The organism is Actinokineospora fastidiosa, from assembly GCF_014648415.1.
GTDB lineage: Bacteria > Actinomycetota > Actinomycetes > Mycobacteriales > Pseudonocardiaceae > Actinokineospora > Actinokineospora fastidiosa.
The window spans coordinates 170186-226819 of the sequence record NZ_BMRB01000006.1 but is presented as its reverse complement, the minus strand read 5'-3'; the positions used below and the strand labels follow the sequence as shown (position 1 = coordinate 226819).

Sequence of the window (56634 nt, the reverse complement as noted above, 5' to 3'; positions counted from 1 at the left end):
CGACTCCGACCGCCGCGGCCTCGCCGCCGGTCCGGTCGTGCGGCTGGGCGGGATCGCGGGCGCGGTGTCGGTGGGCCTGGCCGACCGGCTCAGCGACCAGCTGCCCGACGCCGAGGTGCACCTGCGGACGGAGTACTCGCCCCGGGTGCTGTGGGACCTGCTGATGGCGAACCGGCTGGACGCCGCGGCGCTGGTGGACTACCCCGGTTTCGCGTTGCGCCCGCCCGCGACCGTGCTGTCGCAGGTGATCGCGGTGGAGCCGGTGTTCGTGGCGATGTCCGAGCGGCACCGGCTGGCCGACCGCGCGTCGGTGGCCCTGTCCGACCTGGCCGACGAGCCGTGGGCGCTGACCCCGTACGACGGCGCGGGCTGGCCGGACTGCTTCTACGCGGTGTGCGGGGAAGCGGGCTTCACCCCGCGCGTGCTCTACACCGTCTCCGACGGCACCCCGATCCGCGAACTCGTCGCCACGGGCCGCGCGGTCACCCCGTGCCAGGCCGTCTTCGCCTGCGGCGACGGCGTCCTGGTCAAACCCCTGGAAGGCGACCCGGTGCGGATGCGCCACATCCTCGCCTGCCGCGCCGACAGCCCACTGGCGGACAACTTCGACGTCGTCCTCCGCCTGGCCTGCGACGCGTACTGGGCCTACGCCCAGCGCCGCCCGGACTACCTGTCCTGGTTGGGGAACTGATCGTCCGGGCGGCCGCGGTGCTATCGGGGAGTCGGGAAACCCTCGCCGAGCCAGGACACCCAGCGGGCGCGGTGCTCGTCGGGGTTGGTGGCGGGGCCCTCCTGCGGGGGCTCGGGCAGCTCGTAGCCCGCGGCCGCCAGATCGCGGGCGATCTCGGTGATGGCGGCGAACCAGGAGTCCTCGACGGCCTCGACGACGCCGGTCGGGCCGTCCAGGCGCAGGGCGTACTCCAGCCAGCCGTGGTGCCACCAGGTGAGGGTGGCGCGGACCGGCCTGCCGTCGCGGGTGAGGGTGATGTCGGCGGTGTTCATGACGGCGGTGCTCAATGCGCCTCCCCGGGCTCGACCAACTCGACCAGGACGCCACCGGCGTCCTTCGGGTGCACGAAGTTCACCTTGCTGCCCGCGGTCCCGCGCCTCGCCTTCTCGTACAGCAGGCGCAGACCGTTGGCGCGCAGGGCGTCGGCTGCGGCTTCGACGTCGGTTACCCGGTAGGCCAGCTGCTGCAACCCCGGGCCGCTTCGGCCGATGAACTTAGCGATCGTCGACTCCGGCGTGAGCGGGGCCAGCAGCTGGACGGCGGTCCCGGCGCCGTCGTCGCCGGGGGCGCGCATCATGGCCTCGCGGACGCCCTGCTCCTCGTTCGTCTCCTCGTGCGCGCAGACGAGGCCGAAGTTGTCACGGTAGAAGGAGATGGCCACGTCCAGGTCGGGCACGGCGATGCCGACGTGGTCCACCGCGGTCACGAACTGCTTCAGCGCTTCCGGCATAAGAAGACGATACGACTACTCGCCGGTAACTTTTCCTGTGCGGCTACTCACACAGCCCCGTGTCGAGGCGGTCACGCGCGAGTATGGTGCCGGTTAACGCTCGTTCGCTCTCGTCGCCTAGGAGACCGCTGTGTCCGGAAGCGTCATCGTCGCGGGGGCCCGCACCCCCATTGGCCGTCTGCTCGGCTCCCTGAAGGACTTCACCGGCGCGCAGCTCGGTGGCATCGCCATCAAGGCGGCCCTGGAGAAGGCGGGCGTCAAGCCCGAGCAGGTCCAGTACACGATCATGGGCCAGGTGCTCACCGCGGGCGCGGGCCAGATCCCGGCCCGGCAGGCGGCCGTGGCCGCGGGCATCCCGATGACCGTGCCCGCCCTGACCATCAACAAGGTCTGCCTCTCCGGCCTCGACGCCGTCGCGCTGGCCGACCAGCTCATCCGCGCGGGCGAGTTCGACATCATCGTCGCGGGCGGCCAGGAGTCGATGACCCAGGCGCCGCACCTGCTGCCCAAGTCCCGCTCCGGCTTCAAGTACGGCGACGTCACGATGCTGGACCACATGGCGTACGACGGCCTGTTCTGCGCGTTCGACCAGGTCGCCATGGGCGCGTCCACGGAGAAGGTCAACGCCCGCTACGGCCTGACCCGCGAGGAGCAGGACGCCTTCGCCGCCGCGTCGCACCAGCGCGCCGCCGCGGCCATCAAGGAGGGCCGCTTCGCCGAGGAGCTGGCGCCGGTCAGCATCCCGCAGCGCAAGGGCGACCCGGTCGTGTTCGACACCGACGAGGGCGTGCGCGCCGACACCACCGCCGAGGGCCTGGCCAAGCTGCGCCCGGCGTTCGCCGCCGACGGCACCATCACCGCGGGCTCGGCGTCGCAGATCTCCGACGGCGCGGCCGCCGTGGTCGTGATGAGCAAGGCCAAGGCCGAGGAGCTGGGCCTGACCTGGATCGCCGAGATCGGCGCGCACGGCGTCGTGGCCGGTCCGGACGCGAGCCTGCACGAGCAGCCGTCCAACGCGATCAAGGCGGCGCTGGCCAAGCAGGGCCTGCAGGCCGCCGACCTGGACCTGGTCGAGATCAACGAGGCGTTCGCCGCGGTCGGCGTCGTCTCGACCCGCGAGCTGGGCGTCAGCCCGGACATCGTCAACGTCAACGGCGGCGCGATCGCGCTCGGCCACCCGATCGGCGCGTCCGGCGCGCGGGTCCTGGTGCACCTGGCCTACGAGCTCAAGCGCCGCGGCGGCGGCGTGGGCGCGGCCGCGCTGTGCGGCGGTGGCGGCCAGGGCGACGCGCTGATCATCACCGTCCCGAAGGGCTGAGCTTGGCCCGCCAGGTCGACGTCGCTGACCTGGTCGACCGCGCGCGGCGGCAGGAGCCGCGCGCGGTCGCCCGGCTGATCTCGCTGGTCGAGGACGCCAGCCCGCAGCTGCGCGAGGTCGCTGCCGCGCTGGCCCCGCTGACCGGCCGCGCGCAGGTCGTCGGGCTGACCGGGCCCCCCGGCGTCGGCAAATCCACCACCACGTCCGCCCTGGTCAGCGCGCTGCGCGCGGCCGGGAAGCGGGTCGGGGTGCTGGCCGTGGACCCGTCGTCGCCGTTCTCCGGCGGGGCGCTGCTCGGCGACCGCATCCGCATGCAGGACCACGCCACCGACCCGGGCGTGTTCATCCGGTCGATGGCCACCCGCGGCCACCTCGGCGGGCTGAGCTGGGCGACCCCGCAGGCGCTGCGCGTGCTCGACGCTGCCGGGTTCGACGTCGTGCTCATCGAGACCGTCGGCGTTGGACAGTCCGAAGTGGACGTCGTCGGGCTGGCGGACACCACGCTGGTGCTGCTGGCGCCGGGGATGGGCGACGGCATCCAGGCGGCCAAGGCGGGCATCCTGGAGATCGCCGACGTGTTCGTGGTGAACAAGGCCGACCGCGACGGCGCGGACACCACCGCGCGCGAGCTGAAGTACATGATCTCGCTGGGCCGCCGCGAGATCAGGGGCGCCAGCTGGCGGCAGCCGATCGTCAAGACCGTCGCCTCCCGAGGCGAGGGCGTCGACGAGGTCATCACCGCGATCGACCACCACCGCGACTGGACCCGCGCCCACGGCGAGTGGCACGACCGCCGCGCCGCCCGCGCCCGCACCGAGATCGAGGCCATCGCCGTCGCCGCCGTCCGCACCCGCCTCGGCGACCTGCACGGCGGCGACGCCATCGACGCCCTCGCCAAGCGCGTCATGACCGGCGACCTCGACCCGTACACCGCCGCGGACGCGCTGGTGGACGGCATCTAGCCCGCCCGGTTCGGTCACTGCCAGTACGGCGCGTCCGCTCGGAGCACCGGGCCGCAGGAGCCGCGGGGCATGCTCGCGGCGGCGTTCCAGTGGCCTGCGGCCGTCTGGGCCGCCGCGCGGACGGCGGCGAGGCGCGCCGGGTCGGGGACGGCGTCGCGGCGGACCCACTTCTCGCGGTTGCCCCGGCCCTGCATGATCAGTTCGTAGTCGGCGGTCATGCGGGGGTCGGTGAAGAGGCCGGTGGCCTTCGCCCAGGTGCCGTGGGCGGTGATGAACGTGGGCTTGGCCTCGGTGAAGACGTAGTCGCGCAGGCCCGCCATGTCCTCGGCCGACCAGAGCTCGGCGATGCGGCGGTGGGCGAGGCCTGCGAGGTCGATGATCTCCAGTTCGCTGGTCAGCGCCGCGCCGCCGATGTCGGGGACGAGCAGGGAGCCGTCGCGGACGTCGAGCAGGCGGGCGTAGGTGTTGAACTCCCAGCCGTCGATCTGGGCGATGACGCACGTGGGCACCGTCGGGCCGGTGCGGAAGCGGTCCATCGCGTCCCACCACAGCGTCACCGACTGGGCCAGGCCGAGCACGCCCACCACCGCCACCACGACCCGCCCGCGCACAGCGAGCCCCGACAGCACGTGCGCGCCCGCCACCGCGACGGTCAGCGCGGCCAGGGGCCAGACGGGGGTGGCGAAGCGGAACTGCGCCATCCAGTCCTGGGCCAGCACGCCGTACGCGGTCACCGCAAGGCCGAGCGGGACGGCTAGCGCGATGAGGCCGTTGCGGTGCGGCGACGGCCGCAGCAGGGCCGCGCCGACGAGCACGACGCCCGCCAGCAGCGTCAGCCAGCCCACGTACCCGACCATGTCGGCGGGCTTGGCCAGGTCCTCCACGGTCGGCACGCCCTGCGACTTCGCCAGCGCCGTGTTGGGCAGCAGCGCGCCGAACGTCAGCCAGCGCCAGACCAGGTAGAGGCCGACGGGCACGGCGAACACGGCCAGCCCGAGCAGCACGGGCTTGACCACCTCGCGCAGCGTGTCCCGCCGCAACAGGATGAGCACGACCAGCGCGTACGCGCCCGCGTAGATGAGCCCGTCCGGACGGGTCAGCGCCGCGATGGCGGCGAGCAGGCCGGTGATGACCGCCATGCGCGGCCGCAACAGCTCGTCGCGCGTGACGGCACGGGCGAGCACCGCGGCGATCGCGACGGCGCTGAACGCCAGCAGCGAGTTCTCCAGCCCGGAGAACGTCCAGATGGCGAACGACGGCACCAGCGCGGTGACCGTGCCCGCGGCGATCGTGACCACCGCCGGTCTGCTGGTCAGCGCCGACGCCGCGACGTGGAACGCGGCGAAGGCGCCCGCCGCCAGCAGCAGGGCCAGCGCCTTGGGGAACAGCGCGTAGTCGGGGACGCCGAACCAGGCGCCGGAGTCGAACAGCCCGACCAGGCGGCCCAGCGACAGCAGCCCCAGCCAAGCCGGGTTGGAGTAGCCCTCGACCGGGTCGACGCCCGGCTGCAGGACCGGTCCGGCCCCGGAGGTGATCGACCGGGCGTAGGCGAACGTGATGGCCGCGTCGTCGACGATCCACCGACCGTAGGCGAGTCCGTGCAGCCCGAGGACGGTTGTCGGGATCAGGACGGCGATGCCTGCCCTGACTCGGGGTGGCAACACCCGGGCAACTCTAGAGGGTGACTGAATCGTTCACCCGATTCGGGTAATGCGATCTTGTTCTGGCACTAGCCTCGCCGGCATGACCGACACCACCGCCGCCATCGAGGTCGAGGACATCCGCAAGTCCTACGGCGACCTCAGGGCTGTCGACGGCGTCTCGTTCAGCGTGGCCGAGGGCGAGTTCTTCGGCATCCTCGGGCCCAACGGCGCGGGCAAGACGACGACGTTGGAGATCATCGAGGGACTGCGCGAACCGGACTCCGGTCACGTGCGACTGCTGGGCGAGAACCCGTTCCCGCGCAACCCCGGGCTGCTGCCGCGCATCGGCGTGCAGCTGCAGGCGTCGGCGTTCTTCGAGAAGCTCACCGCCCGCGAGCAGCTGGAGACCTTCGCCGCGCTGTACGGCGTGGACGGCGAGCGCGCCAGGGAGATGCTGGACCTGGTCGGCCTGGCCGAGAAGGCCGACACCCGCGAGGAGAAGCTCTCCGGCGGCCAGCGCCAGCGGCTGTCGATCGCCTGCGCGCTGGTGCACGACCCGGACATCCTGTTCCTCGACGAGCCGACCGCGGCGCTGGACCCGCAGGCGCGGCGCAACCTCTGGGACGTGCTGCGCGCGATCCAGGAACGCGGAAAGACCATCGTCTACACCACCCACTACCTCGACGAGGCCGAGATCCTCTGCGACCGCGTGGCGATCATGGACCACGGCCGCGTCCTGGCGCTGGACCCGCCCGCCTCGCTCATCCGCGGCCTCGACGCGCCGACCCGGGTGTCCCTGGAGCGGGGCACGCTCGGGATCGATGACGCCCGCGTGCTCGCGGGCGCCGACGACGCGCACGAGGACGAGCAGTCGCTGACCATCACCACCCGCACCCCGGCGCCGCTGCTGTCCGCGCTGGCCGAGCGCGGGACCCTCGACGGACTGCAGGTGCGCACGGCGACCCTGGAGGACGTGTTCCTCAGCCTGACCGGACGGGAGTACCGCGCGTGACCGCCTTCAAGAGCCTGTCCAGGGCGATGGCCAAGGGCTACTACCGGGACAAGGCCACGCTGTTCTTCGCGTTCGTCTTCCCGCTGATGTTCCTGGTCATCTTCGGCCTGCTGTTCCGCGACGGCGGGGACGAGATGATCAAGCTCGGCGTCGTCGGCGACGGCCCGGTCGTGGTCGCGCTGGAGAACACCGGCGCGGTGGAGATCGTCAGGCCGGGGCTCGACGAGGGGCTGAAGCAGGTCCGCGAGGGCGACCTGCCCGGCCTGGTCGAGGTCGACGGCGACAGCGTCGAACTGCACTACGCCGCCAGCGACCAGGCCCGCGCCGGGCTCGTGCAGGGTCTGGTGTCCGGCGTCACGCAGCACGTCAACGTCCAGGCGACCGGGCAGCCGCCCGCGTTCGCCTACTCCGCCGCGCAGGTGGAGGACTCCTCGCTCAAGCCCATCCAGTACCTGACACCCGGCATCCTCAGCTGGGGCATCGCGATCACCGCGGTGTTCGGCGCGTCGCTGTCGCTGGTGAGCTGGCGCAGGAAGCAGGTGCTGCGGCGGCTGCGGCTGGCGCCGGTGACGGTCGGCACGGTGCTCTCGGCGCGGATCGTGGTGACGATCGCGGTCGCGGCGCTGCAGGCGCTGCTGTTCGTCGCCGTCGCGCTGCTGCCGGTGTTCGGGTTGCGGCTGTCCGGGACGTGGTGGCTGGCGATCCCGGTGTTCCTCAGTGGAATCCTCGCCTTCTTCGCGATCGGCATGCTCGTGGGGGCGTTCTGCAAGACGGAGGAGGCGGCGTCGGGCGCGGCGAACATCGTCGTGCTGCCCATGGCCTTCCTGTCCGGCACGTTCTTCCCCGTGGACGTCGCGCCCGGCTGGGTGCAGGCGGTGTCGCTGGCGTTCCCGTTGCGGCACATGAACGACGGCATGCTCGCGTTCCTCGTCCGGGGCCAGGGCGCGGAGGCGCTGCTGCTGCCGTGCGGTGTGCTGCTCGCGTTCACCGTTGTGGTGTCCGCCATAGCCGCCAAGGTGTTCACCTGGGAGGACAGCTGACCCCGACCCCGGCGTGAGGGCGCTCACGCCGCACACTGGGGTCCATGCAGGCTGCCGCACTGTTCCGGATCGTGTCCCTGGCCGAGGCCGTCTCCTGGCTGGGGCTGCTCACCGGCATGTTCTTCAAGTACGTCACCGAGACCGGCGAGCTCGGGGTGAAGGTCTTCGGCCCGATCCACGGCGCGGTCTTCGTGGCGTACGTCGCTGTGGCGTGGTTCACGGCGCGCAAGCTGGACTGGGACCGCAGGGCGACGCTGTGGGCGTTCGCGTCCAGCGTCCCGCCCCTGGCGACCCTCCTCTTCGAGCGCTGGGCCCTGCGCACGGGCAAGCTCGACCCGGTCGCCCTGCGCCGCCGGTTCTGACCACCGCCACTGGCGGACCCCGGTGCGCAGAACAGCGCGTCCACTGTGGTCCGCCAGATCGGCGGTGACCGCTGCGCGTGCAAGGGCCCGAACCCGCAGGGGAACCTCGAACGCGATGTGGACCATGCATCCGATCAGCAAGCCGGGTTCTTGAGGAGAGGATCCGCTGTGGACGTCTACGTCGAGAACCAGAACCATGAGCGGTCGCTCGCGGGCGCCGACGTCAATCGGAGGTTCGCCCGGATCCTCAGCGCCGCGGCTCCGTCGAGCCTGCTGTCCGGGGTGCACCCGCACGGCGACACCATGTTCAACATCCCGCAGCTGAACATGATCGAGAGCGAGTTCGACGGGATCCTGGCGAGGCGGCCGGACCTCGCCGACGACATCGCGGAGCTGCGCGGACTCCTCGAGGAGGTCCGCCGCAGGCGCGGATACCTCTGGATCTGCGGCGACTGACCGCGTGGAACCGAGGGTCGGTGTGGTGGATCACACCGGCCCCTCGGGGCGTTGCACGCGGGGTCAGCCCCAGCGGCGGAAGCCGCCCTCGGTGTTGACGACCTGGCCGGTGATCCAGGCGGCGTCGTCGGTGGACAGCCAGGCGATGAGGCGGGCCGGGTCGTCCGGCTCGCCCCAGCGGCCCGCGGGGAAGCGGCGGCGGACGGACTCGCGGGCCTCGGCGGAGGCGTAGCCGGTGTCGACCGGGCCGGGATTGACGCAGTTGACCGTGATGTTCGCCTCGGCGAGCTGGTCGGACAGGGTGCAGGTGATCGACGCCAGCGCGCCCTTGCTGGCCGCGTAGGCGACCTCGCCGGGCATGGGGCCCAGGTCCTGGCCGGACGTCATGAAGACGATCCGGCCGCCCGCGCGCCCGTCGTGCTGGGCGGCGAAGGCCTGGGCCAGCAGGATCGACGAGCGGGCGTTGACCGCCCAGTGGCCGTCCAGCATCGCCGGGGTCAGCTCCCCGAGCGCGCCGTCGCCGCCGCTGCGGGCGTGGTTGCAGACGAGGATGTCGATATGGCCGAACGCGGTGAGCGCGGCGTCGACGAGGTGCTGCGGGGCGTCCGGGTCGGCCAGGTCGAACTCCGCGTGCTCGACGCGCACACCCCCCATGTCGGCGGCGATCGCCTGCGGGCCCGCGGGGTCCGCACCCCAGGGCTGCGCGCGGTCGTGCGGGGAGTAGTGGTGCAGGAACAGGTCCGCGCCCAGCCCCGCCAGCCTGCGCGCGGTGGCGTAGCCGATGCCCGCCCGCCTGCTGACGCCGGTCACCAGCGCGACCCTGCCGTGCAGGTTCACCGACATGCGAACACCCCGAATCGTCCGGTCAGGCGGAACACCCCGTCGCGGGCGATCGTATGGCGCACACGCGCGGCGGCCACCTCAATAAACGCTGACCAATCAAGGCCCGCGGGCAGGTCCATGCCGTCGCGGATGCTGTCGACGTAGGCGATCACCGCGTCGGCGTCCGGGATCAGCACGGGCCGCTCGTAGCGGACCACCTCGACCTCGGCGAACGCCGCGCGCAGGACCGGCCCGTCGTCCACAGTGAACCGTCGGGGCTCGCGGAACAGGGGCGGCGGGGGCGCGCCGGTCAGCTCGCGGACCGAGTCGGTCCACAGCGCGTCCAGCTCGGGCTTGTCGTCGTGCCCGTTGGTGGCCGCGACGAGCACGCCGCCGGGGCGGATCACCCGCCGCAGCTCGGCGATCGCGGCCGGGATGTCGGGGGCGTGGTAGAGCATGTGCATGGCCAGCGCGGCGTCGACCGACGCGGTGCGCAGCGGCAGGGCGCAGACGTCCGCGCGAGCCTCGCCCGCCATGCTCGCGGAGAGGTCCATCGGGATCACCCGCAGGTCGGGGCGGTGTGCGCGCAGGTGGGCGGTGTGGCGGCCGGGGCCGCAGCCGATGTCGAGGACGGCGCCGCGCACGTCGCGCAGCAGGTCGGCGGCCACGGCGGGCAGGTCGACGGGGTCCTCCTGCCAGCGGTAGACGCCCTGGCGGGCGGCGAGGTTGTCCCGGGCCGCGTACTGCCGCAGCGACCTCGCGCGCTGGTCCATCAGTCCTGGAAGTCGCCGGTCGCCTTGCGGACCTTGGCCAGCAGGTCGGTCAGCTGGGTGGTCTGCCGGTCGGTCAGGCCGCGCAGGCCGAAGTCGATCGCGGTGACCGCCGCCGTCGCCTCGGCCCGCCGCTCGCGGCCCGCCTCGGTGATCTCGGCCAGCGTGGTGCGCCGGTCGGTGGGGTGCGGGAGCCGCCGCACCAGGCCGTCGGCCTCCAGCCGGTCGACGATGTTGGTCACGCTGGTCGGGTGCAGCTGCAGCCGCTCGCCCATGACCCGCATCGGCAGGCTGCCCCGGCGGGCGAAGGTGAGCAGCACCAGCGCCTCGTACCGGGCGAAGGTCAGCCCGTGCGGCTTCAGCGCGGCGTCCACAGCGGACTGCACGATCTGCTGGACCCGCATGATGCTGGTGACTGCGGCCATGGCGGTGGAATCGCCGATGCGCTCGGCCCACAGCTCCGCGGCGCGGGCGATGGGGTCGAACGGCAACGTGCGCGGCCTCATGCGCCTGAACCTACCAGCGCGAACCGATCAGTAGCCCCCGGGCGGCGGCTCGAACTCCGCCCACACGCCCAGCAGGCGGACCGGTCTGACCAGGTCGAAGCGCTCGAACGCGGTCAGCGCCGCGGCCGCGATCGCCGCGCCGTCCGAGGTCGGGCCGGGCAGGGTGAGGCTGCGCGTGCGGGTCAGGAACGGCGCGAACCGGGCCTTGACGCCCACCCGGACCGCCGGGCGGCCCTCGGCGGCGACGTCCCCGGCGACCCGCTCGGCGAGCGCGGCCAGCTCGCGGCGCAGGTCGTCGGGGTCGGTCAGGTCGTGCTGGAAGGTCGTCTCGCGGCTGTGCGAGCGCGGCACCCACGGCGTGGCGCTGACCTCGGTGGAGCCCGCGCCCAGGGCGAGCGTGCGGTACCAGGGGCCCATGCGCGGGCCCAGGACGAGCAGGTCGTCCGGATCCGCTCTGGCCAGCTCGGCGACGGTGGTGTAGCCGAGGTCGGCGAGCTTGCGGGCGGTGCGCGTGCCGATGCCCCAGAGCGCCGTCGTCGGCCGCTCGGCCATGACCTCGAACCAGTTGTCCCTGGTCAGCCGGTAGATCCCGGCGGGCTTGGCGAAGCCGGTGGCGAGCTTGGCGCGCAGCTTCGTGTCGCCCACGCCGACCGAGCAGCTGAGGTGGGTGCGGTTCCACACCGCGTCCTGGATGCGGCCCGCGAGGTCCTCCGGGTCGTCGGTCTCGGCGCCGACGAACGCCTCGTCCCAGCCGAGGACCTCGACGACGACGTCGAACTCCCGCAGGGTGGCCATCACCTCGGCCGAGGCGTCGTCGTAGGCGGCGGGGTCGGAGGGCAGGAAGACGGCGTCCGGGCAGCGCTTGGCGGCCGTGCGCATCGGCATGCCGGACCTGATGCCGTACTCGCGGGCCTCATAGGACGCCGTCGCGACCACCGAGCGCAGGGTGGGATCGCCCGCGCCGCCGACGACGACCGGCCTGCCCGCCAGCTCCGGGCGCCGCAGCAGCTCGACCGCGGCGATGAACTGGTCGAGGTCGACGTGCAGAATCCAGGACCCCACCGGGCTAGTGTGCGCCCGTCAGCCGTATCCCGACAGGAGGTGCCCGTGCTCGTCGCGTTCAGCGTCAGCCCGCTCGGCGGGGAATCGGAGAACGTCGGCCGCGCGGTGGCCGAGGCCGTGCGGGTCGTCCGCGAGTCCGGTCTGCCGCACGAGCTGTCCAGCATGTACACCACGATCGAGGGCGAGTGGGACGAGGTGATGGCCGTGGTGCGGCGGGCCACCGACGTGCTGCTGGCCAAGTACCCGAGGGTGTCGCTCGTGCTCAAGGCCGACATCCGGCCGGGGCACACCGGCCAGCTGACCGCGAAAGTGGCCAGGGTCGAGGAGTACCTGGCGGAGTAATGTCGGCGCGGTGACCACGCCGCGCGAACTCTGGCTGTGCTTCGAGCCCTACCACGACGTCGTCTACTTCACCCCGGAGAGCCGCGCCGCCGCCGACGCGCTCGGCTGCAAGGGCGGCTGGATGGGCTACTTCGGCATGCGCGCCGCCCCGCTCGGCGCGGCACCGGAATGGCTGATCACCAGCGTCTTCTACAACTTCCACCCGTCGCGGGTCGCCAGGGCGGTGCCGGAGGTGTGGGACATCGCCACGCCCGCGCAGTTCCTCGACGCCCGGCTCAGCGGCGTCGACGGCGCCCTGCGCAGGCTGCTCGGCGACGAGGTGACCGGCGACGACCTCGCCGAGGCGGCCGAACTGGTCGTCGCGGCGGCGGGCGCGGCCCCGACGGCGGGCCGCCCGCTGGGCGCGGCCAACGCGGCCCTGCCGCTCCCGGCCGAGCCGCACCTGGCGCTGTGGCAGGCCGCGACCACCCTCCGCGAGTCCCGCGGGGACGGGCACATCGCCGCGCTGGTCACTGCCGGGCTGGACCCGTGCGAGACCCTGGTGCTGTTCGCCGCCGAGCACGGCCTGACACCCGAGTACATGCAGCAGGCCCGCAACTGGCCGGTCGAGGAGTGGACGGCGGCCCGCACCCGCCTCACCGAACGCGGCCTGCTGGACGACTCCGGCCTGACCCCCGACGGCGCCGCCGTCCGCGAGACGGTCGAGGTCCTGACCGACGAGGCGGCCGCGGCCCCGTGGGACCACCTGGGCCCGGAGGCCACCACCCGCCTTGTCCGCCTGCTGGCCCCGCTGTCCCTGCGGATCGCCAGGGGCAACGAGGCCATGCGCGTCAACCCGATGGCGCTGGCCCCGGAGACCGAACTCGAACGCCTGGTCGCCGAGACATAGCCAGCGGGGCCGCCGGGTCCGCGGTGGTCGCCGGGCGGTGGCGTTTCCCGGTGGTCGCCCGGCGTGGCGCCGCGCTGGACGGCAGGTTGGGCCGACGTTCTGTGGATGCGTGGCCGTCGCCCGTGGGTTCGGGGCCGGTGTCGTCGTGGGTCAGGCGGTGGTTGCCTGATCGTGCGGCGGCGTTCGGTGGGTGTGGGAGTCCGCAGCCCCTTCGGGACTGCGGCATGCCAAGATGAAAACCGTGACCAGGCCCGACCCACGCAACACCGCAGCGCTCTCCGCCGCTTTGTCCAGGGCGGTTGACCTTTCCGCGCTCAAAGCCCGTGCCGACGCCGCCCGCACGACCCCCGCGGGGGGCAAGCAGCAGCAGGCGCCCGCAGGCGATCACGTCGTCGATGTGACCGAGGCCACGTTCCAGGCCGAGGTCGTCGAGGCGTCGATGCAGGTGCCGGTGATCGTCGCGTTGGGGGCGAGCTGGTCGGGGCAGGCGCAGCAGCTGGTCGCCCTGCTGGAGAAGCTGGCCGCCGAGTTCGGCGGCGCGTGGCGGCTGGCCAAGGTCGACATCGAGACCAGCCCGCGCGTGGCCCAGCTGTTCGGGGTCCAGGCGGTCCCGATGACCGTCGCGGTCGCCGCGGGCCAGCCGATCGAGGCGTTCGGCGACATCCCGCCGGAGCCGCAGCTGCGCCAGTGGCTGGGCAGCCTCGTCGACGCGCTGCGCGACCGCCTGCCCGGCATCCGCGAGGCCGAGGCCGCCGGGGGCGGCCAGGAGGCCGCCGAGCCCGAGCCCGACGACCCCAGGCTGACCGCGGCCGAGGACGCGCTCGACCGCGGCGACTACGCCGCCGCCGAGGCCGCCTACCAGGCCATCCTCGACTCCGAGCCCGCCAACGAGCACGCCGCGGCCGCGCTGACGCAGGTCCGCTTCATGGCCCGCACCCAGGCCACCGACCCCTCGGTCATCGTCCGCGCCGACACCTCGCCGGACGACTTCGAGGCGCAGCTGGCCGCGGCCGACCTCGAGGTGGCGGGCCATCAGGTGGAGAAGGCCTTCACCCGCCTCATCGCCGCCGTCCGCCGAGCCTCGGGCGACGACCGCGACAAGGTCCGCGGCCACCTGGTCGGCCTGTTCGACCTCTTCGCCCCGGACGACCCCCGCGTCGCCAAGGCCCGCCGGGACCTGGCCAGCGCCCTCTTCTAAGCCGTCCGAGCCTGCCAAGGCTCGGACCAGCCGCCTGCGCGTCGGTCGATCGGAGGCCTCTAGCCTCGGTTGCCGATTGGCCTTGATTGCTGATCGCTGTCTGCGCATCGGTGGCAGGGCCTGGGCAGGGCGCCCTTCTGAGTCCGGATCGGGTCGGCTGTTGGGGGGCGGGCTCTTGATCGTGTTGGTCGCGGCCTGACCCCGGTGACTCGCGACACGACGACCCGCCGGAGCTGACCAGCACCCCCTTCGAGTCCGGGTCGCCTGCGACAGCCCGGTGTTCGGCGGAAGCGCCTCGCCCCCGGCCTGCTGATCGCTACTCTCGGGGCGGTCGCGGTGTGGGCGAAGGGCGGGCGTGTGAAGCGGGTTCTGCTGCACCCGATGACGGGGCTCCTGGTCGCGGGTCTCGTGGTGTCGGTGGCTGTCGCGGATTCCGTCGGGGACGTGGCGTGGGGGCTGCTCGCCACGCTCGGCGGGTATCTGGCGGGGCTGTTGGCGCTCCAGGTCGGGATGCTGGTCGGGGCCGTCGTGCTCGGGGTGTCCGTGCGGACCGTCGTGGTCGGGGTTGGGCCGCGGGTGGCCGATTGGTCGTCCGCGCGGCGGGTGGTCGTGCTGCGGGCGGTACCTGTTTTCCTGTCCGTCTCCATCGCGCCCGGGCGGGCGCCGGTGCGGGGGCGGATGTGGGGTGCGGCGCTGTGTTCCGCGCTCGCCGGGATCGCCGCGACCGCGGGGCTGGCGGCGGTGGGCGTGGTGCTCGCCGTCGCCAGTGGACTGACGGTCGCGCACGCGCTCGTGCCCAGGAAGACGGCCGCCGCGACCTCCACCGGCTGGCTGCTGGCCAACCTGCTGCGCCTCACCGGCGACCAGGCCGCGCAGCTGGCGGCCGCGCCCGTCGTCAAGCAGGCCGTGGACGCCACATTGGACGGTGACCTCGACACCGCCGACCGGCTGTGCGAGCAGCTCAGGGACCAGTACCCGACACTCAAGACCGCGCGGGCCGCGCGCGTGCTCGTGCACCAGGCGCGCGGGCGGTACGCCGAGGGGCTGGCGCTCGCCATGGCGATGATCGACGAGCAGTCGCCCGCCGACGCCGCCCCGTTCTTCGCCGCGCTGGCCGGGCTGGCGTGCGACACCGTCGAGGCCGGGGTGCTCGACGCCGCCGTCGGCCTGCCCACCGCCCAGAACGCGATCGAGGCCGCCGAGGCCCTCGGCTACCCCGCTTACAAGCTCACCGGCACCAAGGCCCACCACGCCCTGCTCACCGGCGACATCCGGCAGGCCATCACCCTCGCCCGCCGGTCGCTGGAAACCAACGACGACCGCCTCGGCCGCGTCGACGACCTCGTCACCCTCGCCCGCGCCCGGATGGCCGACCACGACAACCGCGGCGCGCGCGAGGCCATCGACGAGGCCGAGCGGACCGCGCCGTGGTGGCCCAGGGTCAGGGCCACCAGGGCGCGGCTCGAGGTGGCCTGATCAGGCCAGCACGACCTTGCCCAGCTCCGCGGGCGTGGCCAGCAGGTCGTGCTTGGGCAGGACCCGCACGGTGACGCCGAGCGCGCCCGCGTGCGGGAGCGGCAGCTCGGTCACGTACCGCCCGTGCTCGGCCGGGCGCATCGGCGCGGTGACGACGTCGGTCAGGTCGTCGGTGTCGCCGACCCGGCCGATCACCGCCTGCACCTCCACATCGGACGGCGACAGCCCGGCGAGGTCCACGACCGCGTGCACCTCGACCGGGTCGCCGATCACCGGCGTGTGCCCGTCGTCCATGCCCAGCTCGCAGCCCGTGACCCGCACGTAGGACCACGCCCCGGCGAGCCTGCGCCGGTAGTCGGCCAGGTCGCGGGCCATGCGGAAGTCCTCGGCCTCGGCCAGCACCCCGGCGGTCGCGGCGGGCCCGTAGTAGCTGTCGACGTACTCGCCGACCATCCGGGACGCCTGCACCCTCGGCCCCAGCGTGTCGAGGGTGTGCCGGACCATCGCCAGCCAGCGGCTCGGCACGCCCGCGGCGTCGCGGTCGTAGAACAGCGGCGCCACCTGCGAGCCCATCAGCTCGTACAGCGCGGCCGCCTCCAGGTCGTCGCGGCGGACCGGGTCGGTGACGCCGTCGGCGGTGGGGATCGCCCAGCCGTTGCTGCCGTCGTAGAACTCGTCCCACCAACCGTCCCGGATGGACAGGTTGAGCCCGCCGTTGAGCGCGGCCTTCATGCCGGACGTGCCGCACGCCTCCAGCGGGCGCATCGGGTTGTTCAGCCACACGTCGCAGCCCCAGTAGAGGAACCGCGCCATCGACATGTCGTAGTCGGGCAGGAAGACGATCCGGTGCCGGACCCTCGGGTCGTCGGCGAACCGGACGATCTGCTGGATCAGCGCCTTGCCGCCGTCGTCGGCCGGGTGCGACTTGCCCGCGACGACCAGCTGCACCGGCCGGTCGGGGTTGAGCAGCAGCGACCGCAGCCGCTCGGGGTCGCGCAGCATGAGCGTCAGGCGCTTGTAGGTCGGCACCCGCCGGGCGAAGCCGACGGTCAGCACGTCCGGGTCGAAGACGGTCTCGGTCCAGTTCAGCTCCAGCGCCGACGCCCCGCGCTGCAGCCACGCGGCGCGGACCCGGCGGCGCACCTCGGCGACCAGCCGGGCGCGCAGGGTGCCGCGGATCTGCCACAGCTCCGCGTCGCTCACCCCGGACAGGCCCGCCGTCGGGTCGGTCCAGTCGGCCAGCGCGGTGATCTCCCGCGCGGCCCAGGTCGGCCCGTGCACGCCGTTGGTCACCGAGCTGATCGGCACCTCGTCGGTGTCGAAGCCCGGCCACAGCGCGCCGAACATGTCCCGGCTGACGGCGCCGTGCAGCTTCGACACGCCGTTGGCGCGCTGGGCCAGCCGCAGCCCCATGTGCGCCATGTTGAACATGCCCGCGTTGTCCTCGGCGCCCAGCGCCAGCACCCGCCGCACCTCGATGCCGGGCAGCAGCGCCTCGTCGCCGAAGTAGTACTGCACCAGGTCGACCGGGAAGCGGTCGATGCCCGCCGGGACCGGGGTGTGCGTGGTGAACACCGTGCCCGCGCGCACCGCGGAGAGCGCCTGGTCGAAGTCCAGCCCGCGGCCGGACACCAGCTCGCGCAGCCGCTCCAGGCCGAGGAAGCCCGCGTGGCCCTCGTTGGTGTGGAACACCTCCGGCTGCGGGGTGCCGCTCAGCTCGCAGTACGCGCGCACGGCCCGCACGCCGCCGATCCCGGCCAGGATCTCCTGCCGGATGCGGTGGTCCTGGTCGCCGCCGTACAGCCGGTCGGTGACGTTGCGCAGGTCGTCGGGGTTCTCCTCGATGTCGGAGTCCAGCAGCAGCAGCGGGACCCGGCCGACCTGCGCCTTCCAGATCCGCGCCCGCAGCACCCGCCCGCCGGGCATGGCCACGTGCACCAGGATCGGCGCGCCGCTGGGCTCGGTCAGCGGCTCGAGCGGCAGGCCGTTGGGGTCGATCACCGGGTAGTGCTCGATCTGCCAGCCGTCGAGCGAGAGCGACTGGCGGAAGTAGCCGGAGCGGTAGAGCAGGCCGACGCCGATCAGCGGCACGCCGAGGTCGGACGCCGCCTTCAGGTGGTCGCCCGCCAGCACGCCGAGGCCGCCGGAGTAGTTGGGCAGCGCCTCGGTGACGCCGAACTCCATGGAGAAGTACGCGATGGCCCTCGGCAGCCGGGTGCCGTTGGCGCCGTCGGCCGCGCGGCGGGCGCGCTCCTGGTACCAGCGCGGGCCGGTCAGGTACTCGCGCAGCTCGTCGGACAGCGCGCGCACCCTGCCGAGGAAGTCGGGGTCGGTGGCCAGCGACTCCAGCCGCTCGGCGGGGACCTGGGCGAGCAGGTGCAGGGGGTCGCCGCCCACTCTGGCCCAGATGTCGGGATCCACCGCGGCGAACAGGTCCTGGGTCGGCGGGTGCCACGTCCAGCGCAGGTTGGTCGCGAGCATGCCGAGATCGGCCAGCGGCTCGGGCAGTCCGGCACGGACGGTGAATCGGCGTACGGCTCTCACGCGACACGACCCTAGCGCGAGAGCGGCCCCGGGCAAGCCCACCGGGCGCGCCGAGGAGCGGCGGGTTGTCGTGTGAGCCTGGATCGAGCAAGGCAGACTAGGGGGCAGGGATCCGTGCAAGCCAGTTAAGGAGCGCACCGGTGAGACACCTTCTGTCAACCTCGGCGGAATGGCAGCCCTCCCGACCGCACCTCAGGGGAACGACGCTCCGGACCGGACCGGGCCTGCGCAGCACGACGACCATGATCAACTGCGGGGAGGCGGCTCAGTGAGCGGTCGGCTTGGCATCGATGACGTCTCCCCGGTCGTGTCGTGCGGCCGTTACCCCGCGAAGGCGGTCGTGGGCGAGCACATCCCCATCCAGGCCACGGTATGGCGCGAAGGCCACGACGCCGTGGCGGCCACCGTCTCGTGGCGCGGCCCGCAGGATCCCGTCTCGCGCAGCACGCGCATGAAGCCCGTCGGCGTCGGGCTCGACCGGTGGGCGGCGGAGATCGTCCCCGACTGCGAGGGCCTGTGGACGTTCCGCGTGGACGCCTGGAGCGACCCGTGGTCGACGTGGCGGCACGCGGTGGAGGCGAAGGTCGGCGCCGGGCAGGGCGCCGACGAGCTGGCCAACGACCTGGAGACCGGCGCCCGGCTCGTCGAGCGGGTGGGCAGGCGCCCGGACCGCAACGGCGACCGCAAGCTGCTGATCTCCGCCGCCCGGGCCCTGCGCGACGACTCGATGCCGCTGGCCGCGCGCATCGCCGAAGCGCTCTCCGAGGCCACGCACCGGGTCATGACCGCCTACCCGGTCCGCGAGCTGATCACCAAGGGCAAGGTCCACCAGGTCTGGGTCGACCGCAAGACCGCGCTGTACGGGTCGTGGTACGAGTTCTTCCCGCGCTCGACCGGCGGGGTCGACGAGTCCGGAAAGGCCGTGCACGGCACCTTCCGGACCGCGATCGGCGAGCTCGACCGCATCGCCGACATGGGCTTCGACGTGGTGTACCTGCCGCCGATCCACCCGATCGGCCGAGTCAACCGCAAGGGCCCCAACAACAGCGTGGTCTCCGTGCCCGAGGACGTCGGCTCGGTGTGGGCCATCGGCGCGGCCGAGGGCGGGCACGACGCGATCCACCCGGAGCTGGGCACCTTCGCCGACTTCGACGCCTTCGTCGCCCGGGCCAAGGAGCTGGACCTGGAGGTCGCGCTCGACCTGGCCCTGCAGTGCGCGCCCGACCACCCGTGGGTCACCGAGCACCCGGAGTGGTTCACCACCCGCCCCGACGGGTCGATCGCCTACGCGGAGAACCCGCCGAAGAAGTACCAGGACATCTACCCGCTCAACTTCGACAACGACCCCGCCGGGCTCTACGCCGAGGTGCTGCGGGTCGTGCTGCTGTGGGTCGAGCACGGGGTGCGGATCTTCCGGGTCGACAACCCGCACACCAAGCCGCCGGACTTCTGGGAGTGGCTGATCCGCGAGGTGAAGGCGGTCGCCTCCGACGTGCTGTTCCTGTCCGAGGCGTTCACCCGGCCCGCCCGGCTCTACGGGCTGGCCAGGCTCGGGTTCACCCAGTCCTACACGTACTTCACCTGGCGGACGACCAAGCAGGAGCTGATCGACTTCGGCATGGAGGTCGTCGGGCACCTCGACGAGGCCCGGCCGAACCTGTTCGTCAACACCCCGGACATCCTGCACGCCTCGCTGCAGCACGGCGGGCCCGCGATGTTCGCCATCCGGGCGGCGCTGGCCGCCACGATGTCGCCGACCTGGGGGGTGTACTCCGGCTTCGAGCTGTTCGAGGGCCAGGCGGTCCGCGAGGGCAGCGAGGAGTACCTGGACTCGGAGAAGTACCAGCTCCGCCCGAGGGACTACGCCGCGGCGCTGGCCCAGGGCCGCTCGCTGCAGCCGTGGATCACCCGGCTCAACGCCATCCGCCGGGTGCACCCCGCGCTGCAGCAGTTGCGCACGCTGCACTTCCACCACATCGACAACGACGCGCTGATCGCCTACTCCAAGGTCGACCCGGCCAGCGGGGACACGGTCGTCACCGTGGTCACCCTGGACCCGCACGTGCCGCAGGAGGGCACGCTCTGGCTCGACCTGGCCGCCCTCGACCTCGACCCGAACCGCCTGCACCCCGCCTACGACGAGGTCAGCGGGCAGACCTGGGACTGGGGCGGGGCCAACTACGTGCGGCTGGAGCCGTGGCGGTCGGTGGCGCACATCGTCCACATCCGACGCTAGCGGCGGTCGCGGGCGATCAAGACTGCGGGGAAGCGCCCCCTGCCTGACAATGGGGGGATACCACCCCATCGGACACACCACCGGCCAACGACGACGGTGACAAAAGGCGACACATGACGCACCCCGCTGCCCCGGACGCTGCCCTGGGCCTGGAAGGAATCCCGCACACCGGAGAGGGCCTGACCGCCGACGGTCACCTCACCGAGCCCCAGTCGGAGGACTTCGACCACGCCCGACAAGCGCCGGAGGACCCGCACTGGTATAAGACGGCCGTCTTCTACGAGGTGCTGGTCCGCGCGTTCAACGACTCCGACGGCAACGGCACCGGAGACCTGCGCGGCCTCGCCGACAAACTGGACTACCTGCAATGGCTCGGCGTGGACTGCCTGTGGCTGCCGCCGTTCTACGCCTCCCCGCTGCGCGACGGCGGCTACGACATCAGCGACTTCCGGGCGATCCTGCCCGAGTTCGGCACCGTCGAGGACTTCGTGTACCTGCTCGACCAGGCGCACAAGCGGGGCATCCGGGTGATCACCGACCTGGTGCTCAACCACACCTCCGACGCCCACCCGTGGTTCCAGGAGTCGCGCAACAACCCCGAGGGGCCCTACGGCGACTTCTACGTCTGGAGCGACAACGACGAGCAGTACGCCGACGCGCGGATCATCTTCGTCGACACCGAGACGTCGAACTGGACCTTCGACCCGGTGCGCGGGCAGTTCTACTGGCACCGGTTCTTCGCCCACCAGCCCGACCTCAACTACGAGAACCCCGAGGTCCAGGAGGCGATGCTGGACGTGCTGCGGTTCTGGCTGGACCTGGGCATCGACGGGTTCCGGCTGGACGCGGTGCCCTACCTGTTCGAGGAGGAGGGCACCAACTGCGAGAACCTGCCGCGCACGCACGAGTTCCTGCGCCGCTGCCGCAAGGTCGTCGACGACGAGTACCCCGGCCGCGTGCTGCTGGCCGAGGCCAACCAGTGGCCCGCCGACGTGGTCGAGTACTTCGGCGACCCGGCCACCGGCGGCGACGAGTGCCACATGGCGTTCCACTTCCCGCTGATGCCGCGCATCTTCATGGCCGTGCGCCGGGAGTCGCGGTTCCCGATCTCGGAGATCCTGGCCCAGACCCCCGCCATCCCCCGCAACGCCCAGTGGGGGATCTTCCTGCGCAACCACGACGAGCTGACCCTGGAGATGGTCACCGACGAGGAGCGCGACTACATGTACGCCGAGTACGCCAAGGACCCGAGGATGAAGGCGAACATCGGCATCCGGCGGCGGCTGGCCCCGCTGCTGGACAACGACCGCAACCAGCAGGAGCTGTTCACCGCGCTGCTGCTGAGCCTGCCCGGCTCCCCGGTGCTCTACTACGGCGACGAGATCGGGATGGGCGACAACATCTGGCTCGGCGACCGCGACGCCGTCCGCACGCCCATGCAGTGGTCGCCCGACCGCAACGCCGGGTTCTCCCGCACCGACCCGGGGCGGCTGTACCTGCCGGTGATCATGGACCCGATCTACGGGTTCCAGGCGGTCAACGTCGAGGCGCAGATGAACAACACCTCGTCGCTGCTGCACTGGACGCGGCGCATGCTGCAGGTGCGCACCCAGCACACGGCGTTCGGCCTGGGCGACTTCGCCGAGCTGGGCTCGTCCAACCCGAGCGTGCTCGCCTATCTGCGCCGCCACGGCGACGACGTCATCCTCTGCGTCAACAACCTCTCGCGGTTCCCCCAGCCGGTGGAGCTGGACCTGGCGCCGTACCGGGGCCGGGTGCCGATGGAGCTGACCGGCGGGGTTCGTTTCCCGGCGATCGGGGAACTGCCTTATCTGCTGACCCTGCCGGGCCACGGCTTCTACTGGTTCCAGATCAGCACCCGGACAGAGGAGGTCGAACCCGTATGACGACCCGCCCGCGGCACGTCGTCGCCGCGCTGGCCGACGACCTGGCCGAGTGGCTGCCCCGGCAGCGCTGGTACGCGGCCAAGGGGTCGCGGCCCGCCCGGATCGACGTGCGCGCGGCGGCGCAGCTCGGCGCGGGCGACCCCGCGCTCATCCAGGCGCTGGTCGACGTCACGGCCGAGGGCAGCGGGACCGAGCCCTACCAGCTGCTGATCGGGCTGCGCTCCGAGCTGCCCGAGCACCTGGCGCACGCCGGGATCGGGCGGGTCGGCGGGGACTACGCCTACGAGGCGACCCAGGACCCCGAGCTGATGGCCCTGCTGCTGGACCTGATGGCCGCGGGCCGGGAGACCGAGGGCATCAGCTGGCAGCCCGAGCCCGGCATCCGGCTGGTCACCGGGCTGCGGGCGCGGCCGATCGGGGTGGAGCAGTCCAACACCTCGATCATCTTCGGCTACCACTACATCCTCAAGCTGTTCCGCAGGCCGACCCCGGGCCCCAACCGCGACGTCGAGCTGCACCGGGCGCTGTTCCGCGCGGGCAGCGAGCAGGTCGCCGAGCCGGTCGCCGAGGTGCGCTGGGACGGGCTCGTGCTCGGCTTCGCCCAGCGCTACCTCGCCGACTCGGTCGAGGGCTGGGCAGCGGCCACCGCCAGCGTGCGCGACCTGCTCGCCGAGGGCGACCTGTTCGCCGCCGAGGTGGGCGGGGACTTCGCGGGCGAGGCCGGACGCCTCGGCGAGGCGCTGGCCACGGTGCACCTCGACCTGGCCAGGGTGCTGGGCGCCGAGCGCATGCCCGCCGATGCGGTCGGCGCCGCCGTCGACGAGCTGCACGCGCGCCTCGACCGCGCGCTGGCGCGGGTGCCCGAGCTGGGCGAGCACGAGCCGATGGTGCGCGCGGCGTTCGACGCCCTGCGCGGGCTCGACGGCGTCGACGTCCAGCAGGTGCACGGCGACCTGCACCTCGGCCAGACCCTGCGCACCACGACGGGCTGGGTGCTGATCGACTTCGAGGGCGAGCCCGCGGCCAGCCCCGCCGACCGACTGCGCACCCGCTCCCCGCTGCGCGACGTGGCCGGGATGCTGCGCTCCTTCGACTACGCCGCCCTGCACCTGCTCGCCGGGACCGAGCCGGACCGCCAGCAGCTCACCCGGGCGCTGGAGTGGGCCGACCGCAACCGCGAGGCCTTCTGCGACGGCTACGCCGCGGTCGCGGGCGACCCCCGCGAGCAGTCCGCGCTGCTGCGCGCGTTGGAACTGGACAAGGCCGTGTACGAGGTCGTGTACGAGGCGGGCCACCGCCCGGACTGGCTCGACATCCCGCTCGCCGCATTGCGCAGGGCCGGATAATGCCGCAGGTCGGAGGCCTGCAAGTGGGTGACGGGGAGTTCTCGGACCGCCCGAACGTGGCTAACCTGATCGTTCACGTGTCGTCGGACGGGATCGGGGTAACTCGTATGCGGATCTCGGATGTGCTGCGGAGCAAGGGTTCGACGGTCGCCACGGTCGACCCCGGGCTGACGGTGGCGGGCATGCTGGCCGAGCTGGCCCGGCACAACGTCGGCGCGCTGGTCGTCGTCGACGGGGATACGGTGGTGGGGATCGTGTCCGAGCGCGACGTCGTGCGCGGGCTCGCCGAGCGCGGGGGCGGGCTGCTGGACGTGCCCGTCGCCGAGATCATGACCGCGGAGGTGTTCACCTGCGAACCGGGTGACACCGTCGACTCGTTGGCGGGCGTGATGACCGAGCGCCGCATCCGGCACATGCCGGTGCTCTCCGGCGGCGCGCTGGTCGGCATCGTCAGCATCGGCGATGTGGTCAAGAGCCGCATCAGCCAGTTGGAGAGCGACCGCGACCAGTTGACTTCCTATATACAAGGGTGAACACCGTTGCGTGACGACTTCGCCCGGCTGCTGGCCGGAGCCCACCACGACCCGCACTCGCTGCTCGGCGTCCACCCGCTGCCCGGTCAACCGGGCCGGGTGGCCGTCCGGGCCCTGCGTCCCCACGCCAAGGCGGTCGCGGTCCTGGTCGGCGGCACGGCGGGCGAGGGCAGTCGCCACGAGATGGACGAGGTGGCCGACGGGCTGTTCGAGGCCGTGCTGGCCGAGGCGCCCACCGAGTACCTCTTCGAGGTCGACTACGGCACCGGCGAGGTCGTGCTCGTCGACGACCCCTACCGCTGGCTGCCCACCCTCGGTGAGCTGGACCTGCACCTGTTCGGCGAGGGCAGGCACGAGCGGCTGTGGGACGTGCTCGGCGCGCACGTGCGGGCCTACGACACCCCGTCCGGGCGGGTCGAGGGCACCTCGTTCGCGGTCTGGGCGCCGACCGCGCGCGGGGTCAGGGTGTGCGGGGACTTCGACGGCTGGGACGGGCGCGGCAACCCGATGCGCTCGCTCGGCTCGTCGGGGGTGTGGGAGCTGTTCCTGCCCGGGGTGACCCCGGGGACCAGGTACAAGTTCCGCATCCACGCCGCCGACGGGTCATGGCACGAGAAGGCCGACCCGATGGCCTTCGCCACCGAGCACCCGCCCGCGACCGCGTCCGTGGTGTCCACTTCGGAGCACGTCTGGGGCGACGCCGACTGGATGGCGCTGCGCTCGGCCACCGACTGGAGCGCCGCGCCGGTCAGCGTCTACGAGGTGCACCTCGGCTCGTGGCGGCCGGGCCTCGGGTACCGCGAGCTGGCCACCGAGCTGGCCGACTACCTCGTCGAGCACAACTTCACCCACGTCGAGCTGCTGCCGATCGCCGAGCACCCGTTCGGCGGGTCGTGGGGCTACCAGGTGACCTCCTACTACGCGCCGACCTCGCGGTTCGGCTCGCCCGACGACTTCCGCCACTTCGTCGACCACCTGCACCAGCGCGGCATCGGGGTGCTGGTCGACTGGGTGCCCGCGCACTTCCCCCGCGACAGCTGGGCGCTGGCCCGCTTCGACGGCACCCCGCTGTACGAGCACGGCGACCCGCGCCGCGGCGAGCACCCGGACTGGGGCACGCTGGTGTTCGACTTCGGCCGCACCGAGGTCCGCAACTTCCTCGTCGCCAACGCGCTGTTCTGGCTGGAGGAGTTCCACATCGACGGCCTGCGGGTGGACGCGGTCGCCTCGATGCTGTACCTGGACTACTCCCGCAACGAGGGCGAGTGGCTGCCCAACGCGCACGGCGGCCGGGAGAACCTGGACGCGGTGCGGTTCCTGCAGGAGCTCAACGCCACCGTCTACAAGCACCACCCCGGCGTCATGATGATCGCCGAGGAGTCCACGGCCTGGCCCGGGGTCACCCGGCCGACGCACCTGGGCGGGCTCGGCTTCGGCTTCAAGTGGAACATGGGCTGGATGCACGACACGCTCCGCTACCTCGGCCATGACCCGGTGCACCGCTCGTACCACCACAACGAGCTGACGTTCTCCCTGATGTACGCCTGGAGCGAGAACTACGTGCTGCCGCTGTCCCACGACGAGGTCGTGCACGGCAAGGGCTCGCTGTGGAACCGCATGCCCGGCGACGACTGGAACAAGGCCGCGGGCCTGCGCGCGCTCCTGGCCTACATGTGGGCCCACCCCGGCAAGCAGCTGCTGTTCATGGGCGGCGAGTTCGGCCAGGTCGGCGAGTGGTCGGAGAGCCGGTCGCTGGACTGGCACCTGACCGAGGAGCGCCTGCACGCGGGCATCCAGCTGCTGGTCCGCGACCTGAACGCGGTGTACCGGGCGCAGCCCGCCCTGTTCGCCTGCGACACCAGCCCCGAGGGCTTCTCCTGGATCGACGCCAACGACTCCGGCAACAACGTGGTGACCTTCCTGCGCTGCGGCGACGGGGGCACCCTCGCCTGCGTGGCCAACTTCGCGGGCATCCCGTACCGGGACTACCGGGTCGGCCTGCCGACCGCGGGCCGGTGGCGCGAGGTCCTCAACACCGACTCGCCGGACTACGGCGGCTCGGGCGTGGGCAACGGCGGCGAGGTCGTGGCCCAGGAGATCAGCTGGCACGGCCGCCCGGCGTCGGCCCTGCTCAACGTCCCGCCGCAGGGCGTGGTGTGGATGGTCCCGGAGGAATAGGCCATCCGGCATACGCCCATCGGGCACACTGGGCACGTGCGAGGGCGTTTACGGGGGATCAGGCTGGCCGTTCCGCTGCTGCTGTCGGCGGCCGTGGTGGCGTGCACGACGACGGTCCCCGGCGAGCCGGTGTCGCAGGGACGGGTGATCTCGCGGGACCAGCCCGGCGGGGTCGACCCGAAGTCGGTCGTGGAGAACACCGACGGCGGGGAGATCGACCGGCTGGCCGCGACCGTCGTGGCGGACCTGCGCACGTACTGGGGTGAGCGGTTCCCGGAGACGTTCGGCAAGGAGTTCACCGACCTCGGCGGCGGCTACTACTCCGTCGACACCGCCGACGCCGACGCGCCCGAGCCGCCGTGCACCGACTCCGCGGTCGAGGTCGAGGGCAACGCCTTCTACTGCCCGACCGCCGACATCATCGCCTGGGACCGCGCGGCGCTGCTGCCCGTGCTCAAGGACCGCTTCGGCGAGGCGGCGGTCATGCTCGTGCTCGCCCACGAGATGGGCCACGCCGTGCAGAACCGCACCGGCGCGGGCCTGTCCGAGCGGCGGGCGGACCCGGAGCGGTTCCCGACCATCCTCATCGAGGCGATGGCCGACTGCTACGCGGGCGCGTTCATCCGCTGGGTGGTCGACGGCAACGCCGAGCACCTGCAGTTCGGGCACGACCAGCTCGACTCCGCGCTGACCGCGGTGGTCAGCTTCCGCGACCCGATCGGCACCGAGGCCACCGACCGCGGCGCGCACGGCGACGCGTTCGACAGGGTCTCGGCGTTCCTGGACGGGTACGAGTCCGGGGTGAAGCTGTGCTCGGAGATGACCGTCGACAACCGCACCTTCACCCTCTCCGGCTTCATCGACGCCGGTGACGCCGCGCGCGGCGGCAACCTGGAGTTCGGGCAGATCGTGGAATCGATCACCCTGAGCCTCAACACCTACTTCGCCGAGGTCGCGGGCTCGGGCTGGCGGCAGCCGCAGGTGCGCGAGACCGAGGGCCAGCCCGCCTGCACGCCCGACAGGCAGGGCCCGGTGGCGTTCTGCCCCGACGGCGCCGCCGTCGAGCTCGACGTGGCCGAGGAGCTGCCGGAGATCCACGACGAGATCGGCGACTACGCCACCGGCACCCTGATCACCAGCCGCTACGCCCTGGCGTCGCTGGCCGCGGCGGGCAAGCCGGTGGCCGGGCCGGAGGCCCAGCGCGCCGCCGTGTGCCTGACCGGGGCGTTCACCGGGTCGCTGTTCCAGCGCGAGCAGCAGTTCCTCTCCCCGGGCGACATGGACGAGGCGATCCAGGTGCTCCTGCACTACGACTACGTGGCCCGCGACGTCGACGGCGCGTCCGTCGAGACGGGGTTCGACCGGGTCACGCTCTTCCGCAAGGGGTTCGTCTCCGGGGCCCGGGACTGCTGAACCGCCCCCGGCGCGGCCGACCGACCAGTAGGGTGCTGGCGTTCGTGTTGATCGCAGGGGTTCGAGGTGTCCGGATGAGGGTGAACAGGGTGGCCGTGGCCGCCGCGCTCGCGGTGGCCGTGATCGCCGGATGCGGCCAGGCCGTGCCCGGTCAGCCACGCGCGGCGGGCGCCGTGGACGCGGGCACGGCGGGCGGCCTGCCCATCGACAACTCCGCGCCGACCGGCCCGCGCGAGGGCGTTGCCGACGCGGAGCTGGCGGTCGAGAACGCCGACAGCGGCGAGATGGACCGGCTGGCGGTCAACGTCGTCGCCGACCTCTACGACTACTGGAACGAGCGCATGCCCGCCGACTTCGACGGGCAGAAGTTCGAGCCGATCGCCCGGCTGGCCTCCTACGACTCGGCGGGCAAGCCGGTCGAGCTGTGCGGGACCAGCACCAAGGGCCTGGTCAACGCCTTCTACTGCGGCGCGGACGACAGCATCGCCTGGGACCGGGGCAAGCTGCTGCCGATGCTGGACAAGCAGTTCGGCCCGATGTCGGTGGTCGCGGTCCTGGCCCACGAGATGGGCCACGCGGTCCAGTTCCGCCTCGGCGAGAAGTCCAACATCAACCAGGCCACGCCGACGATCGTCAAGGAGCAGCAGGCCGACTGCTACGCGGGCGGCTTCTTCCGGTACGTCGCCGAGGGCAAGGCCAAGCACTTCACGATGAACACCGGCACCGGCCTCAACCAGGCCCTGGCCACCATGTTCTTCATCCGCGACCCCGCGGGCCTGTCGGCCAAGGAGCAGGGCGCCCACGGCCTGGCCTTCGACCGGGTGTTCGCCTTCCAGGAGGGCTTCACCGAGGGCCCGAAGCGCTGCGCGCGGATGGACGTGCCGGAGATCGAGGGCCGCATCGCCGCCCAGGAGCGCAGCGTCAGCGACCAGGACGTGAGCGGCGAGGCCGACATCACCGACCCGGACATCTTCGGCCTCTTCGAGGAGTCCCTGACCAGCGCGTTCCAGGGCACCGAGGCGGAACTGCCCAGCATCACCAAGGACGGCGCGAGCTGCGGCGGCTCGGCGGGGACGCCGCCGGTGAGCTACTGCCCGGACACCAACACCGTCGCCGCCGACATTCCCGAGCTGGTGAAGATCGCCTCTCCGCCGAAGCGCGGGGAGGAGCCGGGTGTCGACGGCAACGGGATCGGCGACTTCGCGGCGTTCGCCGAGATCGTGTCGCGGTACGCGCTGGCGGTCCAGAAGGGTGTGGGTGCCCCGCTGGAGGGTGAGAAGGCCGGGCTGCGGACGGCGTGCCTGGTGGGCGCGTGGGCCCAGCTCAGGGTCGACAAGACCCCGGATGAGGGCGACGGCGGACTGCACATCGCGGTCGGCGACCTCGACGAGGCCGTGGCCGAGCTGCTGCAGGACAACAGCCTGATCGCCGCCGACGTGACCGGCAAGCAGGTGCCGTCCGGCTTCGCCCGGGTCGAGGCGTTCCGCATCGGCTACTTCGAGGGCGACGACGGCTGCGCACGGGCCTTCTCCGCCTAGGACGCGCGCGGGTCGCCTTTCCGGGGTCGGTGGGGAGAAGGCCGCACGGGCGTCACCGGCTAGTCTTGACGGCGTGTTCGTGAAGGTGTGCGGCTTGAAGACCGCCGCCGACGTCGAGGCCGCCGTGTCCGCGGGGGCCGACGCGATCGGCTTCGTGTTCGCGCGCAGTCCCCGGCAGGTCGAGCCCGCCGCGGCCCGCGCGCTGGCCGAGGCGATCCCGGACTCGGTGCTCACCGTGGGCGTGTTCCGCGACCTGCCCGCCGAGCGCGCGGCCGAGGTGGCGGCGGAGGCGGGGGTGCGCGCCGTGCAGCTGCACGGCGACTACCCGCGCGAGGCGTTCGCCCACTTCCCGGACCACCGCCTGATCCGGGCCACCGCCCTGTCCCGCGACACCGACATCAAGGTCGGCGCGTTCGGCGAGCACATGCTCCTGCTCGATTCGGCCATCCCCGGCTCCGGCGAGCGCTGGGACCTCACCGGCATGGACCTCCCCACCGGCGACTGGCTGCTCGCGGGCGGGCTCACTCCCGCCAACGTCGCCACCGCCATCGCCGAGGCCCACCCCTGGGGTGTCGACGTCTCCAGCGGCGTCGAGGCCCGCAGGGGCGTCAAGGACCCGGCCATGATCAGGGACTTCGTCGCCGCCGCCAAGGGCTGATGCGCCCCCTGCTGTACCTCGACGTCGACGGCCCGCTCATCCCGTTCGGCGGCGACCCGGTGGAGCACGGCCCCGCTGATTCGGCGAACCCGCTCCTGAACCGGATCGACCCCGGCCTCGGCCCGCCGCTGCTGGCGCTCGGGTGCACCCTGGTGTGGGCGACCACCTGGATGGCGGACGCGAACGAACGCGTCGCCCCGGTGCTCGGCCTGCCCGACCTTGCGGTGGTGGACTGGCCCGATCCGCGCCGGGACGGCGTCGACGCCTGGTTCGGGTTGCACTGGAAGACCCGCCCGCTGGTGGAGCGGTCGGCCGGTCGGCCCTTCATCTGGGTCGACGACGAAATCACCGACGCCGACCGCGCCTGGGTCGCTGAGCACCACCCGGGCCCCGCACTGCTCCACCGCGTCGACCCGGCCCGCGGGCTCACCACGGGGGACCTCGCCCACCTCGCGCGGTGGGTAGCCGCCGTCAAGGCTGACCACTCACATGATCGCATCATATGAGCTGATCATCTGAGCTGGCGCTTCAGATGATCAGCTCATCCGAGATCGCGCCCGGATGGCGACGCCATCTGAAACGGCCGGTCAGATGATGAGAGCATCTGGAACTGGCGGGTCAGATGGTCTGATCATCTGAGGCTCGCAACCCAGATGGTCTGATCATCTGGGAATCAGGACGGGTCGACTCGGGGGGCGCGGAGTAGGTGGAGGGTGTGGGGGCCCAGTTTGAGGACGGTGGCGGGGGCCAGGGGGTCGGTGTTCCTCGGCAGGCCGGACGGGGTGGTGCTGTCGAGTTCGGGGACGAAGCAGCGGCCGTAGCGGTCCGCGGGCAGGGTGAACTTCACCGGTTCCGGGCCCGAGTGCAGGATCAGCAGCCACGAGTCGTCGGCGACGAGTTCGCCTTCGCGGTCGCGGGAGAGGCACTCCGAGCCGTCGATCCACATGCCCAGGGTGCGGCGGGAGTCGTCGAACCAGTCGGCGTCGGTCATCGGGGTGCCGTCGTCGCGGAACCAGACCAGGTCGGGCTCGCCGGAGCGGGTCGGGCGGCCGTCGAAGAACTCCGGCTGGCGCAGCGCGGGTGAGGCAGCGCGCAGGGCCGTCAGCCGCCGGGTGAACGCCAGCATGCCCGCCGAGCGCTCCGAATGGCTCCAGTCCACCCACGACGTCTGGTTGTCCAGGCAGTACGGGTTGTTGTTGCCGTGCTGGGTCCGCCAGCGCTCATCGCCCGCCACCAGCATCGGGATGCCGGTGGACAGCAGCAGCGTCCCGAGCAGGTTGCGGGCCTGCCGGTCGCGCAGGGCCAGCACGGCCGGGTCCTGCGTCTCGCCCTCCGCCCCGCAGTTCCACGAGCGGTTGTCGTTGGTGCCGTCGGCGTTGTGCTCGCCGTTCTCGTGGTTGTGCTTGTGGTCGTACGACACCAGGTCGCGCAGGGTGAAGCCGTCGTGGGCGGTGACGAAGTTGACCGACGCCCACGGCCGCCGCCCGTTCGCGGCGTAGAGGTCCGACGAGCCCGACAGCCGGTACGCCAGGTCGCGCACCCCGGTCGCGCCGCGCCAGAAGTCGCGCACGCCGTCGCGGAAGCGGCCGTTCCACTCCGCCCACTGCACGCCGAACCCGCCGACCCGGTAGCCCTCGCCGGTGGCGTCCCACGGCTCGGCGATCAGCTTGCGCCGCGACAGCAGCGGGTCGGTGGCGATCGCGGTGAGCAGCGCGGAGTGCGGGTCGAACCCGCCCCCGCGCGGGCGGCCCATCGCCGAGGCCAGGTCGAACCGGAACCCGTCGACGCCCATCTCGCCCGCGAAGTAGCGCAGCGAGTCCAGCACCAGCCGCACGACCGTGGGCGAGCCCGGGTCGAGGGTGTTGCCGCAGCCGGTGAGGTCGATGTCGCGGCCCTGGTCGTCCAGCAGGTAGTACGCGGGCGCGTCCAGCCCCCGGTACGACAGCGTCGGCCCGGCGACCCCGCCCTCGCAGGTGTGGTTGAACACCACGTCGAGGATCACCTCGATGCCCGCCGCGTGCAGGGCGGCGACCATCGTGCGGAACTCCTCGACCTCGTGCCCCGGCCTGCTGGCGTACCCCGCGTGCGGGGCGAGGTAGCCCAGCGTCGAGTAGCCCCAGTAGTTGTGCCTGCCCGAGCGCAGCAGCAGCGGCTCGTCGGCGTAGGAGTGCACGGGCAGCAGCTCCACCGCCGTCACCCCGAGCCGCTGCAGGTACTCCACGACCGCGGGGTGCGCCAGGCCCAGGTACGTGCCGCGCAGGTTCTTGGGCACGTCCGGGTGCAGCCGGGTGAACCCGCGCACGTGCAGCTCGCAGATCACCGACTCCTCGTACGGCACCTCCGGCGCCAGCCCGGTGTGCGGTCCGCCGGGGGAGGTGACGACCGACAGCGGCACCGACCCCAGCGAGTCGATCCGCGACGGCGGTCCGGTCATCGGGTCGCCGCGGTGGCTGCGGGTCGCGCCGAGGTCGCGCACCGACCCGGTGATCCGCCGCGCGTACGGGTCGACCAGCAGTTTGGCGGGGTTGCAGCGCAGCCCGCGCGCGGGCTCGTACGGCCCGTGCACGCGGAATCCATAGCGCTGACCAGGGGTGATGCCCGCGACGACGCCGTGCCAGATGCCGAACGTGCGCTCGGTCAGCTCGACGCGCTGCTCGACCGGGTTGCCGTCGTCGTCTTGGCCGATCAGGCACACCTCGACGGCGTCGGCCACCGACGAGGCGACGGCGAAGCGCACGCCGCCCGCCTCCGGGTGGGCCCCGAGCGGGAACGGGTGACCGGGCAGCAGGCGCGAGTCCGAATAAGCCACGCCCCCCATCCTGTCTCAACCGGGCGGCGTGATCGATTCCCCGCACCCGAGTGGCCGGTTCCGCCCGGGTGCGGGCGGCAGTAAAGAATGGTCGGCGTGACGGCGCAGACTGATCCTGACGACCTCGTTGTGCACATGGCGGACGTGGGTGTCCGCCGCGGGACCACCCACCTGCTGACCGGCGTGAACTGGCAGGTCGAGGTGGACGAGCGCTGGGTGGTGCTCGGCCCGAACGGCGCGGGCAAGACCACCCTGCTGCGCCTTGCTGGCGCGGAGCTGCACCCCACGACCGGGACCGTGCGGGTGCTGGGCGAGCAGCTGGGCAAGGTCGACGTCTTCGAGCTGCGCACCCGGCTCGGCTTCTGCTCGGCCGCGCTGGCCAACCGGGTGCCGCCGGACGAGAAGGTGCTCGACGTCGTGGTCAGCGCGGGGTACGCCGTGCTGGGCCGCTGGCGCGAGGAGTACGACCGGCTCGACACCGGCCGCGCCGAGGACCTGCTCAAGGCGCTGGGCATCGGCCACCTCGCCGACCGCACCTTCGGCACGCTGTCGGAGGGCGAGCGCAAGCGCACGCTGATCTCCCGCGCGCTGATGACCGACCCGGAGCTGCTGCTGCTCGACGAGCCCGCCGCGGGCCTCGACCTCGGCGGCCGCGAGGACCTGGTGGCCCGGCTGACCGACCTCGCCGACGACCCGGACGCGCCGACGTCGATCCTGGTCACCCACCACGTGGAGGAGATCCCGCCCGGCTACACCCACCTCATGCTGCTCAGCGGCGGTGGCGTGGTCGCGCAGGGCCCGATCGAGGACGTCCTGACCAGCGAGAACCTGTCGGCGGCGTTCGGGCAGCAGTTGGAGTTGACGCGGGCGGACGAGCGGTTCTTCGCCCGCAGGCGGACGTGAGCTACTGGCAGGTAGCCTTCGCGGGAGCAACCGAGCAGGAGGGACAGCGCCGTGGGTGAGTTCGTGCGGCTCGAAGTGGCGGACGGGATCGGCACCATCCGGCTTGACCGGCCGCCGATGAACGTGATCGACCGGCAGCTGCAGGCCGAGCTGCGCGCCGCGGCGATCGAGGCGCGGGAGAACGCCGAGGTCAAGGCCGTGATCGTCTACGGCGGGCCGAAGGTGTTCGCCGCGGGCGCCGACGTCAAGGAGTTCGCCACGATGTCCTACCCGGACATCGCCGCGTACGGGCCGGAGCTGAGCGGGTCGCTGAGCGTGCTGGCCGAGCTGCCCAAGCCGACCGTCGCCGCGATCACCGGGTACGCCCTGGGCGGCGGCTACGAGCTGGCGCTGTGCTGCGACCGGCGGATCGCTGGCGACAACGCCAAGGTCGGGCAGCCGGAGATCCTGCTGGGCATCATCCCCGGCGCGGGCGGCACGCAGCGGCTGGCGCGGCTGGTCGGCCCGTCCCGGGCCAAGGATCTGATCTACACCGGCCGCTTCGTCAAGGCGGAGGAGGCGCTGTCGATCGGCATGGTCGACGAGGTCGTCGCGCCGGACGACGTGTACGAGGCGGCGCGCCGCTGGGCCGCGCAGTTCGTCAACGCCCCCGGGCTGGCGCTGGCCGCGGCCAAGGCCGCCATCGACGGCGGTCTGGACGGAGACCTGACCAGCGGCCTGAAGCTGGAGTCGCACCTGTTCGCGGCGCTGTGGGCGACCGAGGACCAGAAGACCGGCATGGCGTCGTTCATCGAGAACGGCCCGGGGAAGGCCGAGTTCCATGGCCGCTGACCCGACCCCGAACCCGCACGCCACGGCCGAGGAGGTCCAGGCGGCGTACGCGGACCCGAAGCTCGCCAACGTCCTCTACCACGACTGGGAAGCGGGCACGTACGACGAGAAGTGGTCGATCTCGTACGACGAGCGCTGCATCAGCTACGCCACTGAGCGGTTCAAGGCGGTCGCGGGCGATCTCGGGCCGTACGAGAACGCGATGGAGCTGGGCAGCGGCACCGGCTTCTTCCTGCTGAACCTCATGCAGGGCGGCGTGATCAAGAAGGGGCACGTCACCGACCTGTCCCCGGGCATGGTCGAGGTCGCGCTGCGCAACGCCCGCGGCCTCGGTCTCGACGTCGACGGCCGGGTGGCCGACGCCGAGGGCATCCCGTACCCGGACGAGTCCTTCGACCTCGTCATCGGGCACGCCGTGCTGCACCACATCCCGGACGTGCCCGCCGCGATGCGCGAGGTCCGGCGGGTGCTCAAGCCCGGCGGCCGGTTCGTCTTCGCTGGCGAGCCGACCCGCGTCGGCGACCGCTACGCCCGGAAGCTGGGCCAGGCGACCTGGTGGCTGACGACCAACGTGACCCGCTTCGGCCCCCTGCGGGCGTGGCGGAAGCCGCAGGAGGAGCTGGACGAGTCCTCGCGCGCGGCGGCGCTGGAGGCCGTGGTCGACCTGCACACCTTCGATCCGTCCTCTTTGGAGGATGTCTGTCGGTCGGCTGGCCTGGTCGAGGTGCGCGCGGTGACCGAGGAGTTCACCGCGGCGCTGTTCGGCTGGCCGGTGCGCACGTTCGAGGCGGCGGTGCCGAGGGAGAAGCTGGGCTTCGGCTGGGCGATGTTCGCCTACAGGACGTGGCAGCGCCTGACCTGGCTGGACGAGAAGGTCATGCGCCGCGTGCTGCCGCGCGAGCTGTTCTACAACGTGCTGGTGACCGGGCGTAAGCCGGGCTGAGTTGGGCTACCCGTTCACCCTGGACGACGTGGCGTACCTGCGTACGCCCGAAGGGGAGGCGGCGGCGGCCGAGGTCGAACGCCTGCCGCTGACCCCGGCGTCCCACCTGGCGGACGTGACCACCGCCCGCTCGCTGTTCGGCGCGCGGGCGGGGGCGCTGGTGGAGACGGTCCTGTTGCGGCGGAAGGCGTCCGCGAAGGTGCCGTGGCGGGACTGGCTGTTCACCGCCGACGCCTTGCAGCAGGCGACCCCGTGGCCGGTCGCGGTGTCCCGGGCGGCCCGGCTGGCCGGGCGGGATGTGCACGACGTGACGTGCTCGGTGGGCGTCGACGTGGCCGCTGCCGCCGAGGTCGCCCGCCGTGTCGTCGGGTCGGACATCGACCCGGTTCGGCTGGCGATGGCGCGCGGCAACGTCCCGTCGGCAGCGTTCGTGCGCGCCGACGCCCTCCACCCGGCGACCCGGGACACCGTGGTCCTGGCCGACCCGGCCCGCCGCGACGCCTCCGGCCGCAGACGCTGGCGCCCAGCCGACTTCACCCCGCCCCTGGACGCCCTCGCGGCCGCCTACGCGGGCCGGGACATGTCCGTGAAATGCGCCCCCGGCGTAGACCCGGCCGACGTGCCCTGGGCGGACGAGATCGAACTGGTCTCCCTCGACGGCGCCGTCCGCGAAGCCTGCCTGTGGACCGGAACCCTCGCCACAGCCCACCGCCGAGCCACCGTCCTGCGCTCCGACGGCTCCTCCTGGACCCTCACCGACGCCTCCGACGACACCTGCCCGGTAACCCCGATCGACGCTTGGATCATCGACCCGGATGGCGCGGTCGTCCGCGCAGGCCTGGTCCGCCACTACGCCGCCCGGCACGGCCTGTCCCAACTGGACGAACACATCGCCTACCTGACGGGCCCGGTCCCGCCCCCGGGCATCCGCGCTTTCCAGGTGCTGGAACACGGCAAGTACACGGAGAAGTCCCTGCGCGCGGCGTTGTCCCGACTTTCCGTCGGCCGCGCGGAGATCCTGGTGCGCGGCCTGGACGTCGACCCGAACACGCTGCGCCCCCGCTTGAAACTGCGCGGCCCCGAGGAAGCCTCCGTAATCCTCACCCGCATCGGCCGAACCCCCACAGCCATCATCTGCCGAGCGAGTCGCCATGATGTCGAAACGTCCGCACTATCCTTGCGTCATGGGGGCTGAGGCGGCGTATCCGCTGGACTGGTTGATCAAGTAGCATGTCGGTGAAACGATGAATTCGCTCGGATTCCGGAGACTGGGGCGAAGGTTCCTCATCGGTAAAGCTCCGGACAACGTGGTCAACCTCGGCGGGGCCCTCTATCTAGAGCGGGTGCCGGTCCCAGCCGAGGAGGGAGCTTCCGCGCCCGCACGACTACCAGCGGGGCGGCGAAGCCATCGTCCGTCTCCTCGCCGAAGGCTGGCTCGACCGCTCGCGCGCGATGCGGGACGGGATTACGACTGAGCAGTACAGGTAGGGGTTGCTCGACCTCGCGAGTCCTTCACTATTTCGATCGAGTGGCCCTTCCCTTGCGTGCAGGCCAGGTAATGTCGGTCGAGTCCGGTAACGTGCGACGTCATGGGGACGCCTCACCTGCTTGACCACTTCATCGACGAGTACGCTGCGGGGCTGTTCAAAGCCTCTGGGTTCCAGAGGTCACGGCGGCGGTTCAGTGTGGGGAAAGCGCCGGACAATGTCGTTTTCGCCAAGTTCGAGTCGCGCGCGGGTGATCCTGATATGCTGCGCTTCTACCTTGAGTACGCGATTGTACCGGATGCGATGATGGCTTATGTCAGTGATCGCTCGGGAATTAAACGCGCGCCGTCGTTCGATGGTGCGCTGTACCTCGACCGGCTGCTCGTGCCTGATGAAGTGGCCAATGAGCACAACAAGTACGACGCCGGGATGTGGGAGCTTCCGCTCCCCGATGGCTACCACCGTGGTGGTGAGGCTCTGGTACGCCAACTCACCGACGGGGGATGGCTGGACCGGTGGCGGGCGTTGTGTGACCGGGACTATGTTGCCCAACAGTGCAGGGATGGGCTGCTCGACCGCAGGCAGTCTTTTACGATCCCCCTTTCTTGGCCGCTTCCCTACCTCGGCATGTTCATCGACGATGGTGATCCGGACGAACTGGACGGAATGCTTCGTGAGGTTGAGGCGAAGTACCTTGAGAACCCCGACCCGCCGAGCAAAGCCGTCCGCTGGATCGCGTGGTGGCGCCAGCGGTTGGCGCAGCGAATGCAGTCTTCCTAGCTCTCAGTCCGTCCCAGGAGGGTAAGGAACCAGTTACGCAACCCGTCCAGGTCCGTGTCGACGGCGACGTCGATTTCGCGGTAGCCGGGGGACAGGGGGACGTTCAGGCGTTGGTCTGCGATGACCGCGCCGCGGGCTGGGCCGGTGGTTTGGACGGTGACTGGCATGCGTTTGGTGGTTAGCAGGCCTGGGCTGATTGCCTCGGCTACGGCGACTGCGTCGTGGAGGATGGTGCAGTCGTGGCCTAGCAGTTCTGTGTAGTGGGCTCGGTAGGACGGGGTGAAGGACTCCAGGATCTCGCCGAGCGGGCCCGTCTCGCGGAGGGTGGTCAGCCAGGCGCCGTCTACGGCGCAGCGGTAGGTCAGGTCTATGGGGACCAGGACGGTCGGGACGTCCTCCTCGACTAGGACGCGGTAGGCGGCCTCGGGGTCTGCCCAGATGTTGAACTCGGCGGCGGCTGTGGTGTTGCCGCCGGTCAGGGCGCCGCCCATGATCACCAGGCGGTCGATCTTGGATCGTAGGTCCGGGTGGGTGGCCATGAGCAGGGCGATGTTGGTCAGGGGGCCGATCGGGGCGAGGGTGACCGGGGTGGGGGAGTCGCGGAGGGTCTGGGCGAGCAGGTCGACCGCGCCGAGTCGGTGGAGGCCGTGCGGGTGGGCCGGGAGGCGGGCGGTGCCGCCGGAGAGGCCGTCCTGGCCGTGGGCGTAGTCGGCCTCGTGCGGCGCGGGGTAGACCAGGGGGCGGGCGGCGCCCGCGGCGACGGGAACGTCCGGGCGGCCCGCCAGCGCGAGCAGGCCCAGGGCGTTGGCCGTCGTCCTGTCCAGGCCGACGTTGCCGAACACCGTGGTCACGGCCGCCAGGTCGACCTCCGGGGAACGGGCGGCCAGAGCCAGGGCGAAGGCGTCGTCCACGCCGGGGTCGGTGTCGATGACGAGTCGGGGCATGGCTCCAGCCTGCCAGGACCGGCTCGCCGCCTGCCGCCCGTCGACGACCCTCCTCGCGCGGGTGCTGCGGTCGGGGTCGGCGTCGAGGGGGCGGCTCGGCGGTGTGGTGGCAGTGAGTCTGCGGTCGCAGAGGTGCCGCGGTGGGTGGTTTGGGGGGAGGTGGCGGTGCGTGCCCGGTGGCGGTCGCGTCGAGGGGGCGGCTCGGCGTGGGGCGGCGGTGTGTGCGTAGTAGTCGCGGAGGCGCAAAGAGGACGGCGTGCGGTGACGGTGCGTCTGTGGGTCGCGGAGGTGCCGAGGAGTGCCAGTGCGTGTCCGGCGGCGGACGCGCCAAGGGGGTGGCTCGGTGCTGGTTCGGTGTGGTCGAGGATGGGCTGGTGGGCAGCTCAGCGTTGCCTTGGTGGTCACGGGCGGGCCGAGGAGCGGCTTGGCGTTGGTTAGTGGTCGCGGGTGGGGCCGAGGGGTGGCTCGGCGCTGGTCCGGGGGGTCGCGGGTGAGGTGGAAGGAGGGGTTGGGCCGGTGGTGGGGTGGCTGGGTTACCTTTCTGCGCATGACGTCCATGTGGGGTTCGCCGTTCACCTCTCGGATGCGGCAGCGGCGGGATCCGGCGCAGGCGCGGTTCCTCACCCTGGACTCGCTGCGCTGGGTCATCCGGCACCGCGCCTTCACGCCGTGGTATCTGGTCCGCTACTGGCGGCTGCTCAAGTTCCGCCTGGCCAACCCGCACGTCGTGCTGCGGGGCATGGTGTTCCTCGGCAAGGACGTCGAGATCCACGCCCGGCCCGGGTTCGGGCGGCTGGAGATCGGGCGCTGGGTGCACATCGGCGACGGCAACGCCATCCGCTGCCACGAGGGCTCACTGCGCATCGGCGACAAGGTCGTCTTCGGCAGGCAGAACGTCGTCAACTGCTACCTCGACATCGAGTTCGGCGCCGCCGCCCTGGTCGCCGACTGGGTCTACATCTGCGACTTCGACCACGTCACCGACGACATCCACCAGCCGATCAAGGACCAGGGCATCGTCAAGTCCCCGGTGCGCATCGGGCCGGACACCTGGATCTGCACCAAGGTCACCGTCACCAAGGGCACGCGGATCGGCCGGGGCTGCGTCCTCGGCGCGCACGCCGTCGTCCGCGGCGACATCCCCGACTACGCCGTCGCCGCGGGCATCCCGGCCCGGGTCGTGCGCGACCGCCGCGCCGCCTACGAGGCCGACGCCGCCCGCCGCGAGGCCATCGCCGACATGGGCCGCAAGGCCGACCGCGCCCTGCGGGAGACGCTGGAGTCGGCCTAGCGCCGTCCCAGGTAGTACGCCTGCGGGCCCTTCTCCCCGCCGTCCGCAGCGCGGACCAGGCGGGCGGACTCGGTGAAGCCCGCGTCCGCCGCCATCGCCGCGACGCGCTCCGGCGGGTGCCAGTGCACGTCGAGGGACAGGTCGTGGCCGTACGCGTGGCTGAGGCGCCCCTTCCGGTCGCCCGCCTTGAAGGCGAGCAGGAGCAGCCCGCCGGGAGCCAGGACGCGGTGGAGCTCGACGAACACCGCGGGCAGGTCGTCGAGGGGCGTGTGGCAGATCGAGTACCAGGCCACGACGCCGCGGAGGGCGGTGTCGGGGATGTCCAGGGCGGTCATCGTGCCCACCGCGAAGCGCAGGCCCGGATACGTCCGCCTGGCCACGGCGACCATGCCCGGTGACAGGTCGATCCCGGAGACGTCCACGCCCAGGCCGTGCAGGTGGGCGGCGATCCGGCCCGGCCCGCAGCCCACCTCCACCACCGGGCCGTCCACCAGCTCGGCGAACGTGGCGAGCATGGCGCGGTCGAACGGCTTGCCCGCCAGCTCGTCGTGGAGCAGGGCAGCGTAGTCGGCCGCCACCTTGTCGTAGGACGCGCGGACGTCGTTCACGCGCGGTCCCAGGCCAGCACATCGGCCGCGGTGACGGCGAGCGGGGTCACCGGCATCCCGCCGCCCGCGCGCGAGCGGAGCTGCGTTGCTGTGTCGCCCAGTCGGCGCGGATGAGGGGTGCTGGGGCGGGTGGCACGCGCGCGATCTCCACGGACGTCCCCGCCACCGACGCGCACGTCCTGATCAGGTCCGCCAGGGTCGTGATCGGGCCGACGGCGTTGTAGGCGCCGGGGCGGTCGTCGACCAGCAGGCGCACCACGAGCTGGGCCAGGTCGCGGGAATCGATCAGCTGCACCGGCTGCGCGGGATCGCCGGGGACCTCGACCCGGCCGCCCGCCGCGGCCAGGCGCAGCCAGTGGGTGAAGCCCTCCTGGGGGTCGAACGGCCCCGCCACCTTGCTCGGCCGCACGATCGTCGCCCGGTCGCCGAAGCGGGCCAGCACATCGTCCTCGCAGGCGACCTTGCACGGGCCGTACGTCTCGTTGGTCAGCACCTCGGTGTCGCGCACCGGCTCTCGCCGGGGAGTGTCCTCGTCGGCGCCCGGCCCGCACGACGCGTACACGACGTGGCTGGAGATGAACAGGTACCGGCCGACCCGCCCGTCCAGCGCCGCCATCGCCTGCCCCACATGGCGCGGCACATACCCGCTGACGTCGACCACGGCATCCCAGGAGCCGGACGACAAGGCCGAGTAGTCACCCGTGGACCGATCGCCGACCAACCGCGGCACCTCGGGGAACAACGCCGACGTCCCCCGGTTGAACAATGTCGGCGACAACCCCGACGTCAGCATGGCATCCACGATCGCGCGGCCGACGAAGGCCGTGCCCCCCAAGACGAGAACCCGCATGGGGACCACTATGGCCCGAAGGCGTTCCCCGACGCGATCTTGGGCCGCCCCAGCGGCGGGTGGGCGCCCACGGACGCCCGCGCGTACACCTCGACCGTCTGCGCGGCGATGCGGCTCCAGTCGAAGTCCACCGACAGCCGCGCCTTGGCCGCACGCGCCCGCCTGCGCGCCGCCGCCGGGTCGTCCAGCACCGCCCGCACCGCGCGGGTCAGGCCGTCCACGTCGCCCGGCGCGAACGACAAACCGGTGCGGCCGTCGATCACCACCTCGCCCAGCCCGCCCGCGGTCGACGCCACCAGCGGCGCGCCCGCGGCGGCCGCCTCCAGCGCGACGATGCCGAACGGCTCGTACCGGCTCGGCAGCACGACCGCGTCGGACGCCCCCAGCGCAGCCGACAGCGCCTCGTCCGTCAGGTGCCCCACGAAGTCCACCGCGCGGCGCACCCGGTGCTTGCGCGCCAGCTCGATCAGGTTGTGCACCTGCGAGCCGCGTCCCGCCACCACCAGCCGCGTCCCCGGATGGGTCCGCCGCACCCTGGGCAGCGCCGCGATCAGGTCGTGGACGCCCTTCTCCCACTCCAGGCGGCCGAAGAACAGCAGCTGCGGGGCGGCCGAGCGCACCGGCGTGACCTTCCAGCCGCGCGGCTCGATCCCGTTGTGGATGACCTCGATCGAGGCCGGGTCGACCTCGAAGAGGTGCGCCGCCTCCGCGCGCATCGCCGACGAGCACGTGATCAGCGCGTCCGCGCGGTTGGCCAGCCACCACTCCGCGGAGTGGACCTGCTGGTTGAGCGGCTGCGACAGCCAGCCGGAGTGCCTGCCCGCCTCGGTGGCGTGCAGCGTGGCCACCAGCGGCACGCCCGCCTGCTCGGCCAGCGTGATCGCCGGGTGGGTGACCAGCCAGTCGTGGGCGTGCACGACGTCCGGGCGCCAGCCGTCGAGCAGCCGCAGCCCGGCGCGGATCATGGCGTGGCCCATGGCCAGCGTCCACGCCACCAGGTCCTTCTCGAACACCAGGTGCGTCGGGTCCTCGGCGACCCGGACCACCCGCACGCCCTCGTGCACCGCGTCCTCGGTCGGGTGCGTCGACGCGTCGGTGCCCGCCTCGTGCCTGCACAGCACGACCACCTCGTGGCCGTGGGCGGCGATGTGCCGGGCGATGGCGTGCACATGCCTGCCGAGCCCGCCGACCACGACCGGCGGGTACTCCCACGACAGCATCAGCACGCGCATCCCGGACACCCTACTCGGCAGTAAGCAGGTCGCGCGCATCGAGCGCGCCGAACACGCCGTCCTCGGCCCACAGCTCGCCCGCGCGGGCCCGCGCCCGCTCGGTCGCGCCCGCGCGCACCAGCGAGGCCAGCTCGGCGTACCGCTCGCCGTGGACCTTCGCGCGGCGGCGGGCGTAGTCCGCCGCCGAATCCTTGGTCACCATGAACGCCCAGTCGCTGGACAGCGCCAGCAGCGCCTCCCGCGCCGCCTGGTCCCGCGCGGCGTCGCGGGTCCGGCCGGGCGCGGCGAGGTCGAGCAGGTCCGCCTGGAGCGCGGCGTTGGCCTCGACCAGGTCGGCGACCTGCGCGCCGTCCCACACCCGCCAGTCCTTGCCCGAGCCCCACGACGACGCGGGCAGCTCCACCGGCTCGCCCAGGTAGCGGTCCAGCGCCCGGCCCAGGGTGGTGACCTCGACCCCGGCCGCCGGCAGCGCCCGCAGCACCGCCTCCAGCCACGCCGGGCCCTCGTGCCACCAGTGCCCGTACAGCTCCGTGTCGTACGCCGACACCACGAGCGCGGGCCTGCCGTGCCGGTCGCGCAGCTCCCGCAGCCGTGCGACGACGGTGTCGACGAAATCGCGCGCGTGCCGCCGAACCGCCTCGGCGGCCAGCTCCGGCTCGTACGGCTTCTTGTGCTCCGGGGCGACCGATCGGCCGGTCACCCGCGAGGGCTTCAACCCCGACGGATGGTCGTACGTGTGGAAGTCCCGGTAGGCCGGATCGCCGGGATAGCCCGCCTTCGGCGACCACACGCGATACGTCACCTCGAGGTCGCGTCCGAAGCAGACGACGCCGGAATCGCCTACCGGGCGGGCGAAGGCGGTGTCACCGTGCAGGCCGGGACCGTCCACAAGGAACCGTTCGACGCCTGCTTTCGCGTACCCGTGCTCCATTCCCGGCGCGTACCCGCACTCGGGTGCCCAGATGCCGCGCGGACGGCGCCCGATCCGGCGCGCGGTGTCAGCCAACCCCGCGCGCAGCGCGAAACCGCGGACGCGGGGGTCCAGCAGCGGCTGGAAGGGATGCGTCGCCGGGCCGCCGATCAGCTCGATCACGCCCGCGTCCACCAGCGGCCGCAGCACGGGGGAGAAGCCGTGCCGCCAGTTCGCCTCGAAGTCGGCCAGCGCCGACGCCGACGCGCGGAACTCCGCGGCGGCCAGCTCGCGCAGGCGATGGTCGGCGGAACGCCAGTTCACCGCGGCGTACTGGGCGCGCACGTGCCAGTTGCCGAGCCAGTCGTGCATTGCGCGCAACGCGTACGGGTCGTCGAGCTGGGCGGCCAAAACCGGGGTGACGCCCAGCGTCAGCACGTCCGTGCGGCCCTCGGCGGCGAAGCGGCGCACCAGGTCGACCACCGGCAGGTACGAGTGCGCCCACGCCTGGTAGAGCCACTCCTCGCCGACCGGCCAGCCGCCGTGGTGCGGCAGCCAGGGCAGGTGGCTGTGCAGGACGAGGGCGAACCCGCCGATCGGCTCGCTCATGCCCGTGCGACCGCGACGAGGTCGAGGGAGGCGTCGATGTCGTCCTCGCCGATCACGAAGTCCTCGGCGCGCACGGACGCGACGGCCTCGAGCAGCTCGGCGGGCCACGCCCCGCCCGCGAGCGCGACGTCGATCTGCGCGTCGATGATCGACCCGCCGAACCGCTCGTCCAGCTCGCGCAGCCGGAGCCCGTGGTGGACGCCGCCGAGGAACTCCACGGTGAAGCCCGCGTCGACGAGCAGGTCGCGCAGCTCGTGCCCGGCCAGCTCGCGGGTGTGGAACGGGTTGAGCGGGGTGTCGCGGCCCGGGGAGAAGGTGATCCGGTTGGGCGTGGTGACCAGGAGGGCCCCGCCGGGCGCCAGCACGCGCCGACACTCGGCGAGGAAGCCCTCCTGGTCCCACAGGTGCTCGATGACCTGCAGGTTCGCCACCACGTCCACCGCGCCGTCGCGCAGCGGGAGACCGGCGAGGTTGCCGCGCGCCACCGCGACGCGCGGGTACGCCTTGGCGACGTGGGCGACCGTGTGGGCGTCGTAGTCGAGGGCGAGCACGCGGCGCGCGGTCCCGGCCAGGAGGTCGGCGCCGTAGCCTTCGCCGCACCCGGCCTCCAGCACCACGACGTCGGCGCAGTGGTGGGCAAGGTGCGCATACGCGACCTCGTGGCGGCGGAACCAATAATTTTCCTCGACGATGCCCGGGACGGTGCGTTCACCGGTCAGCGGGAGCGGGGTCGTGTCCGTGGCCACTGGGGCACGGTAACCCATGGCCCCCGGGAACTACCCGTCGGTAGCCTCAGGGCTTGCGGGCGACCCCGCCCGCGATGCACCGCGACACCGGGTCCAGTTCCTTGAGTTGGGGGCCGTCCGGCCACCACGACGCGCACAGCACGACGCCGGGGTCGATCATCTCAAGGCCCGGGAACATCGCCTCGATCTCCGACTGGGTGCGGAACAGGCCCGAGCCCATCGGGCTGTGCAGGAACACGTCCTCCATGCGGCGGGCCAGAGTGGACAGCTCGCCGCCGTCCTCGGGGTCGTAGAAGTGGCTGATCGCCACGACCGAGCCCGACGGCAGCGCGTCGATGTAGGTCTGCATGATGTCGACCGGCGAGCGATCCCCGTTGTAATGGTGGATCGTGCCCATCTGGAACAACGCGATCGGCTCGTCGAAGTCCAGGTGCCGCCGCAGGGTCTCGTTCTCCAGCAGCCGTTCCGGCTCGAAGATGTCCTCGGCGATGAAGTGGGTGAGCTCGTTCTCCTCCAGCAGCGCGCGTCCGTGCGCCAGCACGACGGGGTCGTTGTCCACATAGACGACCGTCGAGTCCGGCTCCAGCCGCTGCACCACCTGGTGGGTGTTCTCCGCGGTCGGCAGGCCCGACCCGCAGTCGAGGTACTGCTTGATGCCGGTCTGCGCGGCGACGAACCGGGCGACCCTGATCAGAAACTGCCGGTTGTCGAAGGCCAGGGTCGCCGCCTCGGGCGCGACCCGCTGCACGCGGTGGAAGACCTCGCGGTCGATCTCGTAGTTGTCCTTGCCGCCAAGGAAAGCGTCGTACACCCGGGCGATGCTGGCCTTGGACGTGTCTATGTAAACGGGGACGTCTTGGTGGGTGGTCATGCGGGGAGTCCTCACAGAGCGTCGTCGATCATGGACGATGTGCAGTGAAGGAGTATCCTCCCTTCAGCGCTGGCGGCAAGAGGCTCATTTTTCGATCAAGGGGAGAGGCGCCCGTGGTTGAGCGACGCCCGGAAGGCAGGCCGACGGCGCGTCGGATCGTGCTCGGCTCGCAGCTGCGCAGGCTGCGCGAGGCCGCCGAGATCACCAGGGGCGAGGCGGGCTACCGCATCCGCGGCTCGGAGTCGAAGATCAGCCGGATGGAGCTGGGCCGGGTCGGGTTCAAGGAGCGCGACGTCGCCGATCTGCTGGCGATGTACGGCGTCACCGACCCCGAGGAGGTCGGCGAGTACCTGCAGATGGTCAAGGAGTCCAACAACCCGGGCTGGTGGCACCGCTACGGCGACCTGATGCCCAACTGGCTGCAGGACTTCGTCGGATTGGAGGAGTCCGCCTCCCGCATCCAGACCTACGAGCTGCAGTTCGTCCCCGGCCTCATGCAGACCGAGGACTACGTGCGCGCGATCGTCAGCCACGGCCGCCCGGACATCCGCACCGCCGAACAGGAGCGCCGGGTCAAGCTGCGCATGGACCGGCAGAAGGTCCTGCACCGCGCGGACGCGCCGAAGCTGTGGGCGGTCGTCGACGAGTCCGTGCTGCACCGGCCCATCGGCGGGCCGAAGGTGCTGCGCGAGCAGATCGACTACCTGCTGGAGATCACCCGCCTGCCCAACATCACCTTGCAGGTCGTGCCCTACAGCCTGAGCGGGTACGCCGCCGAGGGCGCGTTCACGATGATGCGCTTCGCCGAGCCGGAGCTGCCCGACCTCGTCTACATCGAGCACCTCACCGGCGCGCTCTACCTCGACCGGCTGGAGGAGATCGAGCAGTACAGCCGGGTCGTGGACCGGCTGACGGTCGACGCGGAGACGCCGAACCGCACGCGGCAGCTGCTGAGCAAGCGCCGCGCTGAGCTGTAAGGATCACTCTGCGTAGATCACGGTGAAGTGATCAACTACGCAACTACTGCGTTCGGGTGCACTTGGTTTGTGCGGATGCACGTGCATTTTCCCGACCCCTTGCACGTGTTAGCGTCATCACAACCGAATGCACGTGCATCTGCACTTACCGTGAGCAGAGTGGGAAGGTGGTTCCTCGTGATCCGCAACGGTGTCCCGGCCGCGTCCCTGATCGGCGCCGACTGGCGCAAGAGCAGCCGCAGCGGCGCGGTGGGCAACTGCGTCGAGCTGGCCCCGCTCGACGGTGGCACCGCCGTGCGCGACTCGAAGTGCCCCACCGGTCCCGCCCTGGTGTTCCCCGGCTCCGTCGCCGAGGTGATCAGGGGTTTCACGCGGTGAAATCGGACACGGAGTCGCAACTGCGCGCGCTGGTGGGGCGCGGCTTCGAGTTCCTGCACCCGCGCGACGCCAACGGCGAGCTGACCGCCGTCGTCGGGGTCCGGGTGCACCACGGCGTGATCGACGTCGTCCGGCTGCGCGCCGAGGACGACGCCCTCGCGTCGAGGATGCCGGGCGAGACGATCGACATCACCCGGCCCGCTAGGACTCTCTGGAGGCGGGAGGGATCGGCCAGCGAGGTGCTGGGCGCCCTGCTCGCGCTGCCGGAGGATCACATTCCCGGGGAGGACCGGCCCCGCTCATCGAAGCCGGTGAGCGGCTGCTGGGTGCCCACCGCCCCGGGTCGGGCGAAGTGGCTGCCCGCGACGGCGTAGTCGCGAGGAACCGTTCAGCGCCCATCGCGTCCCATCACCGCGCCCGATGGGAACGCTCGCACGACGGAGGCCATCCCCGCCCCGGGGTGGCCTCCGTTTCTGTAAGTACCGTCACCTCGACCCCCGGGTTGCCTGCCTCCTACTGGCTAGTAACATCGGCCGTGGCAAAGGCCACCGTGCCGTGCGGCCGCGCCTCATGGCAAGGTCGGCCGAACCGCACGACAATCGGCACGTCGCGCCGCTTCGGTCGGCTGCTCGTACCCGGGAGGTCGAAGAAGACCCATGCCAAACATCGTTGTCCTGGTCAAGCAGGTGCCAGACACCTACTCGGAGCGCAAACTCTCCGACAGCGACCACACGCTCGACCGCGAGTCCGCCGACGCGGTGCTCGACGAGATCAACGAGCGCGCCGTCGAGGAGGCGCTGCTGATCAAGGAGGCCCAGGGCGGCGAGGTGACGGTGCTGTGCGTCGGCCCGGACCGGGCCACCGAGGCCATCCGCAAGGCCCTGTCCATGGGCGCCGACAAGGCCATCCACGTCTCCGACGAGGCCCTGCACGGCGCCTGCCTGCTGCAGACCACCAAGGTCCTGGCCGCGGCGATCGGCCGGGTCGATGGCGTCGACCTGGTGATCGCGGGCAACGAGGCGACCGACGGCCGCGGCGGCGCGATCCCGGCGATGCTCGCCGAGGTCCTCGGCTTCCCGCAGCTCACGCACGCCCGCAAGGTCGAGATCGACGGCTCCGCCATCAAGGTGACCAGGGAGACCGACGCGGGCCTGCAGCACCTGGAGGCGTCGCTGCCCGCCGTGGTCAGCGTCGGCGAGAAGATCAACGAGCCGCGCTACCCGTCGTTCAAGGGGATCATGGCGGCCAAGAAGAAGCCGGTCGAGACCCTGACCGTGGCCGACCTCGGCATCGACGCGGGCTCGGTCGGCCTGGCCGCGGCGAGCACCGCGGTGCTGGAGGCCGCCCCGAAGCCCCCGCGCGCGGCGGGCACCCGGGTGCAGGACGAGGGCGACGGCGGCGCGAAGATCGCCGAGTTCCTCGTCGGCCAGAAGCTCATCTGATTCCCGTCCACTAAAGGAGAACGAGACATGTCCGAGGTCCTCGTCCTCGTCGACCAGGTGGACGGCGAGGTCAAGAAGGTCACCTTCGAGCTGCTGACCGCGGCCCGCGGGCTCGGCGAGCCCGCCGCCGTCGTGGTCGCCGCGCCCGGCACCGCCGGGAAGGTGAAGGACGCGCTGGCCGGTTACGGCGCGGCCAAGGTGTACGTCGCCGAGTCGGCCGACGTCGACACCTACCTGGTGACGCCCAAGGTGGACGTGCTGGCCGCGCTGGTCGCCGCCAAGTCCCCCGCCGCGGTGCTGATCCCGGCCACGGCCGAGGGCAAGGAGATCGCGGGCCGCCTGGCCGTCCGCACCGACTCCGGCCTGCTGATCGAGGCCGTCGGCGTCGAGAAGTCCGGCGACGACGTGGTGGCCGTGCAGGGCATCTTCGGCGGCGCGTTCACCGTCAAGTCGAAGTCCACCCAGGGCACGCCGATCGTCACCGTGCGCCCCGGCGGCGTCGAGGCCGAGGCCGCCGACGGCGCGGCCGCCGAGGAGACCGTCGAGGTCCCCGCAGCGGACGCCGCCAAGGCGACCCGCGTCACCGGCACCGAGCCCATCATCGGCGGCGACCGCCCCGAGCTGACCGAGGCGTCGGTCGTCGTCTCCGGCGGCCGCGGCGTCGGCTCCGCGGAGAAGTTCGACGTCGTCGAGAAGCTGGCCGACGCCCTCGGCGCGGCCGTCGGCGCCTCCCGCGCCGCGGTCGACTCGGGCTACTACCCGGCCCAGTTCCAGGTCGGCCAGACCGGCAAGACGGTGTCCCCGCAGCTCTACATCGCCCTGGGCATCTCCGGCGCCATCCAGCACCGGGCGGGCATGCAGACCTCGAAGACGATCGTGGCGGTCAACAAGGACGCCGAGGCCCCGATCTTCGAGATCGCCGACTTCGGCGTCGTCGGCGACCTGTTCGCCGTGGCCCCGCAGCTGACCGAGGAAGTCACCAAGCGCAAGGGCTGATGGTGCGTTGTCGATGGGGCGGCTCTCCCGGTGGGGAGCCGCCCCTTCGGCGTTTCACCGGGTGATCGGCTCCACGACGCGGCACTGGTTCAACTGCCGGACGAGTTGATGGGCGACGGTCCACCGGATCGCGGGATCGTCGTGGGCGACGACGGCGTTGCCGATCGCCACCGGACCCGTCGGCGTCGGCCGGTAACGCACTCCCCGGACGCCGACGATCGGGTGGGACCTCGACCGGACGTGGACCAGTCCACCGCGCAGGCCGGGGCAGAGCCTGGCCGCGGTTCGAGCGCAGGGCATGCAGACCGGAGCGTCATAGGTGGCCATGCCGTCCGGCCACCTCGGCCAGTCCCCGCGGAAGTCCGGCATCACCCACAGCACGCCGTCCGGGCCACGGTCCGGGAGCCCGGCGCAGACCTGGCACAGCAGCCGCTTCATGACCCGTCGCTGGCGTAGTGAATGAACCTCGCCGAACAGCGGTCTTCCTGCGCCCGGACGCGATTCGACCCGTGCCCAGAGGACGCCCTTGGTGTCCCGGTCGACGAGGGTCTCGTCCCAGTACCCGATCCCGTTGCCGCAGGGCGACCGGACCACGCGGGCCGCCAGCCGCCGCTCTCCGCTCCATGCGGCGACGTACGGTACCCGGCCGTCGCTGACCTCGATCATTCGCCATCCGATCTGGAGTGCCGGTCGTTCCGGATCGGAACCTAGGCGGCCGTCGGCGGGCCGGACGCACGTCGAAGGCATGAGTTGTATGCGTGGCGCGCATAGCGCTGGCGAGACCGGCCGATACCGTGGAGCTGACGCGTGGTGACCAGGTCTGCGCGGAGTGCGAGCAGGAGGGTGAGATGCGTGCTCCCTTGCGTCCCCGTGACTTCTGGATCGCCCCTCCGTTGGCGCACGCGTTCGCCGACCGCGATATGGGCGCCCTCGTTCGCGCCTACCGCTACCACCCGGTGCACGGACATAGGGCTCTGTCCCAGGAAACGGTGGCTCGGTGGCTGGGGATCTCCCAGTCGCAACTCAGCCGCGTCGAGTCCGGGCGGAACCGGGTCGACACCTTGAGCAAGCTGGTCCACTACGCACGAGTGTTGAGAATTCCCGCGGACCTGCTCTGGTTCGACCTGCCCGAGGAAGCGCCTCGATTCCCCCGCGAGGGTGAGGTCGTGGCCCTGCCCGGCGGACCACTCGTGCCTGCTGCCAGCTCAAGCACCTCCTCGCTGCTCGCCGATTCGCTGTTGAGAGCGCTCGACCTCCACGCGGTCACGGACAACCTGGCTGGTCCTCGCGCGCTTCTGGCGCTGATCCCGCACCAGCGCCGGTATGTCGAGGAGCGGTTGAGCAGTGCCCGGGGCGCCGACCGCGCCGCGCTGCTTCGAGTGGCGGCCCGGTACGCGGAGTTCGAGGGATGGGTCTACCAGGACTCGGGCGCTTTGGACGACGCCATGCGGTCGTCGCACGAAGCCTCCGATTACGCGCGGGAGGTAGGCGACGCTTCGCTGTCGTCCTACATCCTCATGCGCCGGAGCAACATCGCCGGTGAAGCGGGTCGGCATCAACTCGCTCTCCGGCTGGCGGAATCGGCTCTCGCCTACTCCGATCGCATCTCGCCCACGCTCCGCGCCTTGGCGCTTCGTCAGCAGGCGCACGTGCACGCGAGGAGACGTGACGCAGGCAGTTGCGAGCGTGCGTTGGCCGTCGCCTTCGATCTGGCGGAGCGGGCCCCTGAACCGTCCGGCGCTCTCGGGAGCTACTGCACGCCCGCATACCTGCAGATGGAAGCCGCGGACTGCTGGATAGAACTCGGTCGCCCCGAGGTCGCGATCGGCGCATTGCGCGGGAGTCTGGCCCGGTGGGAACCTCAGTACCGGCGTGATCTCGGGGTGTGCCTGGCCAGGCTGTCCCTCGCGCACGCGGCCGGATCGCAGCCGGAGCACGCCGTCGAGGTCGCGCGGAGTTGTGTCGCTCTCGCGGCGGAAACCCGTTCTCACCGCGTCATCGCGCTGCTGACGCGGGTGGGGGATCGGCTTCGGACGATGAGGGCCGGTGAGCACATCCGGACTATGGAGACGCTGCTGCGGCCCCTCAGGTTGGGAACTGGTGAGCGAGGTGTCCATGATCACCATGGCGACGTCCGTCGATGAGGCTACGCGGGGAGCAGAGGTCGCAGTCCTCCCGGTGGGGAGCTTTGAGCAACACGGTGGTCATCTTCCCTTGGCCACCGACACTCTGGTGGCCTGTGCGATCGCAGGAAGGATCGCGGAGCGGCACGGGCTGTTCTGCCTGCCGCCGATCACCATCTCCTGCTCGCACGAACACGAGGGTTATCCGGGCACCGTGAGTATCGGGGCGGGGACGCTGATCGCGATGATCGGCGATATCCGGGCCTCGTTGTCGCGATCGGGCATCGATCGGCTGGTGATGGTCAACGGGCACGGTGGGAACTACGTGCTGTCGAACATCGCTCAGGAGGCCAACGTCACCGGGCGGAAGGTCGCGCTGTTCCCCGGGCGTGACGACATCGCCAAGGCACGTGAGGACGCTGGCATGGCGACTTGCGCCAGCGAGGACATGCATGGCGGTGAGTGGGAGACCTCCATCCTCCTCCACACCCACCCGGACGCCGTCGGGGACGGCCGCGCCGACGCCGATCACGAGGCGACGGCGCGGCCGTACCTGCACTTGCTCGGGATGAAGGGCTACACCGAATCCGGGGTGATCGGGCGGCCGTCGCTCGGCTCGGCGGAGAAGGGGCGGGCGGCGGTGGAGTCGCTGACCGAGTCCTTCGCCTGCCTGCTCGGCCTCCTCCGCGAATAGCCCGGCCACCACCAGTTCCAGCGGTCCATGACGGCGACCGCCGCGGGGACCAGGATGGCGCGGATCAGGGTGGCGTCCAGGAGGATGCCGATGGCGACGGCGGAGCTGAAGACGGCCACGTCGAGTTCGCCGCCGAGGGACATCGCGGCGAAGGAGCAGAACAGGATCAGCGCGGCCCTCGTGATGAGCCTGCCCGTGCTGCCCAGTCCGTTGACGACGGCCTCGCGCGTCGAGCCGGTGTGGTCGTACTCCTCGCGCATGCGGGAGACCAGGAACACCTCGTAGTCCATGGACAGTCCGAAGAGGAACGCGAACACCGTGATCGGCACGAAGGTGCCCACGGCGCCGTCGGGTTGGATGCCGAGCAGGGTCTCGGTTCCCCAGCCCCACTGCCACAGGACGACCGTCGCGCCGAGGACGGCGCCGAGGGACAGCAGGTTGAGCAGGATCGCCTTCAGCGGCAGCACCAGCGACCGGAACGCCCGGGCCAGCAGGAGGAACGTGGCCACCGACAGGATCGCCAGCATCCACGGGAAAGCGTCGTACGCCGCGTCCAGGAAATCCTCCTGCTGGGTGATGTTGCCGCCCACGAGCACGCCGTCCGGGACGACCTCCCGGACGCGGTCCAGGGTCGCCAGGCCCGGCTCGCCCTCCGCCGCGGGCAGGACGCCCAGCAGGGCCGCGTCGCCGGAGCGCCACGAGTCCGGGGAGACGACGGCGTGGACGCCCGGCACCGACTCCAGGGTGCGGACCAGCGCCGGAACCGCGCCCGCGTCGGGCACATAGACGTCGAAGGACGTCAGGACGCCGCTGGGCACGCCCGCGTCCGTGAGCGCGGTCAGGCCCTCCCGGCCGGGGCCGGAGTCGGCCAGGTCCGCCGACCGCGGGACGTGCAGGTTGATCGTCAGCGCGATCGCCGACAGCCCCAGCAGCAGCGCGCCGGACACCGACAGCGCCGCCACCTTGTGCCGGACGATCAGCGCCGCCCAGCGCGGCCACCGTGCGCTGCGCCGCTCCGCCTTGACCGCGCCAGCGCGGGCGAGGACCAGCGGCAGCAGGGTCAGCGACACCGCGGCGCTGGCGGCCGTCACCAGCATCCCGCCGACGCCGAGGCTGCGCAGCAGCGGGATGGGCAGCACGACCATGGTCACCAGCCCGACGGCGACCACGGCCGCGCTGAACCCGACGGCGTGGCCCGCGGTCGCCATGGCGGTGTGGACGGCGTCGAGCGGGGACGCGCCGCTCGCGCGTTCCTCGCGCCAGCGGCTCACCACCAGCAGCCCGTAGTCGACCGCGAGCCCGACGCCGAACAGCGGCGCCATCATCATCGTGGTGTCGTGGATGTCCACGACCAGGCTCGCGGCGAGCAGGCCCAGGAAGGACACCGGGACCGCCACCGCAGCGGTCAGCAGCGGCACCAGGGCGAGCCGCGAGCGGAACGCCCGGATCAGCACGACGAGCGCGGCGGCGATGGTGACCGACAGCTTCACCGCCATATCCACACCGCCGCCGTCTATGCCCGTCGCCAGCTCGTCCAAACCGGTGACGTGCAGGCGCGCGTCGGAGGGGAGGTGCGGCGCCATCGCCGCGCGCACCCGCTCGGCCAGGTCGGTGCCCTCGCCGAGCGCGCTGCCCGGCAGCCCGCCCGCCTGCACCGGACCCCCGTAGACCAGCGCGTACCGCGTGTTCCCCTCGGCGAAAACCGGCTCCTCGTACGCCACGCGCGCGCCCATCGCCGAGACGGCGGCGAACGCGGCGGTCAGGTCCGCGGGCCCGCTCAGCTCGACCACCGGCACCACGGGCCGCGCCTCGCCGCCGGTGCCGAACTCGGCCGTGATCCGCTGGTTCGCCTCATACCCGGGAAGCCCGGGGAACTCGTTCGCCTCGGTGACCCTCGGCAGCAGCAGCGCGAGCGCGGCGCCGCCCGTCAGCACCGCGGCGGCGATCACCAGCCCGACCGCCCGGGCCCGCCGCAGCACGAATCTCGACAGTCTCTCCATGGGCACCAGCACAGTCGTCCGATCTTCACCGGCTCTGCGCCCGTTCTGGGAGTTCCCTGTGAAGGCGGCCGCGCGGCGGTGACCGCCGGGCACACTGTGCCCCGTGAACCCGCGCATCCTCGTGGTGGACGACGAACCGCACCTGGCCGACCTGGTGGCGACCGCGCTGCGCTACGACGGTTTCGACACCACGACCGCCGGGACCGCGCGGGAGGCGCTGAGCAAGGTCGGCGCGTTCGCCCCCGACCTCGTCGTGCTGGACGTCCGGCTGCCCGACGGGTCCGGGTTCGACGCGTGCCGGGCCCTGCGCGGGCGCGGCGTCGACACGCCCGTGCTGTTCCTGACCGCGTTGGACAGCCCCGCCGACAAGGTCACCGGCCTGACCGCGGGCGGCGACGACTACCTCGCCAAGCCGTTCAGCCTCGACGAGCTGGTCGCCCGGGTCCGCGCCATCCTGCGCCGCACCCGGCCGCGCCGCCGGTTGTCCGTCCACGACCTGGAGATCGACGAGGACGCCCACACCGTGCGCCGGGCCGGGGTCCCGGTCGACCTCACGCCCACTGAGTTCGCCCTGCTGCGCTTCCTGGTGGCCAACACCGGCCGCGTGCTGTCGAAGAAGCAGATCCTCGACCACGTCTGGCAGTACGACTTCGGCGGCAACGACGGCGTGGTCCAGACCTACATCTCCTACCTGCGGCGCAAGGTGGACACGGTCGAGCCGCGGCTGATCCACACCATCCCGCGCGTCGGCTACGTGGTGAGAGGCCCGCTGTGAGCCTGCGGTTCCGGCTCGTCGCGACGCTGCTCGCGCTGGTGGCCGCCGGGGTCGGCGTCGCGGTGGGCGCGCTGTTCGGGGCCATCCAGGACTGGGCGTCCGACCGCACAGACGACGTCCTCATCGCCGTGGGCGACCGGCTCGCCGCCGAGGGGATCGACGAGGACACCGTCTGGAAAGCCGTGCTCGCCGAGTCCGACGCGCCCTCCTACGTCCAACTGCGCGGCCCGGACGGGCCCATCGCGACCGTGGGCGACGGACCGGTGCTCGGCGACGTGCCGCTCGGGTTCAGCACCGTCGGCGACTGGCTCGTGCGCGCCGTCCCTTCCGGTGAGAACACCCTGGTCGTCGCGATGCGCACCGACACCTCCGACGCGCTACACGGCCGGGCGACCGGCGTCGCGGCCGTCTCCGCGCTGTCGGCGCTGCTCGGCGTCGCGGTGCTCGCGCCGTTCGTCGTCCGCCGCGCGCTGCGGCCCCTCGACGACCTCGTCGACACCGCGTCCGCGATCGGCGGGGGCACGGACAAGCCCGTCAGCGGCGGCACCGAGGTCGCGCGCCTCGCCCGCGCGCTCGACGCCACCAGCGCCCGGATCGACGCGGCCCTGCGCGACCGCGACGAGGCCAACGACCGGCTGCGGCGGTTCGTCGCCGACGCCTCGCACGAGCTGCGGACCCCGGTCGCGGCCATCCGCGGCTACGCCGAGCTGTTCCGCCGCGGCGCCGCGGAGCGGCCGGACGACCTGGCCAAGGTGCTCGCCCGGATCGAGGCCGAGGCGGCCAGGATGGGCAGGCTCGTCGACGATCTGCTGCTGTTGGCCCGATTGGATGAACTCCGTCCTCTCGCCACCCGAACGGTCGATCTGTCCACTGTGTGCGCCGACGCCGTCGCCGCTGTCCGCCTCGTGCACCCGGACCGGGTCTGGGAACTGGACCGGAAACCGACCCCGGTCCGCGGCGACCCGGACCGGCTGCGGCAGATTGTCGACAATCTGCTCGGCAATGTCGCCCGGCACACCCCGCCGGGAACGCCAGCGCGGGTCACCGTCACCGGAGACGGGCCGGAAGCGGTGCTGACCGTCCGCGATCACGGACCCGGTCTCGACCCCGCTGACCAGGCACGGGTCTTCGAGCGGTTCCACGGCCGCGGCGCCGGGACCGGCCTCGGGCTGGCCATCGTCGCGGCCATCGCGCGGGCGCACAGCGGGTCGGTATCAGCGGACAACCCACCCGGCGGCGGCGCGCAATTCACGGTGCGGATACCGGCCGAACCGGCAATTCACGGAAGTTCCATCCAAAAGTAAATGTAATGAGCCCGTGGCGGACCCGCGCGGGGACGTATACACCTATTCCATGACCCACTCACAGGTCCTGCTGAGCACGGCGAAGGCGGGAACGGACGCGCCGCAGTACTCGCTCCTCGTCGCCAACGACTCCGCGGAGGTCGAGGCGGCGCAGCGGCTGCGGTACGACGTTTTCGCAGGTGAGATGGGGGCCACCCTCCACTCGCCGGTGGCCGGGCTGGATGTGGACCGGTTCGACGAGCACTGCGACCACCTCGTCGTCCGGCACGACCAGACCGGTCAGATCGTGGGCACCTACCGCATGCTGCCGCCGGAACGGGCGGCCGCGGCGGGCGGGTTGTATTCGGAGACCGAATTCGATCTTTCCCGGCTGTCCGGACTGCGCGGGGAACTCGTCGAGACCGGACGCTCGTGCGTCCACCCGGACCACCGCACGGGCGCGGTCGTGAGCCTCGTGTGG

At 72.0% G+C, this 56634-nt stretch carries 54 protein-coding genes (2 of these 54 only partly in view); 36 read left to right on the top strand and 18 right to left on the bottom strand.

The annotated features are described in order from the left end of the window. Window positions 1–691, top strand: partial view of a LysR family transcriptional regulator gene (locus IEY98_RS27210; RefSeq protein ID WP_189213506.1) — the 3' portion only. 245 nt of this gene lie to the left of the window's left edge; only the last 691 of its 936 coding nucleotides appear in the window; the start codon falls outside the window, past its left edge; its stop codon occupies window positions 689–691. 20 nt (window positions 692–711) lie between these two features. On the opposite strand, the gene IEY98_RS27205 is transcribed toward IEY98_RS27210, so the two are convergent. Together IEY98_RS27205 and mce are read right to left on the bottom strand one after the other, a co-directional pair. Further along, a complete protein-coding gene (locus IEY98_RS27205) occupies window positions 712–1017 on the bottom strand; it encodes a hypothetical protein (RefSeq protein WP_189213505.1) in 306 nt (101 codons plus the stop codon). Further along, window positions 1014–1460: a methylmalonyl-CoA epimerase gene (gene mce, locus IEY98_RS27200; protein WP_189213504.1), complete on the bottom strand. Its 447-nt coding sequence runs from the start codon at window positions 1458–1460 to the stop codon at window positions 1014–1016. The genes IEY98_RS27205 and mce overlap by 4 nt, the downstream gene beginning before the upstream one ends. 130 nt (window positions 1461–1590) lie before the next feature. Here mce and IEY98_RS27195 point away from each other — a divergent pair, with 130 nt between their 5' ends. Both IEY98_RS27195 and meaB read left to right on the top strand, forming a co-directional pair. Beyond that, on the top strand, window positions 1591–2778 hold the full coding sequence (locus IEY98_RS27195; protein WP_189213503.1) for an acetyl-CoA C-acetyltransferase: 1188 nt from the start codon (window positions 1591–1593) through the stop codon (window positions 2776–2778). A 2-nt stretch (window positions 2779–2780) separates the two neighbouring features. Then, on the top strand, window positions 2781–3740 hold the full coding sequence (meaB, locus tag IEY98_RS27190) for a methylmalonyl Co-A mutase-associated GTPase MeaB (protein ID WP_189213502.1): 960 nt from the start codon (window positions 2781–2783) through the stop codon (window positions 3738–3740). Between the two features lie 14 nt (window positions 3741–3754). On the opposite strand, the gene IEY98_RS27185 is transcribed toward meaB, so the two are convergent. Then, window positions 3755–5404 (bottom strand): hypothetical protein, encoded by a 1650-nt coding sequence (locus IEY98_RS27185; protein ID WP_189213501.1) that lies wholly within the window; start codon window positions 5402–5404, stop codon window positions 3755–3757. A gap of 79 nt (window positions 5405–5483) precedes the next feature. Here IEY98_RS27185 and IEY98_RS27180 point away from each other — a divergent pair, with 79 nt between their 5' ends. From IEY98_RS27180 to IEY98_RS27165, 4 genes are all read left to right on the top strand, one after another. After that, entirely contained in the window at window positions 5484–6395 is a 912-nt protein-coding gene (locus IEY98_RS27180; RefSeq protein WP_189213500.1) for an ABC transporter ATP-binding protein, read from the top strand. Beyond that, a complete protein-coding gene (locus tag IEY98_RS27175) occupies window positions 6392–7435 on the top strand; it encodes an ABC transporter permease (protein WP_229787554.1) in 1044 nt (347 codons plus the stop codon). Before IEY98_RS27180 ends, IEY98_RS27175 begins: the two co-directional genes overlap by 4 nt. Window positions 7436–7479: 44 nt before the next feature. Further along, window positions 7480–7797: a DUF3817 domain-containing protein gene (locus IEY98_RS27170; RefSeq protein ID WP_189213499.1), complete on the top strand. Its 318-nt coding sequence runs from the start codon at window positions 7480–7482 to the stop codon at window positions 7795–7797. Window positions 7798–7965: 168 nt separating this feature from the next. Then, window positions 7966–8253, top strand: coding sequence for a hypothetical protein (locus tag IEY98_RS27165; RefSeq protein ID WP_189213498.1), 288 nt, complete (start codon window positions 7966–7968; stop codon window positions 8251–8253). A gap of 63 nt (window positions 8254–8316) precedes the next feature. On the opposite strand, the gene IEY98_RS27160 is transcribed toward IEY98_RS27165, so the two are convergent. The 4 genes from IEY98_RS27160 to IEY98_RS27145 are packed head-to-tail and all read right to left on the bottom strand — an operon-like array spanning window position 8317 to window position 11413. Beyond that, window positions 8317–9096 carry an SDR family oxidoreductase gene (locus tag IEY98_RS27160; protein WP_189213497.1) on the bottom strand — a complete coding sequence of 260 codons (780 nt, stop codon included), beginning with the start codon at window positions 9094–9096 and terminating at the stop codon, window positions 8317–8319. Next, the gene (locus tag IEY98_RS27155; protein ID WP_189213496.1) at window positions 9087–9848 is read right to left on the bottom strand and encodes a class I SAM-dependent methyltransferase; all 762 of its coding nucleotides are present in this window, start codon (window positions 9846–9848) and stop codon (window positions 9087–9089) included. The genes IEY98_RS27160 and IEY98_RS27155 overlap by 10 nt, the downstream gene beginning before the upstream one ends. Continuing rightward, a complete protein-coding gene (locus IEY98_RS27150) occupies window positions 9848–10351 on the bottom strand; it encodes a MarR family winged helix-turn-helix transcriptional regulator (protein WP_189213495.1) in 504 nt (167 codons plus the stop codon). Before IEY98_RS27150 ends, IEY98_RS27155 begins: the two co-directional genes overlap by 1 nt. 27 nt (window positions 10352–10378) lie before the next feature. Then, complete coding sequence (locus tag IEY98_RS27145; protein ID WP_189213494.1) at window positions 10379–11413, bottom strand: DNA polymerase IV; 1035 nt, start codon at window positions 11411–11413, stop codon at window positions 10379–10381. A gap of 45 nt (window positions 11414–11458) precedes the next feature. Between IEY98_RS27145 and IEY98_RS27140 the strand changes: the two genes are divergently transcribed. From IEY98_RS27140 to IEY98_RS27125, 4 genes are all read left to right on the top strand, one after another. Then, window positions 11459–11755, top strand: a complete 297-nt coding sequence (locus tag IEY98_RS27140) for an MTH1187 family thiamine-binding protein (protein WP_189213493.1) — start codon at window positions 11459–11461, stop codon at window positions 11753–11755. A gap of 10 nt (window positions 11756–11765) precedes the next feature. After that, the gene (locus IEY98_RS27135) at window positions 11766–12644 is read left to right on the top strand and encodes an SCO6745 family protein (RefSeq protein ID WP_189213492.1); all 879 of its coding nucleotides are present in this window, start codon (window positions 11766–11768) and stop codon (window positions 12642–12644) included. Window positions 12645–12876: 232 nt separating this feature from the next. After that, a complete protein-coding gene (locus IEY98_RS27130) occupies window positions 12877–13842 on the top strand; it encodes a tetratricopeptide repeat protein (protein ID WP_189213491.1) in 966 nt (321 codons plus the stop codon). Window positions 13843–14223: 381 nt separating this feature from the next. Further along, a complete protein-coding gene (locus tag IEY98_RS27125; protein ID WP_189213490.1) occupies window positions 14224–15318 on the top strand; it encodes a hypothetical protein in 1095 nt (364 codons plus the stop codon). On the opposite strand, the gene glgP is transcribed toward IEY98_RS27125, so the two are convergent. Then, complete coding sequence (gene glgP / locus IEY98_RS27120; RefSeq protein ID WP_189213489.1) at window positions 15319–17862, bottom strand: alpha-glucan family phosphorylase; 2544 nt, start codon at window positions 17860–17862, stop codon at window positions 15319–15321. A gap of 268 nt (window positions 17863–18130) precedes the next feature. Between glgP and IEY98_RS27115 the strand changes: the two genes are divergently transcribed. From IEY98_RS27115 to IEY98_RS27075, 9 genes are all read left to right on the top strand, one after another. Further along, complete coding sequence (locus IEY98_RS27115) at window positions 18131–20098, top strand: alpha-1,4-glucan--maltose-1-phosphate maltosyltransferase (RefSeq protein ID WP_229787551.1); 1968 nt, start codon at window positions 18131–18133, stop codon at window positions 20096–20098. Between the two features lie 113 nt (window positions 20099–20211). Beyond that, window positions 20212–22005: a maltose alpha-D-glucosyltransferase gene (gene treS / locus IEY98_RS27110; protein ID WP_189213487.1), complete on the top strand. Its 1794-nt coding sequence runs from the start codon at window positions 20212–20214 to the stop codon at window positions 22003–22005. Further along, window positions 22002–23351 (top strand): maltokinase N-terminal cap-like domain-containing protein, encoded by a 1350-nt coding sequence (locus IEY98_RS27105; RefSeq protein ID WP_189213486.1) that lies wholly within the window; start codon window positions 22002–22004, stop codon window positions 23349–23351. The genes treS and IEY98_RS27105 overlap by 4 nt, the downstream gene beginning before the upstream one ends. Window positions 23352–23458: 107 nt before the next feature. Beyond that, on the top strand, window positions 23459–23884 hold the full coding sequence (locus IEY98_RS27100) for a CBS domain-containing protein (RefSeq protein ID WP_189213485.1): 426 nt from the start codon (window positions 23459–23461) through the stop codon (window positions 23882–23884). Window positions 23885–23890: 6 nt separating this feature from the next. Beyond that, on the top strand, window positions 23891–26062 hold the full coding sequence (gene glgB, locus IEY98_RS27095) for a 1,4-alpha-glucan branching protein GlgB (RefSeq protein ID WP_189213484.1): 2172 nt from the start codon (window positions 23891–23893) through the stop codon (window positions 26060–26062). A gap of 36 nt (window positions 26063–26098) precedes the next feature. Then, a complete protein-coding gene (locus IEY98_RS27090; RefSeq protein ID WP_229787549.1) occupies window positions 26099–27475 on the top strand; it encodes a neutral zinc metallopeptidase in 1377 nt (458 codons plus the stop codon). Between the two features lie 74 nt (window positions 27476–27549). Continuing rightward, entirely contained in the window at window positions 27550–29013 is a 1464-nt protein-coding gene (locus tag IEY98_RS27085) for a neutral zinc metallopeptidase (RefSeq protein WP_189213483.1), read from the top strand. Between the two features lie 73 nt (window positions 29014–29086). Next, window positions 29087–29671, top strand: coding sequence for a phosphoribosylanthranilate isomerase (locus tag IEY98_RS27080; RefSeq protein WP_189213482.1), 585 nt, complete (start codon window positions 29087–29089; stop codon window positions 29669–29671). After that, a complete protein-coding gene (locus IEY98_RS27075; RefSeq protein ID WP_189213481.1) occupies window positions 29671–30177 on the top strand; it encodes an HAD domain-containing protein in 507 nt (168 codons plus the stop codon). Before IEY98_RS27080 ends, IEY98_RS27075 begins: the two co-directional genes overlap by 1 nt. 167 nt (window positions 30178–30344) lie before the next feature. On the opposite strand, the gene glgX is transcribed toward IEY98_RS27075, so the two are convergent. Continuing rightward, window positions 30345–32480 carry a glycogen debranching protein GlgX gene (glgX, locus tag IEY98_RS27070; RefSeq protein ID WP_229787547.1) on the bottom strand — a complete coding sequence of 712 codons (2136 nt, stop codon included), beginning with the start codon at window positions 32478–32480 and terminating at the stop codon, window positions 30345–30347. An 87-nt stretch (window positions 32481–32567) separates the two neighbouring features. On the opposite strand from glgX, the gene IEY98_RS27065 reads away from it, so the two are divergent. The 5 genes from IEY98_RS27065 (at window position 32568) to IEY98_RS27045 (ending at window position 37424) form a co-directional block, all read left to right on the top strand. After that, window positions 32568–33383 carry an ABC transporter ATP-binding protein gene (locus tag IEY98_RS27065; RefSeq protein WP_189213479.1) on the top strand — a complete coding sequence of 272 codons (816 nt, stop codon included), beginning with the start codon at window positions 32568–32570 and terminating at the stop codon, window positions 33381–33383. A gap of 51 nt (window positions 33384–33434) precedes the next feature. Continuing rightward, entirely contained in the window at window positions 33435–34214 is a 780-nt protein-coding gene (locus tag IEY98_RS27060) for an enoyl-CoA hydratase/isomerase family protein (protein WP_189213478.1), read from the top strand. Continuing rightward, window positions 34204–35157: a class I SAM-dependent methyltransferase gene (locus IEY98_RS27055; protein WP_189213477.1), complete on the top strand. Its 954-nt coding sequence runs from the start codon at window positions 34204–34206 to the stop codon at window positions 35155–35157. The genes IEY98_RS27060 and IEY98_RS27055 overlap by 11 nt, the downstream gene beginning before the upstream one ends. 1 nt (window position 35158) lies before the next feature. Then, complete coding sequence (locus IEY98_RS27050; RefSeq protein ID WP_189213476.1) at window positions 35159–36352, top strand: THUMP-like domain-containing protein; 1194 nt, start codon at window positions 35159–35161, stop codon at window positions 36350–36352. A gap of 394 nt (window positions 36353–36746) precedes the next feature. Continuing rightward, window positions 36747–37424, top strand: a complete 678-nt coding sequence (locus IEY98_RS27045) for a hypothetical protein (protein WP_189213475.1) — start codon at window positions 36747–36749, stop codon at window positions 37422–37424. On the opposite strand, the gene IEY98_RS27040 is transcribed toward IEY98_RS27045, so the two are convergent. Continuing rightward, entirely contained in the window at window positions 37421–38368 is a 948-nt protein-coding gene (locus tag IEY98_RS27040) for a nucleoside hydrolase (RefSeq protein ID WP_189213474.1), read from the bottom strand. The genes IEY98_RS27045 and IEY98_RS27040 overlap by 4 nt on opposite strands. A gap of 547 nt (window positions 38369–38915) precedes the next feature. Here IEY98_RS27040 and IEY98_RS27035 point away from each other — a divergent pair. Next, the gene (locus IEY98_RS27035; protein ID WP_189213473.1) at window positions 38916–39659 is read left to right on the top strand and encodes an acyltransferase; all 744 of its coding nucleotides are present in this window, start codon (window positions 38916–38918) and stop codon (window positions 39657–39659) included. Here the strand turns inward: IEY98_RS27035 and IEY98_RS27030 are convergent. From IEY98_RS27030 to IEY98_RS27005, 6 genes are read right to left on the bottom strand one after another with little or no spacing between them, the layout of a single operon-like run. Beyond that, window positions 39656–40267: a class I SAM-dependent DNA methyltransferase gene (locus tag IEY98_RS27030; RefSeq protein ID WP_229787544.1), complete on the bottom strand. Its 612-nt coding sequence runs from the start codon at window positions 40265–40267 to the stop codon at window positions 39656–39658. The genes IEY98_RS27035 and IEY98_RS27030 overlap by 4 nt on opposite strands. A 46-nt stretch (window positions 40268–40313) precedes the next feature. Continuing rightward, entirely contained in the window at window positions 40314–41117 is an 804-nt protein-coding gene (locus IEY98_RS27025) for an NAD-dependent epimerase/dehydratase family protein (RefSeq protein ID WP_229787543.1), read from the bottom strand. 8 nt (window positions 41118–41125) lie between these two features. Continuing rightward, window positions 41126–42349 carry a glycosyltransferase family 4 protein gene (locus tag IEY98_RS27020; protein WP_189213472.1) on the bottom strand — a complete coding sequence of 408 codons (1224 nt, stop codon included), beginning with the start codon at window positions 42347–42349 and terminating at the stop codon, window positions 41126–41128. 10 nt (window positions 42350–42359) lie between these two features. Continuing rightward, on the bottom strand, window positions 42360–43868 hold the full coding sequence (locus IEY98_RS27015; protein WP_189213471.1) for a 1,4-alpha-glucan branching protein domain-containing protein: 1509 nt from the start codon (window positions 43866–43868) through the stop codon (window positions 42360–42362). Then, complete coding sequence (locus IEY98_RS27010) at window positions 43865–44632, bottom strand: class I SAM-dependent methyltransferase (protein WP_189213470.1); 768 nt, start codon at window positions 44630–44632, stop codon at window positions 43865–43867. The genes IEY98_RS27015 and IEY98_RS27010 overlap by 4 nt, the downstream gene beginning before the upstream one ends. 28 nt (window positions 44633–44660) lie before the next feature. Next, window positions 44661–45485: an SAM-dependent methyltransferase gene (locus IEY98_RS27005; RefSeq protein WP_189213469.1), complete on the bottom strand. Its 825-nt coding sequence runs from the start codon at window positions 45483–45485 to the stop codon at window positions 44661–44663. Between the two features lie 113 nt (window positions 45486–45598). On the opposite strand from IEY98_RS27005, the gene IEY98_RS27000 reads away from it, so the two are divergent. The 5 genes from IEY98_RS27000 (at window position 45599) to IEY98_RS26980 (ending at window position 49278) form a co-directional block, all read left to right on the top strand. Continuing rightward, entirely contained in the window at window positions 45599–46462 is an 864-nt protein-coding gene (locus IEY98_RS27000) for a Sco1979 family transcriptional regulator (protein ID WP_189213468.1), read from the top strand. 177 nt (window positions 46463–46639) lie between these two features. Then, window positions 46640–46840 (top strand): DUF397 domain-containing protein, encoded by a 201-nt coding sequence (locus tag IEY98_RS26995; protein ID WP_229787538.1) that lies wholly within the window; start codon window positions 46640–46642, stop codon window positions 46838–46840. Further along, window positions 46837–47214, top strand: coding sequence for a hypothetical protein (locus IEY98_RS26990; RefSeq protein ID WP_189213467.1), 378 nt, complete (start codon window positions 46837–46839; stop codon window positions 47212–47214). The genes IEY98_RS26995 and IEY98_RS26990 overlap by 4 nt, the downstream gene beginning before the upstream one ends. A gap of 282 nt (window positions 47215–47496) precedes the next feature. Continuing rightward, window positions 47497–48282 carry an electron transfer flavoprotein subunit beta/FixA family protein gene (locus IEY98_RS26985; protein WP_189213466.1) on the top strand — a complete coding sequence of 262 codons (786 nt, stop codon included), beginning with the start codon at window positions 47497–47499 and terminating at the stop codon, window positions 48280–48282. Window positions 48283–48309: 27 nt separating this feature from the next. Beyond that, a complete protein-coding gene (locus tag IEY98_RS26980) occupies window positions 48310–49278 on the top strand; it encodes an electron transfer flavoprotein subunit alpha/FixB family protein (RefSeq protein WP_189213465.1) in 969 nt (322 codons plus the stop codon). 54 nt (window positions 49279–49332) lie between these two features. On the opposite strand, the gene IEY98_RS26975 is transcribed toward IEY98_RS26980, so the two are convergent. Next, complete coding sequence (locus tag IEY98_RS26975) at window positions 49333–49944, bottom strand: hypothetical protein (RefSeq protein ID WP_189213464.1); 612 nt, start codon at window positions 49942–49944, stop codon at window positions 49333–49335. A gap of 92 nt (window positions 49945–50036) precedes the next feature. Between IEY98_RS26975 and IEY98_RS26970 the strand changes: the two genes are divergently transcribed. Together IEY98_RS26970 and IEY98_RS26965 are read left to right on the top strand one after the other, a co-directional pair. Beyond that, on the top strand, window positions 50037–51422 hold the full coding sequence (locus IEY98_RS26970) for a helix-turn-helix domain-containing protein (protein ID WP_189213463.1): 1386 nt from the start codon (window positions 50037–50039) through the stop codon (window positions 51420–51422). Next, entirely contained in the window at window positions 51394–52095 is a 702-nt protein-coding gene (locus IEY98_RS26965; RefSeq protein WP_189213604.1) for a creatininase family protein, read from the top strand. Before IEY98_RS26970 ends, IEY98_RS26965 begins: the two co-directional genes overlap by 29 nt. Here IEY98_RS26965 and IEY98_RS26960 read toward each other — a convergent pair. Beyond that, window positions 51978–54095, bottom strand: a complete 2118-nt coding sequence (locus IEY98_RS26960) for an MMPL family transporter (protein WP_189213462.1) — start codon at window positions 54093–54095, stop codon at window positions 51978–51980. The genes IEY98_RS26965 and IEY98_RS26960 overlap by 118 nt on opposite strands. Window positions 54096–54198: 103 nt before the next feature. Between IEY98_RS26960 and IEY98_RS26955 the strand changes: the two genes are divergently transcribed. The 3 genes in view from IEY98_RS26955 to IEY98_RS26945 are tightly spaced (at most 49 nt apart) and all read left to right on the top strand, a layout consistent with a single transcriptional unit that may run on beyond the window. Further along, on the top strand, window positions 54199–54870 hold the full coding sequence (locus IEY98_RS26955) for a response regulator transcription factor (RefSeq protein WP_229787536.1): 672 nt from the start codon (window positions 54199–54201) through the stop codon (window positions 54868–54870). Then, window positions 54867–56174 (top strand): sensor histidine kinase, encoded by a 1308-nt coding sequence (locus IEY98_RS26950; RefSeq protein WP_189213461.1) that lies wholly within the window; start codon window positions 54867–54869, stop codon window positions 56172–56174. Before IEY98_RS26955 ends, IEY98_RS26950 begins: the two co-directional genes overlap by 4 nt. A 49-nt stretch (window positions 56175–56223) precedes the next feature. After that, on the top strand, window positions 56224–56634 hold the 5' portion of the coding sequence (locus IEY98_RS26945; protein ID WP_189213460.1) for a GNAT family N-acetyltransferase. The gene runs 354 nt beyond the window's last position; only the first 411 of its 765 coding nucleotides appear in the window; the start codon lies at window positions 56224–56226; its stop codon lies off the right edge, out of view.

Coding starts and splice junctions, on each gene's coding strand:
- IEY98_RS27170 (WP_189213499.1), top strand. CDS start 7,480: ATGCAGGCTGCCGCACTGTTCCGGATCGTGTCCCTGGCCGAGGCCGTC.
- IEY98_RS27010 (WP_189213470.1), bottom strand. CDS start 44,632: ATGGGTTACCGTGCCCCAGTGGCCACGGACACGACCCCGCTCCCGCTG.
- IEY98_RS26985 (WP_189213466.1), top strand. CDS start 47,497: ATGCCAAACATCGTTGTCCTGGTCAAGCAGGTGCCAGACACCTACTCG.
- IEY98_RS27075 (WP_189213481.1), top strand. CDS start 29,671: ATGCGCCCCCTGCTGTACCTCGACGTCGACGGCCCGCTCATCCCGTTC.
- IEY98_RS27040 (WP_189213474.1), bottom strand. CDS start 38,368: ATGCCCCGACTCGTCATCGACACCGACCCCGGCGTGGACGACGCCTTC.
- IEY98_RS27035 (WP_189213473.1), top strand. CDS start 38,916: ATGACGTCCATGTGGGGTTCGCCGTTCACCTCTCGGATGCGGCAGCGG.
- IEY98_RS27020 (WP_189213472.1), bottom strand. CDS start 42,349: ATGCGCGTGCTGATGCTGTCGTGGGAGTACCCGCCGGTCGTGGTCGGC.
- IEY98_RS27005 (WP_189213469.1), bottom strand. CDS start 45,485: ATGACCACCCACCAAGACGTCCCCGTTTACATAGACACGTCCAAGGCC.
- IEY98_RS27130 (WP_189213491.1), top strand. CDS start 12,877: ATGAAAACCGTGACCAGGCCCGACCCACGCAACACCGCAGCGCTCTCC.
- IEY98_RS27085 (WP_189213483.1), top strand. CDS start 27,550: ATGAGGGTGAACAGGGTGGCCGTGGCCGCCGCGCTCGCGGTGGCCGTG.
- IEY98_RS27150 (WP_189213495.1), bottom strand. CDS start 10,351: ATGAGGCCGCGCACGTTGCCGTTCGACCCCATCGCCCGCGCCGCGGAG.
- IEY98_RS27045 (WP_189213475.1), top strand. CDS start 36,747: ATGGGGACGCCTCACCTGCTTGACCACTTCATCGACGAGTACGCTGCG.
- IEY98_RS27015 (WP_189213471.1), bottom strand. CDS start 43,868: ATGAGCGAGCCGATCGGCGGGTTCGCCCTCGTCCTGCACAGCCACCTG.
- mce (WP_189213504.1), bottom strand. CDS start 1,460: ATGCCGGAAGCGCTGAAGCAGTTCGTGACCGCGGTGGACCACGTCGGC.
- IEY98_RS26975 (WP_189213464.1), bottom strand. CDS start 49,944: ATGATCGAGGTCAGCGACGGCCGGGTACCGTACGTCGCCGCATGGAGC.
- IEY98_RS27065 (WP_189213479.1), top strand. CDS start 32,568: ATGGTCGGCGTGACGGCGCAGACTGATCCTGACGACCTCGTTGTGCAC.
- IEY98_RS26980 (WP_189213465.1), top strand. CDS start 48,310: ATGTCCGAGGTCCTCGTCCTCGTCGACCAGGTGGACGGCGAGGTCAAG.
- IEY98_RS27055 (WP_189213477.1), top strand. CDS start 34,204: ATGGCCGCTGACCCGACCCCGAACCCGCACGCCACGGCCGAGGAGGTC.
- treS (WP_189213487.1), top strand. CDS start 20,212: ATGACGCACCCCGCTGCCCCGGACGCTGCCCTGGGCCTGGAAGGAATC.
- IEY98_RS27105 (WP_189213486.1), top strand. CDS start 22,002: ATGACGACCCGCCCGCGGCACGTCGTCGCCGCGCTGGCCGACGACCTG.
- IEY98_RS26965 (WP_189213604.1), top strand. CDS start 51,394: ATGATCACCATGGCGACGTCCGTCGATGAGGCTACGCGGGGAGCAGAG.
- IEY98_RS26960 (WP_189213462.1), bottom strand. CDS start 54,095: ATGGAGAGACTGTCGAGATTCGTGCTGCGGCGGGCCCGGGCGGTCGGG.
- IEY98_RS27155 (WP_189213496.1), bottom strand. CDS start 9,848: ATGGACCAGCGCGCGAGGTCGCTGCGGCAGTACGCGGCCCGGGACAAC.
- IEY98_RS27180 (WP_189213500.1), top strand. CDS start 5,484: ATGACCGACACCACCGCCGCCATCGAGGTCGAGGACATCCGCAAGTCC.
- IEY98_RS27025 (WP_229787543.1), bottom strand. CDS start 41,117: ATGCGGGTTCTCGTCTTGGGGGGCACGGCCTTCGTCGGCCGCGCGATC.
- IEY98_RS27160 (WP_189213497.1), bottom strand. CDS start 9,096: ATGTCGGTGAACCTGCACGGCAGGGTCGCGCTGGTGACCGGCGTCAGC.
- IEY98_RS27100 (WP_189213485.1), top strand. CDS start 23,459: ATGCGGATCTCGGATGTGCTGCGGAGCAAGGGTTCGACGGTCGCCACG.
- IEY98_RS27125 (WP_189213490.1), top strand. CDS start 14,224: ATGACGGGGCTCCTGGTCGCGGGTCTCGTGGTGTCGGTGGCTGTCGCG.